At 45.7% G+C, this 57,671-nt stretch carries 52 protein-coding genes (2 of these 52 running past the window's edge); 47 read left to right on the top strand and 5 right to left on the bottom strand.

Annotation, left to right across the window (positions count from 1 at the left end):
* The 13 genes from DXC51_RS09785 to DXC51_RS29490 all read left to right on the top strand — a co-directional run.
* A protein-coding gene (locus tag DXC51_RS09785; RefSeq protein ID WP_117544402.1) for a UvrD-helicase domain-containing protein crosses the window boundary here: on the top strand, positions 1-819 show its 3' portion. The gene continues 2,481 nt to the left of window position 1, outside the view; the window shows 819 of its 3,300 coding nt (coding positions 2,482-3,300); its start codon lies off the left edge, out of view; the stop codon is at positions 817-819.
* A gap of 95 nt (positions 820-914) precedes the next feature.
* On the top strand, positions 915-1,526 hold the full coding sequence (locus DXC51_RS09780) for a class I SAM-dependent methyltransferase (RefSeq protein WP_117544401.1): 612 nt from the start codon (positions 915-917) through the stop codon (positions 1,524-1,526).
* Positions 1,527-1,588: 62 nt separating this feature from the next.
* Positions 1,589-4,006: a DEAD/DEAH box helicase family protein gene (locus tag DXC51_RS09775; RefSeq protein WP_330413821.1), complete on the top strand. Its 2,418-nt coding sequence runs from the start codon at positions 1,589-1,591 to the stop codon at positions 4,004-4,006.
* Positions 4,007-4,303: 297 nt separating this feature from the next.
* Positions 4,304-4,849 carry a hypothetical protein gene (locus DXC51_RS09765; RefSeq protein ID WP_117544398.1) on the top strand — a complete coding sequence of 182 codons (546 nt, stop codon included), beginning with the start codon at positions 4,304-4,306 and terminating at the stop codon, positions 4,847-4,849.
* Between the two features lie 50 nt (positions 4,850-4,899).
* The gene (locus DXC51_RS09760; protein ID WP_117544397.1) at positions 4,900-6,321 is read left to right on the top strand and encodes an FRG domain-containing protein; all 1,422 of its coding nucleotides are present in this window, start codon (positions 4,900-4,902) and stop codon (positions 6,319-6,321) included.
* 161 nt (positions 6,322-6,482) lie between these two features.
* The gene (locus DXC51_RS09755; protein WP_102286741.1) at positions 6,483-6,923 is read left to right on the top strand and encodes a hypothetical protein; all 441 of its coding nucleotides are present in this window, start codon (positions 6,483-6,485) and stop codon (positions 6,921-6,923) included.
* 79 nt (positions 6,924-7,002) lie between these two features.
* On the top strand, positions 7,003-8,085 hold the full coding sequence (locus DXC51_RS09750) for an alpha/beta hydrolase family protein (RefSeq protein WP_117544396.1): 1,083 nt from the start codon (positions 7,003-7,005) through the stop codon (positions 8,083-8,085).
* A gap of 262 nt (positions 8,086-8,347) precedes the next feature.
* Positions 8,348-10,066, top strand: coding sequence for an extracellular solute-binding protein (locus DXC51_RS09745; protein WP_117544395.1), 1,719 nt, complete (start codon positions 8,348-8,350; stop codon positions 10,064-10,066).
* Between the two features lie 78 nt (positions 10,067-10,144).
* Entirely contained in the window at positions 10,145-11,059 is a 915-nt protein-coding gene (locus DXC51_RS09740; protein ID WP_117544394.1) for an ABC transporter permease, read from the top strand.
* 57 nt (positions 11,060-11,116) lie between these two features.
* Positions 11,117-11,977, top strand: coding sequence for a carbohydrate ABC transporter permease (locus tag DXC51_RS09735; protein WP_117544393.1), 861 nt, complete (start codon positions 11,117-11,119; stop codon positions 11,975-11,977).
* 39 nt (positions 11,978-12,016) lie between these two features.
* Positions 12,017-13,030, top strand: a complete 1,014-nt coding sequence (locus tag DXC51_RS09730) for a family 43 glycosylhydrolase (protein ID WP_117544392.1) — start codon at positions 12,017-12,019, stop codon at positions 13,028-13,030.
* Positions 13,031-13,109: 79 nt separating this feature from the next.
* Positions 13,110-15,371, top strand: coding sequence for a helix-turn-helix domain-containing protein (locus DXC51_RS09725; protein WP_117544437.1), 2,262 nt, complete (start codon positions 13,110-13,112; stop codon positions 15,369-15,371).
* A complete protein-coding gene (locus DXC51_RS29490) occupies positions 15,368-15,511 on the top strand; it encodes a hypothetical protein (RefSeq protein WP_181970073.1) in 144 nt (47 codons plus the stop codon). Before DXC51_RS09725 ends, DXC51_RS29490 begins: the two co-directional genes overlap by 4 nt.
* A gap of 96 nt (positions 15,512-15,607) precedes the next feature.
* Here DXC51_RS29490 and DXC51_RS09720 read toward each other — a convergent pair whose 3' ends face one another.
* Positions 15,608-16,018: a DUF5684 domain-containing protein gene (locus DXC51_RS09720; RefSeq protein WP_021634163.1), complete on the bottom strand. Its 411-nt coding sequence runs from the start codon at positions 16,016-16,018 to the stop codon at positions 15,608-15,610.
* A gap of 255 nt (positions 16,019-16,273) precedes the next feature.
* Here DXC51_RS09720 and DXC51_RS09715 point away from each other — a divergent pair, with 255 nt between their 5' ends.
* The 14 genes from DXC51_RS09715 to DXC51_RS09650 all read left to right on the top strand — a co-directional run bounded on the left by DXC51_RS09715 (position 16,274) and on the right by DXC51_RS09650 (position 28,686).
* On the top strand, positions 16,274-16,672 hold the full coding sequence (locus DXC51_RS09715; RefSeq protein ID WP_117544391.1) for a hypothetical protein: 399 nt from the start codon (positions 16,274-16,276) through the stop codon (positions 16,670-16,672).
* Positions 16,673-16,741: 69 nt separating this feature from the next.
* A complete protein-coding gene (locus DXC51_RS09710; protein ID WP_117544390.1) occupies positions 16,742-17,071 on the top strand; it encodes a CheW domain-containing protein in 330 nt (109 codons plus the stop codon).
* Positions 17,064-17,888: a CheR family methyltransferase gene (locus DXC51_RS09705; protein ID WP_021634166.1), complete on the top strand. Its 825-nt coding sequence runs from the start codon at positions 17,064-17,066 to the stop codon at positions 17,886-17,888. Before DXC51_RS09710 ends, DXC51_RS09705 begins: the two co-directional genes overlap by 8 nt.
* Before the next feature lie 10 nt (positions 17,889-17,898).
* Positions 17,899-18,264: a response regulator gene (locus DXC51_RS09700; RefSeq protein WP_117544389.1), complete on the top strand. Its 366-nt coding sequence runs from the start codon at positions 17,899-17,901 to the stop codon at positions 18,262-18,264.
* 73 nt (positions 18,265-18,337) lie between these two features.
* Positions 18,338-20,014 carry a methyl-accepting chemotaxis protein gene (locus DXC51_RS09695; RefSeq protein ID WP_117544388.1) on the top strand — a complete coding sequence of 559 codons (1,677 nt, stop codon included), beginning with the start codon at positions 18,338-18,340 and terminating at the stop codon, positions 20,012-20,014.
* A gap of 36 nt (positions 20,015-20,050) precedes the next feature.
* Positions 20,051-20,662 carry a chemotaxis protein CheC gene (locus tag DXC51_RS09690; RefSeq protein WP_021634169.1) on the top strand — a complete coding sequence of 204 codons (612 nt, stop codon included), beginning with the start codon at positions 20,051-20,053 and terminating at the stop codon, positions 20,660-20,662.
* A 4-nt stretch (positions 20,663-20,666) separates the two neighbouring features.
* The gene (locus DXC51_RS09685; protein WP_117544387.1) at positions 20,667-21,143 is read left to right on the top strand and encodes a chemotaxis protein CheD; all 477 of its coding nucleotides are present in this window, start codon (positions 20,667-20,669) and stop codon (positions 21,141-21,143) included.
* Between the two features lie 21 nt (positions 21,144-21,164).
* Complete coding sequence (locus DXC51_RS09680; RefSeq protein WP_021634171.1) at positions 21,165-22,103, top strand: GGDEF domain-containing response regulator; 939 nt, start codon at positions 21,165-21,167, stop codon at positions 22,101-22,103.
* Positions 22,104-22,118: 15 nt separating this feature from the next.
* Positions 22,119-24,293: a chemotaxis protein CheA gene (locus DXC51_RS09675; protein ID WP_117544386.1), complete on the top strand. Its 2,175-nt coding sequence runs from the start codon at positions 22,119-22,121 to the stop codon at positions 24,291-24,293.
* A complete protein-coding gene (locus DXC51_RS09670) occupies positions 24,244-24,675 on the top strand; it encodes a chemotaxis protein CheW (protein WP_025487748.1) in 432 nt (143 codons plus the stop codon). The genes DXC51_RS09675 and DXC51_RS09670 overlap by 50 nt, the downstream gene beginning before the upstream one ends.
* A gap of 110 nt (positions 24,676-24,785) precedes the next feature.
* Positions 24,786-25,958: a class I SAM-dependent methyltransferase gene (locus DXC51_RS09665; RefSeq protein WP_117544385.1), complete on the top strand. Its 1,173-nt coding sequence runs from the start codon at positions 24,786-24,788 to the stop codon at positions 25,956-25,958.
* A gap of 208 nt (positions 25,959-26,166) precedes the next feature.
* Positions 26,167-26,514 carry a DsrE family protein gene (locus DXC51_RS09660; protein WP_044914196.1) on the top strand — a complete coding sequence of 116 codons (348 nt, stop codon included), beginning with the start codon at positions 26,167-26,169 and terminating at the stop codon, positions 26,512-26,514.
* 172 nt (positions 26,515-26,686) lie between these two features.
* Positions 26,687-27,844 (top strand): aromatic amino acid transport family protein, encoded by a 1,158-nt coding sequence (locus DXC51_RS09655; RefSeq protein ID WP_021634175.1) that lies wholly within the window; start codon positions 26,687-26,689, stop codon positions 27,842-27,844.
* 26 nt (positions 27,845-27,870) lie between these two features.
* Complete coding sequence (locus DXC51_RS09650; protein WP_117544383.1) at positions 27,871-28,686, top strand: alkaline phosphatase family protein; 816 nt, start codon at positions 27,871-27,873, stop codon at positions 28,684-28,686.
* A 31-nt stretch (positions 28,687-28,717) separates the two neighbouring features.
* Here the strand turns inward: DXC51_RS09650 and DXC51_RS09645 are convergent, their stop codons facing one another.
* Positions 28,718-29,578, bottom strand: a complete 861-nt coding sequence (locus tag DXC51_RS09645; protein WP_117544382.1) for an AraC family transcriptional regulator — start codon at positions 29,576-29,578, stop codon at positions 28,718-28,720.
* A 281-nt stretch (positions 29,579-29,859) separates the two neighbouring features.
* On the opposite strand from DXC51_RS09645, the gene DXC51_RS09640 reads away from it, so the two are divergent.
* Both DXC51_RS09640 and DXC51_RS09635 read left to right on the top strand, forming a co-directional pair.
* Positions 29,860-31,248, top strand: coding sequence for a family 4 glycosyl hydrolase (locus tag DXC51_RS09640; RefSeq protein ID WP_117544381.1), 1,389 nt, complete (start codon positions 29,860-29,862; stop codon positions 31,246-31,248).
* 312 nt (positions 31,249-31,560) lie between these two features.
* Positions 31,561-32,547, top strand: coding sequence for a diaminopimelate dehydrogenase (locus DXC51_RS09635; RefSeq protein WP_102286764.1), 987 nt, complete (start codon positions 31,561-31,563; stop codon positions 32,545-32,547).
* 192 nt (positions 32,548-32,739) lie between these two features.
* Here DXC51_RS09635 and DXC51_RS09630 read toward each other — a convergent pair whose 3' ends face one another.
* On the bottom strand, positions 32,740-35,373 hold the full coding sequence (locus tag DXC51_RS09630; RefSeq protein WP_117544380.1) for an InlB B-repeat-containing protein: 2,634 nt from the start codon (positions 35,371-35,373) through the stop codon (positions 32,740-32,742).
* A 582-nt stretch (positions 35,374-35,955) separates the two neighbouring features.
* On the opposite strand from DXC51_RS09630, the gene DXC51_RS09625 reads away from it, so the two are divergent.
* From DXC51_RS09625 to DXC51_RS09600, 6 genes are all read left to right on the top strand, one after another.
* A complete protein-coding gene (locus tag DXC51_RS09625; protein WP_025487737.1) occupies positions 35,956-36,942 on the top strand; it encodes a reverse transcriptase family protein in 987 nt (328 codons plus the stop codon).
* Positions 36,943-36,963: 21 nt separating this feature from the next.
* The gene (locus DXC51_RS09620) at positions 36,964-37,575 is read left to right on the top strand and encodes a metallophosphoesterase (protein WP_035320765.1); all 612 of its coding nucleotides are present in this window, start codon (positions 36,964-36,966) and stop codon (positions 37,573-37,575) included.
* Between the two features lie 74 nt (positions 37,576-37,649).
* Positions 37,650-38,087 carry a VOC family protein gene (locus DXC51_RS09615; protein WP_117544379.1) on the top strand — a complete coding sequence of 146 codons (438 nt, stop codon included), beginning with the start codon at positions 37,650-37,652 and terminating at the stop codon, positions 38,085-38,087.
* Between the two features lie 123 nt (positions 38,088-38,210).
* Positions 38,211-38,966 (top strand): MerR family transcriptional regulator, encoded by a 756-nt coding sequence (locus DXC51_RS09610; protein WP_117544378.1) that lies wholly within the window; start codon positions 38,211-38,213, stop codon positions 38,964-38,966.
* 62 nt (positions 38,967-39,028) lie between these two features.
* Entirely contained in the window at positions 39,029-39,763 is a 735-nt protein-coding gene (locus DXC51_RS09605) for an ABC transporter ATP-binding protein (protein ID WP_117544377.1), read from the top strand.
* Positions 39,750-40,493: an ABC transporter permease gene (locus DXC51_RS09600; RefSeq protein ID WP_102286768.1), complete on the top strand. Its 744-nt coding sequence runs from the start codon at positions 39,750-39,752 to the stop codon at positions 40,491-40,493. The genes DXC51_RS09605 and DXC51_RS09600 overlap by 14 nt, the downstream gene beginning before the upstream one ends.
* Before the next feature lie 44 nt (positions 40,494-40,537).
* Here DXC51_RS09600 and DXC51_RS09595 read toward each other — a convergent pair whose 3' ends face one another.
* The gene (locus DXC51_RS09595; RefSeq protein ID WP_117544376.1) at positions 40,538-41,608 is read right to left on the bottom strand and encodes a methyltransferase domain-containing protein; all 1,071 of its coding nucleotides are present in this window, start codon (positions 41,606-41,608) and stop codon (positions 40,538-40,540) included.
* Between the two features lie 860 nt (positions 41,609-42,468).
* On the opposite strand from DXC51_RS09595, the gene DXC51_RS09590 reads away from it, so the two are divergent.
* The 8 genes from DXC51_RS09590 to DXC51_RS09555 all read left to right on the top strand — a co-directional run bounded on the left by DXC51_RS09590 (position 42,469) and on the right by DXC51_RS09555 (position 49,475).
* Entirely contained in the window at positions 42,469-43,407 is a 939-nt protein-coding gene (locus DXC51_RS09590) for an RpnC/YadD family protein (RefSeq protein WP_181970072.1), read from the top strand.
* Between the two features lie 121 nt (positions 43,408-43,528).
* The gene (locus tag DXC51_RS09585) at positions 43,529-43,972 is read left to right on the top strand and encodes a DUF3788 family protein (RefSeq protein WP_117544375.1); all 444 of its coding nucleotides are present in this window, start codon (positions 43,529-43,531) and stop codon (positions 43,970-43,972) included.
* 538 nt (positions 43,973-44,510) lie between these two features.
* Positions 44,511-44,942 (top strand): MarR family winged helix-turn-helix transcriptional regulator, encoded by a 432-nt coding sequence (locus DXC51_RS09580; RefSeq protein ID WP_025487730.1) that lies wholly within the window; start codon positions 44,511-44,513, stop codon positions 44,940-44,942.
* Positions 44,927-45,757 carry a pirin family protein gene (locus tag DXC51_RS09575; RefSeq protein WP_117544374.1) on the top strand — a complete coding sequence of 277 codons (831 nt, stop codon included), beginning with the start codon at positions 44,927-44,929 and terminating at the stop codon, positions 45,755-45,757. Before DXC51_RS09580 ends, DXC51_RS09575 begins: the two co-directional genes overlap by 16 nt.
* A gap of 36 nt (positions 45,758-45,793) precedes the next feature.
* Positions 45,794-46,366: a nitroreductase family protein gene (locus DXC51_RS09570; protein WP_117544373.1), complete on the top strand. Its 573-nt coding sequence runs from the start codon at positions 45,794-45,796 to the stop codon at positions 46,364-46,366.
* An 84-nt stretch (positions 46,367-46,450) separates the two neighbouring features.
* Positions 46,451-47,113 (top strand): TetR/AcrR family transcriptional regulator, encoded by a 663-nt coding sequence (locus DXC51_RS09565; RefSeq protein ID WP_117544372.1) that lies wholly within the window; start codon positions 46,451-46,453, stop codon positions 47,111-47,113.
* A gap of 90 nt (positions 47,114-47,203) precedes the next feature.
* The gene (locus DXC51_RS09560; protein WP_117544371.1) at positions 47,204-48,118 is read left to right on the top strand and encodes a DUF4097 family beta strand repeat-containing protein; all 915 of its coding nucleotides are present in this window, start codon (positions 47,204-47,206) and stop codon (positions 48,116-48,118) included.
* A 58-nt stretch (positions 48,119-48,176) separates the two neighbouring features.
* A complete protein-coding gene (locus DXC51_RS09555) occupies positions 48,177-49,475 on the top strand; it encodes a hypothetical protein (RefSeq protein ID WP_117544370.1) in 1,299 nt (432 codons plus the stop codon).
* 1,754 nt (positions 49,476-51,229) lie between these two features.
* On the opposite strand, the gene DXC51_RS09550 is transcribed toward DXC51_RS09555, so the two are convergent.
* Positions 51,230-52,294: an IS110 family RNA-guided transposase gene (locus DXC51_RS09550; protein ID WP_243003171.1), complete on the bottom strand. Its 1,065-nt coding sequence runs from the start codon at positions 52,292-52,294 to the stop codon at positions 51,230-51,232.
* 465 nt (positions 52,295-52,759) lie between these two features.
* Here DXC51_RS09550 and DXC51_RS29985 point away from each other — a divergent pair, with 465 nt between their 5' ends.
* The 4 genes from DXC51_RS29985 to DXC51_RS09530 all read left to right on the top strand — a co-directional run.
* Positions 52,760-53,014 (top strand): Fic family protein, encoded by a 255-nt coding sequence (locus tag DXC51_RS29985; protein WP_243003170.1) that lies wholly within the window; start codon positions 52,760-52,762, stop codon positions 53,012-53,014.
* 603 nt (positions 53,015-53,617) lie between these two features.
* Positions 53,618-53,761, top strand: a complete 144-nt coding sequence (locus tag DXC51_RS30730) for a DUF1016 N-terminal domain-containing protein (protein WP_408608854.1) — start codon at positions 53,618-53,620, stop codon at positions 53,759-53,761.
* Positions 53,762-53,890: 129 nt separating this feature from the next.
* Complete coding sequence (locus DXC51_RS09535) at positions 53,891-56,350, top strand: DUF8727 domain-containing protein (protein ID WP_117544369.1); 2,460 nt, start codon at positions 53,891-53,893, stop codon at positions 56,348-56,350.
* An 18-nt stretch (positions 56,351-56,368) separates the two neighbouring features.
* On the top strand, positions 56,369-57,671 hold the 5' portion of the coding sequence (locus tag DXC51_RS09530; RefSeq protein ID WP_117544368.1) for a DUF2357 domain-containing protein. 872 nt of this gene lie beyond the right edge of the window; 1,303 of the gene's 2,175 nt are visible here — the first part of the coding sequence; the start codon lies at positions 56,369-56,371; its stop codon lies beyond the right edge, outside the window.

The following is a 57,671-nucleotide window of genomic DNA, read 5'->3' as shown; positions in this document are numbered from 1 at the left end:
CTTCATGGTAATTGGAATGAAGAGGAACCCAAAACAATGGGGCGTAAACCCTGTCCAATTTGTGGTTATCCATTACAGCTTAGATATAAAAACTCATATGGATTGCGCTTGTTTATTTGTACGAATGAGCCAGAAGTATGTGGTTTTATGACAAATGAATACGCTGCTGGTAAACTTTCAATCATGAAATGTGATTCCTGCAGGGATGGTTACATGATTGTAAAGCATGCAAGGGAAAAGGATTATTTTTTAGGATGTACAAATTATAAAAAGGATGGGACAGGTTGTAATAATGTAGTCAGCAGAAAGCAGTTTTATGATATGATGGGATATGCTCCGGAGCCGGCTAAACCAGAGAAAGAAAATAATAAAATACAAGCAGACTATCAATCCAAGAATAGAAAAAATCCAGAAATAAAAACAACAGTTGATACTTTTGCAATAAAAAAAGGAAGTTTTTCCGGAATAGAATATAAAGGGCGGGATTTAAACGAAACGATATATGTAATTCTTTCGGCCTTGCAGAATGTTAGCACTATCCGTTATTATGGAACTACTATGCTTGTCGATGTATTACATGGCGAGTCTACAAAGCGAATGCTGGATGCAAAATTAAATATGATTTCCCAGTTTGGCGAGTTAAGTTCCTTTTCCAAAGAAGAGTTGTATGCAATGATTACATGGCTGATAACAAATGGTTATATATTAAAAACAAAAGGACAGTATCCTGTCCTGCATCCGACATATAATGGAATACATTATGCTGAGATAATGACAGAAAAGCAGTTAAAGAAATTGAAGAAATACCTTGATGAGTGAACTGCTGAATTACTCCTCATCCCCGGTTTCGGTGAAAAAAAGGTAACCCAATACGGCCCTGCAATTCTTTCAATCCTGGAAAGGTACCGAAAACAATGAATAACCAACACACCACTCAAACCCTGAACTACTACAACCAAAACGCCGCCCAGTTCAGCGATTCCACCCAGTCCCTGGACTTTGCTTCCGTACAGGACAAATTCCTTTCCTTTTTACAGCCGCAGGCACACATCCTGGACTTCGGTTGCGGCCCCGGAAGAGACACGAAATATTTCCTGTCTCACGGCTGTAGCACAGATGCCATCGATGGTTCGGAGGAATTTTGCAGAATTGCCTCCGAATATGCCGGAATCCCTGTAAAACAGATGCTTTTCCAGGAAATGAATGCATCAGAAGAATACGATGGCATCTGGGCCTGCTCTTCAATCCTTCATTCCACCTATGATGATCTTAAGGATATACTGAAGAAGCTTGCCCGTGCGTTAAAAAAAGAAGGCATCCTGTATGCATCCTTTAAATACGGAGATTTTGAAGGAATGAGAAACGGCAGGTATTTTATCGATATGACAGAGGATAAACTGCAGAGAATATTACAGGAAACAGATGTATTTCAAATAAAGGAAAAATGGATAAGTTCAGATGTACGCCCGGGAAGGGATGATGAAAAATGGATGAACATGATTCTCGTAAAGAAAAACTGTATCTGATAGGCAGGTCCAGTAATAATTTATGGACTGAGGGCTCAGAATACAAGGCCCGCGGAGTCAGTATGGGAGGAGACATTCCGGCCAACCATCTGCTTACATATTTGGAAAAGAGCATAAAAAGTGCGGACAGCATTGATATCATCGTATCCTTTCTGATGGAATCAGGCGTCCGGCTTTTACTTCCTGCGCTTAAAAACGCGCTGGACAGAGGCGCGGCAATACGCCTTCTTACCGGAAATTATCTGGGCATCACACAGCCCAGTGCCCTTACCCTGCTCAAGTACGAGCTGGAGGACAGAGTCTGTGTCCACCTCTATCAGGAAAAGAACCGTTCCTTTCACCCAAAAGCTTACATATTTCACTATGCTGATAACAGTGAGATCTATGTAGGATCGTCTAACATTTCCCGCAGCGCGCTTACAAAAGGAATTGAATGGAATTACCGGTTTTCAGAAAAAGATGATGAACAAAGCTATCACCTTTTCTTTGAGGAGTTTGAAGACCTTTTTTATAATCATTCGGTTGAGGTGACGGATAAAGTACTGAAGGATTATGCGAAAAACTGGAAGCGTCCGGCCCTTCAAAAGGATATGGAACGCTATCAGGAAAAGCTGCCGGCGGGGGATGGCCGGCTTGCCCCTGTTTTTCCGCGGGGCGCACAGATAGACGCACTTTATGCATTGAAAAAGAGCCGTGAGGAAGGTGACAGAAAAGCGCTGATTCATGCTGCTACCGGAATTGGCAAGACCTATCTTGCTGCGTTTGATTCCATTGAATATAAAAAAGTATTATTTGTTGCGCACAGAGAAGAAATCCTGAAGCAGGCTGCGGAAAGCTTCAAAAGGGTTCGTCCGCAGGATGAACAGGGATTTTTCAACGGAAATCTGAAGCAGACGGATAAGCCCGTTATCTTTGCATCGGTCGGCTGTCTGGGAAAAGATGAATATTTGTGTGAAAAATATTTCCCGCAGGATTATTTTGATTATATTGTGATTGACGAATTCCATCATGCGGTAAATGATGGCTATAGGAAGATAATCAGATATTTTCAGTACCGTTTTCTTTTAGGGCTGACCGCGACTCCCAACAGGATGGATGGCCGGAATATTTATGAAATATGTGATTATAATGTCCCTTTTGAAATCACGTTGAAGGATGCAATTAATAAGGGAATGCTGGTGCCGTTTCATTATTATGGTATCTATGATGGCGTGGATTACTCCGGTCTGCCTGTAGTCAGGGGAAAATATTTGCAGAAGGATCTGGATATCAAGCTGATTGTTAAAGAAAGATGCGATCTGATTTATAAAAATTACAGAAAATATGGTTCTCAGCGCGCACTGGGTTTTTGCTGTTCCAGGGCACATGCGGAGAGGATGGCTGAGGAGTTCTGCGCCCGGAATGTGCCGGCATGTGCAGTGTACAGCGATGCGGATGGGAATTTTTCGGAAGACAGGACAGCTGCAATTGAAAAGCTGGAAAAAGGGGAGCTTAAAGTAATTTTTTCAGTGGATATGTTTAATGAGGGTGTGGATATTCCTTCTCTGGATATGGTGATGTTCCTGCGCCCCACGGAATCGCCGGTGGTTTTTCTTCAGCAGCTGGGCAGGGGACTGCGGAAGGAGGCAGGCAAGGAGTATCTGACGGTCCTTGATTTCATGGGAAATTATGAAAAAGCCGGGAATGCGCCGTTTCTTCTCAGCGGGGAGCCTTATTCCAGAGAGGCGGCGGAGAGGAAGGAGCAGAAGGATTTTGGTTTTCCTCTGGATTGTGTTGTGGACTTTGATATGCGGCTGATCGATTTGTTTAAAGAAATGGCAGCCAGGAAGGAAACAAAGAAAGAGCGTATCCGCGGGGAATATTTTCGGATTAAGGAATTCCTTGGAGGAAAGGTTCCTGCGAGGATGGATCTTTTTACTTATATGGAGGAGGAAATATATCAGCTTTGCTTAAAGAATTCGAAGGAAAATCCCTTTAACCATTATCTTGATTTCCTGAAGGAACTGAAGGAATTAACTGATGACGAACGGAGGCTTTCACAGGGGCCGGGATGGGAATTCCTTCATATCGTGGAGACAACCTCCATGTCCAAATCCTATAAAATGCCTATACTTCTCGCTTTTTATAATGATGGAGAGATAAAAATGGGGATTACGGAGGAGGACGTTTATCAGAGCTGTAAGGCTTTCTATGAAAAGGATCAGAACTGGCGTGATATGGAGAAGGATAAGAACACAAGGGATTTCAGAAGCTGGGATAAAAAAAGATATGTCAGCGAGGCCCGGAAGAATCCGGTTCATTTTCTGAAGGAGTCGGGAAGCGGTTTCTTTGTGGAGAGAGAGGGATTTGTGCTGGCTTTGAGGGATGACCTGAAGGACGTGGTGACGGAACCGGCTTTTGTGCAGCATATGAAGGATATTATAGATTACAGGACAATGAATTATTACAAGCAGAGGTATGAGAAGGGTGAACAGGGGTGAAAAAGAAAAATAATCAGCCGCTATATGATTTTGTATTTTACATTTCTGGTTGAGAGATATTTTCCCGAAGGTATTGTTAATAATCTGATTTGCATTGCGTTGCTTATCTGGTTTTTGTATTATTTATTAAAGGCCTTTTCGAAAGATTCAAAAAGATTACTTTTATATGAAGACTATATTGAAATTATTGAAGGAATCCTGGAAAGCCGTAAGATATCAGAAAGTAACCAGATATTAGTAATTCATTAAGCAATACCCAAAACCCTCATACAACAAATAACAAAGGAGCCCCCTCAAATGAAAAAACAACTAAACCGCTACAAATTCGAAAAAATCTCCAACATGATGACCAAGGAGTTTGGAAAGATCGCCAAAGGTGAAGAAAATGCCTACGCAATGCTCTTTGCCCCCATGGAAGGAAACTTGTTAAAACTTCATCGGGAAAACCCGGACAGAAACGGAAGAAGGGCAATAGAGGCAATCCATGTATGCCTTCTGCTCGTAGACGGATACCTGACAGATACGGAATATGATTTAAATGGATACCGCACCCCTGAAAACGAAGCCTTTGTCAATGGGCTGTTAATGAGCTTTGATCCCTTTACAAACGATGAGGTCAGGGAAGCCGCCGCAGGGTATTGGGATCTCACATCACCTTCAGATTTAAGGTCATATTTCAGGGAACCTGTCCTTTGCCTGCTGAGAATTGAGAAATCTATTGCACTATGGACGGAGGAAGGGGGCGCAAACGGCTATTTCGCCTATCTGGAACAGACAATCGGAGCAGTTACCCCCAGGGACCTGAAAATGAACTTTTCCGTTCAGGTAAAACAGCAGCCATAAACCAAATATTCTTCGCACCAGATCTTCTCTGCTGAAAGCATGGTGAAAATATGGAAAAATACAAAGAAAAGCTGCGCAGCGACGCACAACAGCTGGCAGAATACGCCGATACCTCAGAATATCTTACCCGGGCCTTCTTCCATATCTTCGGGAAAAAACTTCTGGAGGAAGGCTACGTGGACTGCAGTTATATCTTGGGCGCTTTGGGAAAAGGCACCTATTATTCCCGCCTGAAGGCGCAGGATTCCGCTCTTTATACCCTGTATGCAGGCAGCTGCATTACCTCCGAAAACCTGGAAATCATGATAAATTATATGTCTTCCATCATCGGGACACAGGACAGGGAACTGACGCCTCTCGAAGAGGAAGCGCTGGTTTTCTGGATTTTTCTTCCCTATCTTGGGGTGTCAAAGCGGGAAAAACGTCTTGAGTATCTGAAAGCAGTTCTCAACCGTTTCATTCGGGAATGGGATGGAAAATACATCGATACCACCCCTCCTTCAGAAGAAAAACCTCTTTCAGAAGCAAAAGCAGCTGCGGAACCCTCCGTACAAAATCCGCTTCCCGAAAGGAACCTTCTGGAAAAGAACGGCGTCATATACGATGCCAATTCCTGTGAACTGGAGCTGATAGAAAACGTAAGCAGCTACGTAAAAGACATCTCCGACATGAGGCAGTCAAATACGAATCACATCCTCTATTTCCGAGGCCATTCCAGGCTATCCTACGAATTGCTCCCGGGAATCAAACGCAGCCGGAACTGGATGGTAAATGAAAACCGTATGTATCAGGAGCTTATCCTCCGCTGCACCCAGGATTTTGCGCAGTGCCAATCCCATCTGGACTATCTGGTGGAAATGCAGCATTACGGCCTTCCCACCAGGCTTCTGGACATTACGGAAAATCCGCTGGTTGCCCTGTACTTTGCCTGCTGTAGCAGCAGGGACAGTGTGGGGGAGGTGATCGTTTTGCAGACGGAAACAGCATCCACCAAATATGCCAGGAGCGACACAGCGGCCATTTTGGCTGCGATTCCGGTATTTGATTATGCTTTTCAGACAAAGCTGTATGAGTTATGCGTAAACGGCATACCGGAGGAGCGGGACAGGGAATATCTCCAGTATGCGGCAAAACTGGCCGGAGATGTAAAATCAAAGAATCCGGGCTTTGAGCCACGCATCAGAAAAAAAGACTTGCTCAGCCACGTATTTATCATGCCTTTGAGAAGTAATCCGAGAATTATGAAGCAGGATGGCTCCTTTATTCTGTGTGGCCTGGGGGACGGCAGAGGGGAAGGAAACAGCCTTCGCACCCTGCGTTATCGGAATAAGTCGGGAAAGAAGCTTATTTTTATTGTGAAAAATAAGGAGAATATTCTCAGTGAGCTGGATTTGTTCTCTATTAATAAAGCGGCGCTGTTTCCTGAAATTGACGATGTTGCGGAATACATCAAGGAGAAGTATACCAAGTAGAAAAACAACAGGTAGAAATACACAAAGGGAAAATACATCAGGCAAAAATAAAGCAGTGTCTGACTTTTTATAACAGTATAAGTATCTCATATTTTGGGGCATCGGCTTCTGCGTTAACGGTTTATGAACCGCGGAAACCGGAACAGGAAGGGGGACATAAGATGAAAGTGAAGCTTCTCACAGATCTGACAAGCTATAATCCCAAATTTACCAGGGATGCGGTGGGTGAATCAAATATGCATGAATACCAGCGCGAAGGCCAGCCGTGGAGAACATATGTGAACGTGAGAATAGAAGGAGACATGCTTCCGGTGGGCGTGGACGGCGTGGAATGTCTGGATAACGATTACATCCGGATGAAAGCGCTTCAGAAAAAAATTGAAGAAAAAGAGTTGCTCCGGCAGCTGAAGGAAGCGGAAAAGGTCATTCATGCCGTCGGTCCGGCCGGCGGAAACAAGGGAATATACCTGAAAACGCCCTGGGACAGTTCCCTGGAAAAACTGGCATCGGATAATCAGGAATGCTGCAGCATTCTGTCTTTCTGTGAGAAAAAGAAAATCAAGGTAACAGAAGTACTGCATTCAGAGTTATATAAATTATAGCCCGCATTCCTGTTCGGAACATGTTTCAATAAAAATAAGTAATAAAAAAGGCTGCAAACAGTGGGAGGCTGCAAAAAAAATGGGGAAAGAAGCAATAAAAATGGAACTTGAAAAACGTGCGCTGCCGGAGGTCTTAAGACTTGCGGATGGCACGGCGGTGAACACACCGGAGCTTTGGGGAAAGCGCCGGGAAGAAATCCGCGAAATCCTTCAGGAGGAATGCTACGGGAGGATGCCGCGTACGGGCTGGGAAACCGAGTGGGAGACGGTACAGGAGGATAAAAATGCGTTTGGAGGAAAAGCCGTACTACGGACAGTGGAGGTGCGGATCCATACCAATAGCCGCTATACTTCCTATCCGTTTCAGCTTGTACTACCGAAAAATGTGCAGAAACCGCCGGTATTTTTATATCTGACCTTCCTGCCTTTATCCTCGGACGAACTGATGGAGGAGATTACCGACAGCGGCTATGCGGTAGCCAGGGTTTCTTATCAGGATATCGCCCCGGATCAGGGAGACGGCTATACGAATGGTCCCGGCGCCCTGTTCCCCGGCAATGCATTTGACGGCTGGGGAAAGCTTGCGGTATGGGCATGGAGCGCCAGCCGCATTATGGATTACCTGGTGGATTTAGAGGAAATTGACGGTAAGCGTATTGCTGTAGCAGGCCATTCCAGGCTTGGAAAAGCCGCGCTGCTGTGCGGCGCCATGGATGACCGTTTTTCCATGGTGATTTCCAATGATTCCGGTGCGGGCGGCATTTCTCTTTTCCGGGGAAAGGAAGGGGAGAATGTGGCGGATCTGTGCAGGAATTTCCCCTATTGGTTCTGCGGCAATCTGAAGAAATATGCCGGTGGGGAGACAAAGCTTCCTTTTGACCAGCATTTCCTGGCGGCGCTGGTTGTGCCCAGAAAGCTTTATGCGGCAAGCGCCGTGGATGATCAGTGGGCGGATCCACGCTCTGAGTTCCTGTCCTGCGCGGCGGTGACGCCTGTGTATGAACTGCTTGGGGAGAAGGGGCTTGTATGCGATAGCCTGCCGGAAAAAGGAGATGCATTTCATGAGGGCAGTGTGGGCTATCATTTAAGACCAGGCACCCACTACCTTGGACGGGAGGACTGGAAGCTGTTTATGGAGTACCGCAGAAGGCATGGTGTATAACACAGGTAACCGGCTGGCTTTGGAAAAGGCCGTAAAATGCATTCGTATCAGATGAAGCAACTTTATTAATTTCAGTAAAAAACAAAATCAAAGAAATCAAACAAAATCAGCTTTTTTTGCAAACATACTGCATAAAAAAGCTGATTTTGTTTCTTTATAATTGTGCAAAAACAACATATACTGATAACAGCAGTAAACCAAACCAGACAAAGGACCGGCCGGACTTGTCAGGAAAATACAAAACAGGAAAGGGAGTTACATTATGCGAAGGAAATTATTATCCTGCTTACTTACAATAGCCTGTGTCAGTTCCATGCTTGCAGGCTGCGGCTCATCCGGGAATACATCAGGAGCAGCGGATACAGCTCCTGCAGAAAGCAAAACAGAGGCTGTAGAAGGCACAGGAACGCAGGCGGCGGAGGAATCAGCCCCGGCCGATACATCGTCTGTTAACGCAACCGGAACCGTATATGATTTAGGGGGGCTCAAGCTTCCCATCTGTGATCCGGGTTCCGTCACTCTTACTTATATGGGAAACGATACATGGTGTGCGGGTGTCAGCTATAATGACGGAACAGCGGTTCAGAAGGAAATAGAAAACCGTACCGGCGTTCATATTGAATGGGATACGTACAGCAGTGATGTGGAAACCGTTCTTCAGACCAGGCTGGCATCCCTGGAGGGGCTGCCTGACATGGTGGAAATTCCACCCTTTGATTCCAATGTAGGCGTGGATACCTATTCCAGCAACGGTGTATTAATTCCTTTAAATGATTTGATTAAGGAATATGCACCCAATATCCAGGCTTTATTTAATAAATATCCGGCCCTGGAGGCCATGTGTACCTCTTCCGACGGTAATATCTACGCTTTGGCAGGCTGGTGGGGAGACATTAATGATTATGTTCCCGATTATCTTTATATCAGACAGGACTGGCTGGATAATCTGGGACTTGAGATGCCTGAAACGGTAGATGAACTATATGATGTGCTGGTTGCATTTAAAGAGCAGGATGCCAACGGCAATGGGAATCCCGATGATGAAATCCCGATGGCAACCAAGAACGGGATCAAACAGCTTTATTATCTGATGACCGGTTTTGGCTATGACACTAACTCTTTATGGTATACGGATGATAACGGTGAAGTGCATTATGCTGCTGTCGAGGATCAGTATAAGGACATGCTGGCTTTTCTGAATAAATGTTATTCTGAGGGCCTGATTTCAGATGATTTGGATGGCACGCTGCTGACACAGAATATTACGGAGGATAAAGTGGGGATTGTATGCCACGACCCTGCTGATAATATGGCGTCCTCTGATGATCTGGCGCTGACAAGCAATCCGGAGTGTGATTATGAATTCATGCCGGTGCTTCAGGCAAATGAAAATGGTACGGCGCGGATGACAAAGCGAGGCCTGACCTGGCATTATTATGGCATTACATCTGCCTGTGAAAATCCGGAAACAGCGATTCAGTGGATCGATTATGTGTATGCAAGCGAAGACGGTCTGATGCTTTATAATTATGGTATTGAAGGTATGTCCTATGAGTATGATGCGGACGGAAATATTCAGTTTACCGACCTTATAACCAACAATGAAACCTATACCTCTGCATTCTCCGCTCTGAGAAGCATAGGCGCATGGCCGACCTACTTTATTAATGACTCCGGTGAGGCATTTATGAAGATATTCGAAGGGACCAAGGTGGAAACCGCATGCAAGGATGCCTATGGCAATATGGAGGATCCGTTCCCGGAGATGCTGGGTACAGCGGAGGAGTCTGAGGTTTATACCAGTGTATGGCCTGATCTGTCCACCTATCTGGATGAAATGTTTACCGCATTTGTAATAGGGACGGAATCACTGGATAACTTCGATAAATATGTGGAAACCGCCTATAGCATGGGAATGCAGGATATCATTGATATAAAGGGCGCACAGTACGCAAGATATCAGGAAATTGTAGGGAAATAGCTGTCATGTGCCGCCTTAGGGGGGGCAAAAACAGTAAATGCATAAGGGTGCGTGACGCGCCTTCGGAGAGGACAACAGATGAAAGCGTTGCAGACATTGCAAAAAAATATCAGACGGGATTGGATGCTGCTGTTAATCATTCTTCCGGGAGTGCTTTATTTCGCCATCTTTTGCTATGGTCCCATGTATGGAATCCTGATGGCATTCAAGGATTACAATATATCCAGGGGCGTTTGGGGAAGCCCCTGGGCGGGACTGAAGCATTTTAAGGAGCTGGTGAATTCAGTCTACTTTGGCCGGCTGGTAAAAAATACATTTATACTAAGTATTGAACAACTGCTGTGGTCGTTTCCCATACCCATAGCCTTTGCACTGCTTTTGAATGAGCTGAAGCACAGCGGCATAAGGCGCGTGGCGCAGACGGCTGCGTATCTCCCCCATTTTGTTTCCGTAGTTGTCGTGGTGGGAATCCTGAAGGACCTGCTGGCATCGGACGGCGGCGTGCTGACGCAGCTGCTCGCCGGTTTCGGGGTACAGCCTAAAAATTATTTCAACATTCCGGAAGCGTTCCGGACATTGTATGTGGGCTCCGGCGTCTGGCAGGAATTTGGCTGGAATTCCATCATCTATGTGGCGGCAATTTCAGGGATTGATCAGGAAATGTATGAATCTGCGGCGCTGGACGGAGCCGGAAGGTGGAAAAAACTTGTTTACATAACACTCCCTTCTATTGCGCCTACCATAATTCTGCTGCTGATATTGAATATGGGAAACATGCTGAATATCGGCTATGAGAAGGTTATCCTCATGTATAACTCGGCTACCTATTCCACTGCGGATATCTTTTCCACCTATGTTTACCGGAAGGGGCTTCTGAATGCACAATACAGCTTTGCTTCTGCGGTTGGACTGGCTAATTCGCTGATTAACGTAATTATTTTGCTGGGGGCCAATTTCCTTGCGAAAAAAGCGACGGATACAAGTATATTCTGACAGAAAGGGCAGGGGCTGTAACAGGACAAATTTATACAGTCCCTGGGACGGAAGGCTATGAACAGAAAAGAAAGATTTGTACCTTCGGATATTCCGATATCGATAGCAACAATTCTCATCATTATCATCACCTTATACCCGGTTATCTATGTAGTGAGCATGTCCTTCAGTGAACCTGCGCATGTGCTGGCAAGGGATGTATATCTGCTTCCCAAAGGCTTTTCATGGAAGGCTTACCGTATGATTCTGGATAATGCCACCGTGCTGCGATCTTTTGCAAATACCCTGTGGTATACGGTGGTGGGAGCGGCCACAAGCGTAACAATGACCGCAACGACAGCATTTGTATTATCACGGCGGAGATTTTTTCTGCGCAGGCAGCTGTCTCTTTTGATGACACTGACCATGTTTATAAGCGGCGGCCTCGTACCCTTGTACATTCTGGTGCAGAAAATGCATCTGTATAATACCAGATGGGCAATCGTCCTTCCCTACATTATCAGTGCTTACAACCTGATAATTACCAGATCTTTTTTTGAGTCCCTGCCGGAAGAGATGGCGGAGGCTGTAAAAATTGACGGAGGTTCGGAATGGACAGTCATGACAAAAATCTTTTTTCCGCTGTCTAAACCAATTATATCCGTACTGATCCTGTTTTACGGCGTGGGATACTGGAACAGCTATTTTGCACCATTGATTTTTTTGTCTAATGAGAAGCTTCAGCCGATTCAGCTTTATCTGCGCAGCATACTGATTACAAGCGAGGTACAGGCCTCCGGAATGGGGCTGGATGCGATATTGATGAATGAACAGATGAAATATGCGGTCATTGTCATTGCCTGTTTCCCGATTATGGTACTTTACCCGTTTATACAAAAGTATTTTGAAAAAGGAGTTCTGATTGGGGCTGTAAAATAACGGCCCCTAAAGCTGCGGCAGAAAAAGGAGGAAGAACTGATGCATATCAAAGCGCCGGAAGGAATGAACAGTGCAGAGCGTATTGCTTTTTATGATTGCGAGGAAAATATAAAATATTACCAGTACGGAACGTCGGCAGGCTGGAAAAAATATGAACATAATCCTGTTTTTGGTGGAATATATGAAACCTGCTTCGATGTCTCGCTTTTATTGGAAAAGGAAGGTACCTTGCAGCAGGTATTTAAAATGTGGTTTTCCTGGCGTCCGAAAAAGGCTATCGGCTATACGGAAAGTAGTGACGGTATTCACTGGAAGGAACCGCAGGTAGTATTGGCGCCGGTTCCCGGTTCTGAGTGGGAAGCGGATGAAATCAACCGTCCCACGGTCATCAAACATAATGGAAAATATATGATGTGGTATTCAGGGCAGATGAAGCCCTATCTGGAGGACGGGCGGTCCGTATTGGGTTTGGCGGTAAGCGATGATGGGATAAACTGGGAGCGAAGAGAATTACCTGTGATGGAGCCGGATCAGGCATGGGAGCTTCAGGCTGTCATGTGCCCCCACGTTATATTCGATGAAGAGGAAGCTTGCTTTAAAATGTGGTATGCTGCAGGCTGCAACCATGAGCCGGATGCCATCGGCTATGCTTCAAGCCATGACGGTATACATTGGGTGAAGTTTGCAGGAAATCCGGTATTGGAAAAGAACCCTGATTGTCTGTGGGAGCAGCATAAGGTAGTGGCGCCCTGTGTCGTCAAGGAAAAAGGTTGGTATTACATGTTTTATGTGGGACATTTGCACGAAGAGCGGGCCCAGGTAGGGCTGGCCAGATCGGCGAATGGCATCAGCGGCTGGGAACGGCACCCGCAGAATCCGTTAATTTGCCCGACACAGGGGGAATGGGACAGTGTTGCGGTTTATAAGCCTTTTGTTCTGAAGGTGGGGAATAAATGGATGATGTGGTATAATGGAGCGGCATATGAGGAACCAATATGGGTGTTGGAGCAAATTGGCCTGGCCGAACTTGACGGACCGGAGCTTTTTGGCTAAACTCCATGAGATATGCGGCTTAAAGCAGATGACAGCAGGCGGGGGAAGTGCGCGGCAAAACGCAGGAATGGGAGTAAATATGATAAGAGGCAGAAAATATCAGGCAAAGCATAAAATGTTTGTTTCTTATATTTGCATACCGATTGTTATTCTTACGGTTATATCCTGCCTGTTTTCCTTTGTTTATTATCGGATTTCAAGGGAACGGGTGCTGGCCTTTGAAAATGCGATTGCCGAAAATGTGGACAGCGAACTGAAAAATATTATGGATAACCTGCTTAGATCATCGGCGCAGTATTCCATGACGCCCTGGGTGACCAGGCTGAAATATATGCAGAAAACACCGTGGCTGATGGAACGCAATATCACGGCCTCGGATATTTCCGACTATGCGAGCAATCTTTCCCTGACGGAAATTAACGACAGCATGGTGGAGTCCATTTATATTTATTACAGCCTGGGCGGCTTCGGAATCAGCAGCATCGGCAGGGTGGGCTGGAAGGAATACGTAAATATTTACCAGATCGAATGCAGGGATACGGCGCTGCTGTCGGGTTCCAGGCTGGCGCAGAATAATCAGAAAACAATCAGTCACAATGCCAGCCTGATGAAAAACGGGAAACGAGTGTCTGGTTTTTTCATGCTTCAGACCATTCCCCTGGAAAATTCCTATTCCGGGGAGGTGAATATCCTGTTCTTCGTTCCCTATGAAAAAATATGTGCATATATTGAAAATTTCATGGATGACGGAACGGAGAGCTTTTATCTGACGGACGGAAGCCGGGTAGTTTATGCAAAGGATAAGGAGAACAGCCATTTCCGGATCGGCGATTCCGTAGAAGGCTTAAAATACGGCGGGAAAGAATATCGGTACTGCGGAGAACTGAGCGCTTATACGGCAGAATATACAAAATATGGTATGGATATCGGTATTGTGCAGATTCTTGACAACGGCTTTCTGGAGAGAGACTTTTCACTTTTTGCAGAATGGCTGATTATGGGATATCTGGTTCTGCTTATACTGATTTTTCTCGTGTCCTCAAGAATGACCAAGTACAGCTATCAGCCGCTGGAACACATAATGAATATGCTGGTGGAGGAGGATCATGAGGGCAGCAGCATCAATGAGTATCAAATCATTGAAAAAGCGCTGGAGGAGCTGGACTCCCAGAAAAAGCGACTGGAAGTAACGGTATTCGAACAGAACCCTCTGATTGAGCAGTATATTCTCCATACATTGCTTTGCTCCAATAAACCACAGGCCAATGAAGTAAAGTATGTGAATACCATGCGGCAATATTCGCTCTATCGCTGTCTGGCGCTCAAGCGAAGTCCGGAATCCGGACAATATATTAAAGAAATTGATACATGTCTGGCAATTTATCCCCAGATTCATGCCGCATTTGTTGAAGAGGGAAATTATCATATCTGGGTTCTGAGCTACGCTGAAGAAAGTCTGATGGAGGAAATTACGGAATTCCTTGCCCAGACCTTTGAGGATTCCGGCTATAAGGATGCGGCTCTGGGCGTGAGCCGGGTACATGAGAACATTCTTCATATTTTATCTGCCTTTAATCAGGCGGTGAGGGCTTTAGAATATCATTTCTTTTATCCCGATAAAAAAGTGATACGTTTGGAAGAGGATCGGATTGAAGAGCGTGATCAGAACTGCGCGGCCTTTGAAGTACCTGCCCTGCAGCAGGAAAAGATATCAGAAGCTGTAGAGACTTTGCATGCGCAGCAGCTGTTTGATGCATACCAGGGGATACTTCTATATAATTTTGAGACACGGTTTCTTCATAAGGAGGCTTATTTTGCGGGAATTCATAAGCTGAATGACATGATTCTTGGACTGTTCGGAGAGAAAAAGCAGGGCAATCTTATTGAACAGATAGAACTGCTGGAACCGGAAAGCTTTGCAAGCCTGGAAAGCTACCTGCAGACCTTCCGATTGAAAACCTTCCGTCTGATGGAACAGTGTGTGGCCAAGGAAAATCCGGTATATTATGCCAGAAATCAGATGATCCGCCAATATGTGGAAGAACATCTGACGGATGCCAATCTTTCTTTGAATGAAACCGCACGGGTTATGCATTATACTTCCACCTATTTTGGAAAGTATTTTAAAGAGCAGTTCGGATGTACCTTCCAGAAATATGTGGCTACCAAACGGATAGAATGTGCAATCCGCTATCTGCGGCAGAAAAATATGAACGTGCAGGAAATTGCTTTGAAATGCGGGTTTACCAATGATGTGACATTCCGGCGTACATTTAAGATGTATGTGGGGGTAACCCCCTCCCAGTTTGAAAAAGAACAGGGTGATGATGAGGTGAAATGACTGGTTTGGTATCGGCTGTGATGATGATATACAGAAGTTTCTCCGGTATCGAAATAAAGCCCCATCCCGGATATGAAAAAACCAGACAAATCCTGAATTACTTTCTTTCGGTCAGTGCGGTAAATGCGCTGACCTGCTGAATGGTTACATAGTAACAACACAAAAGGGAAAGACCTCCCGCATCCCGCGGCCGTCCTTTCCCTTTCTCAACGTCAATCATTACAACGGCTCAGCCATCAATCCTGCTTTCCCAGATAAACCGATCCCCCAAACCCAAGTATCAGAAGGAAAATAGGCCTGAGGAAGAAAAGCCCGACGGTGAAGCCCACGCCGTGGCCGAAGGCTTTTGAAAGCTTGTACAGCTGGACAATCATCAGCACCGTGGCCGCCAGGGAAACGAGAGAACCCAGCAGGGAGGGCAGAACCTCGCCAAGAGCGGTGCAGAGGATGTAAATCCAGAAGATTTTCGTATCCCAGGTGAACTTATAACAGGTATAAGTATTATAGATGGGAATGATTGACTTCCAGCCCGGCTCGTTTGCCTTTTCGTACATTTTCCAGCCTGCGGCGAGGATGAGAATGTACCATACCACGGACAGAACCACGCCGGTAAGGCCTGTTGTTTCATATAAATACTGAAATTGCATGGATAAAACCCCCTGTTCCGGACGGCATGGATACCGTCCTTTTTTATAGTATATTCTATCACGTATCTATTGGATTTGTAATACAATTTGTTCATATAATTTCACACTTAATTCCATGCAGTGCTTGAGTTTTTAACTCCGATAAAGTATTATTAGAATAGTATCAAAAAAACAGGAACGGCTGACGGAAATTTTGGATTCTCCGCAGTCCGGTTTGCAGACGGCTTTGACAGTCCAAGGCGGAAAGGAAATAAAATGGACGATGTGGATAACAGTTATCTTTTATTCGTTTCGGATGGTCTCTTTTTTTTGCTGCCGGTCTGCTGTCTGGACCGGGTGATGGATGCAGAAAAGCCGGAAGAGGAGGCGGAGGCGGCGGAATGTAACATACTGGCAGGGGCTTTGGGCGGAAACGGCAAGCGCAGGTACCGCATCCTGCTGCATAAGGAAGCGTCGGAAGAGAAGCTGTTGCTGCCGGCTGATGACATAATAGATCTCAGGGAAATCAATGATGAACAGATTTTAGAATTAACGGAACCGGTTCTGAATGAGAGGAACCGGTATTTAATTGCCGTTGCAGTAACCGAAACGCAAGGGGGAAGAAGGATTCCCGCATACGTCCTGGATCCGGCCTGCCTGTCAGGAGAAGAATAGAAGAATCGGTGAAAAGGAACTAAACATATATAAGCCAATAGGAATGAATAAAGGAACGGCGGGGGAACTATGGAATACATAACGGCACAGGCCGGTAAAAAGATGCTCTGTATAGAGAAGGAGCGGGTCGAAGCTATCCTGATGAAGCCGGAAATATGGCGTGTCCCGGATGCTTCGGAGGAAATTCTGGGAATTGCGGTATATAACGGAAAACTGGTGGTCTATTATCGCTTTGACTGTAAACAGGAGGCGCTCTGCGGTATTCTTGTCAGGGACGACGGCGGAGGGGTCTATGGAATTGCCGCGGCGGCGGTTGGGGAAGAAGGTCTTTCCCGGGAGGAGCTGGAGCCCGTAATGGCGGGAACCGTAAACGGGGTATGGGAGAAGAAGAGTGATTAGGCTGAGGGAAGAGGAATTCTCTGATATTGTGAATTACATGCGTGAGGCATACGGTATCAACCTGGATAAAAAGAAGGTTCTGATAGAATGCCGTATGACAAAGCTTTTGGAAAAAAGGGGACTAAATTCCTTTGGGAAATACCTGGATATGCTCCATCAGGACAGGACAGGAGATATGGCCGCGGAAATGGTCAACTGCCTGACGACAAATTATACTTATTTTTATAGGGAGCCGGATCATTTCAGGCTGCTGCAGGAACGGATCCTGCCGAAGCTTATGGAACGCAGGCAGTATGGCGGACTGGATATCTGGAGCGCTGGCTGCTCCACCGGAGAAGAATGCTATACCCTGGCCATGGTGCTGGAGGAATGCCGCCGGCCAAATAAATACATGGGAAATATACGGCTTCTGGCGACGGATATTTCAGGGGATGCCCTGGATAAAGCGCAGAAGGGCCAATATCCGGCCAAGGAACTGGAAAAGCTTCCACTGGAATGGCAGAAAAAATACTGTGCGCAGGTTGATGACAGAACCTTTCAGGTAAACGAAGAACTGAGATACAGAATACGCTTTGAAAAAAGGAATCTGCTGGAACCGCGCCCGTCAACAGAGAGGTTTGATTTGATTCTCTGCCGGAATGTGATGATATATTTTGACAGGGATGCAAGAATGCGGCTGGTCAGGATGCTGGAGGATGCGCTGAATCCCGGAGGCTATCTCATGATAGGACATGCCGAGCTGCTTACTGCGGGGGAAACGGTGCTGGAATCCGTTTATCCTGCAGTATACAGGAAGGAACAGCCGGCGGATAAATAAAGGAGTTTATATGGGGAAAAAAATTTTGGTAGTGGATGACGCTCTTTTTATGAGAAGGGTAATCAGGAAGAACCTGGAGGGAAGCGGATACCAGGATATTGAAGAAGCCTGCAGCGGTGAGAAAGCTCTGGAGCTGTTCAGCCGTGAAAAGCCTGATCTTGTGCTCCTGGATATTACCATGCCGGGGATGTCCGGGCTGGAGGTGCTGGAGGAAATCCGAAAGAAGGATCCGGCGGCTAAGGTAATAATGTGCTCTGCGATGGGGCAGGAGCAGATGATCACAAATGCACTGATGCTCGGTGCATCGGATTTTATTGTAAAGCCCTTTAAAGCGGATGAATTTATGAAAGTGGTGGAATATACATTATCGTCCTGATTACGGCATGATAAGGGAAAAAACTGACGGAAGGCACAGCGGCCGGTAAAGCCGCGGTAAGAGGAAGGCTATAATGAAGAGACGCTTTGAAAATATGAAAATAGGCCGCAAGCTGATTTATGCATTTGCGATTATTATATTCCTGTATATTATTACTGTGATTATTTCCATCGGCAATATAGAAAGCATGTCAAAAAGAACAAAGCAGATGTACAATGAGTCGTTTGCAAATGTACAGAGTTCCCTTGCCATGATTGCCGGCCTGCAGTCTGTGGGAAAGAATATTACACTGGTGCTCACAACGGATGGCGTGGTAGATGAGCAGGAGTATCTGAAAAATATTGAGACGGGAATTGCACAATCGAGCCAGGAGCTGGATCAGCTTTCTACCGGTTATGTAAGCGATGAGGATAAGGTTGCGGAACTGAGCCGTGAATATGCCGCCCTGACTGCCGTCAGAACGAACATGCTGGAAAAGCTGAAGGCGGGACTGAAAGATCAGGCTTTGGACATTTATGTGAATCAGTATTCGGTACAGTTTAATAAGGTAAAGACCCTGCTGGAACAGGTTGTGGATCTTTGCGTCGCGGATGCGGCAGAACAGCTGGCCGAGGGGCAGAGCATGAATTTTAAAGTGGTGGTGCTGATTATTTCCCTGGCAGTGGTTATTATCCTTTTTACCATTGTTTTGTGTGTTGCAATTACCAGAAGCATTGTCCATCCTGTGGATGAGGTAAAACGGGCCGCCAACGCGATCGCAAACGGGCAGTTGAAAACGGAGCTTACATATACGTCGGAAAATGAGCTGGGACAGCTGGCTGATGATATCAGAAGTACGGCAGAGGCCTTGAACCAGTATGTATCCGAGGTGGAAAAAGGGCTGACGGCCCTGGGTGAGGGAAAGCTCAATTACAAACCGGAAGTGGTTTTTAAAGGAGATTTTATCGCGCTGGGGAATGCGATGGAGAAGATAACCGGGCTTCTGCGGGACTCCCTGCAGCAGATTGGGAGCAGTGCCGAGCTTGTATCCGGCGGAGCGGAGCAGGTATCCAACGGAGCGCAGGCGCTGGCCCGGGGAGCGGCCGAACAGGCCAGCTCGGTGGAGGAGCTGGCGGTAAGCATCAATGAAATCGCGGACAGCGTCAGGGATAATGCGGATAATGCGGTGCAGTCCAGCCGGCTGGCCGATAACGTGGGGAAGAGCCTGACGGAGAGTGATGAGCAGATGCAGGGCCTGATGGAGGCCGTTGAGCATGTGAAGAAGAATTCCAGAGAGATCAACAAAATCGTAAAGGAAATAGAGGATATCGCTTTCCAGACCAATATTCTGGCGCTGAATGCATCCGTAGAGGCGGCCAGGGCAGGAGAGGCGGGAAAAGGATTTTCCGTGGTGGCGGGTGAAATCCGCAGGCTGGCATCCCAGACGACGGCGGCCTCCAAGCTGACGGCGGAGCTGATAGAGAAGAATGCGAAGGCGGTGGACACAGGGATGACCGCGGCAGCTTCAACAGCTGAAACGATGAAGGAATCCGTGGATGGCGCACGGCAGGTTAACAGTATGGTGGATAAGATTTCAGGGGTCTGTGTACAGCAGGCTGATGCAATTGCCCAGGTACGCAAGAGCATTGAGCTGATTTCCGAGATTGTCCAGGGAAATTCAGCCACGTCGGAGGAAAGCGCTGCGGCAAGTGAAGAGCTTTCCGCACAGGCGCTGGTTTTGAAGGAGATGGTGGAGCAGTTTGAGCTGTAGATACAGTGAATAACCGGAGAAAAGGAAGGTAGGGGCATGCGTCAGTTTGCGGATCTGGATGAGATATCCAGGGATATATTGAAGGAGATAGGGAATATCGGGACAGGGAATGCAGTTACTGCTCTTTCGCAGATGCTGATGCACCCGGTGGATATCGCCGTGCCTGATCTGAAAATTTTAAAGTATCAGGAAGTCTGCTCTCTGCTGGACAGCGCCGATGAGCTGCAGACAGGAATAATGGTAGGAGTGGGCGGGGAAATGGAAGGCATGTTCCTCTTCCTTCTCAGTGAAACCTTTACCATGATGGTCCTTAACAAAATATTGGGAGAAGAGGAGCGTGAGTTCCTCAATCCCGGAGAAATGGAACGTTCGCTAATCTGTGAGCTGGGAAATATTATGTGCGGCTCCTATATCAATGCGCTTGCGTCGGTTATGGATTTGAAGCTGGAAGTATCCGTGCCGGATGTGTGCATTGATATGGGCGGGGCCATTTTAAGTGTTCCCCTGTCCCGGTTCCTCAGGGTAAGTGACGATATACTGATGATAGATAATCTGTTTCATTTAGGCGGCGAATCTTTTCTGGGACGGATTCTGTTTATTCCGGAGCCTGATTCCCTGGATATGATGCTCCGCAGTCTCAGGGAGTGATGCCATGGAAAAAATTGTCGTGGGAATTGCGGAAGGCAAGACTGCTGTAGAGCAGCAGGTCCTGATATCCTATGCCCTGGGTTCCTGCGTGGGCGTGTGCCTGTATGATAAAAGCCGGAAAATTGCGGGCATGGTCCATGTTATTCTGCCGGAAAAGGCGGTAGCCGTAAACAGGGAAAACCCGTATAAATTCGGGGACGAAGGAGTGCGGAGGCTGATTCAGGAAATGGAGCGGCTGGGCGCGGAGAAAAAGCGGTTAACTGCGAAAATTGCCGGCGGGGCCAAAATGTTTGAGACAGGAAGGCCGGAATGGGAAATCGGGGCGCAGAATGTGGCATCAGTGAAAAAGACGCTGGCTGAAGAGGGTATCAGGCTGATTGCAGAGGATACCGGAAAGAATTACGGCAGGACGGTAAGCTTTTATGCCGGGGACGGCAGACTGGAAGTACGGACGGTAAGACACGAGACGGTAGTATTGTAAATGACATATGGAGGATGAGTGATGGAAACTCAAAAGAAACAGATAGTGCTGATTGTGGACGACAGTCTTCTTATCTGTGAACAAATCAAGGCGGCATTGAAGGATACGCCCATTTTTATCTGCGAAGCCCATAATGGGCAGGAAGCGGTTGATATGGTGGAAAATTACCAGCCGGATTTGATATTGCTAGATGTAGTGCTGCCGGATGCGGATGGCTACAGTCTGTTTGACAAGCTGAAGAAGGCGGATAAAAATGACGCGGTTATTATATTCCTTACCTCCAAGGATAAGGATGAGGATGTGGTGAAGGGCTTTTCCATGGGAGCCTGTGATTATATTAAGAAGCCGTTTGTAAGAGGGGAGCTGCAGTCCAGGGTAAATGCCCACCTGATGATTAAATATCAGAAGGATGAGCTGAACCGCCAGAACCAGGAGCTGCGCACCAATATGGAAAAACTGAACTATATGGCATTCCGTGACGGCCTTACCGGGCTGTATAACCGCCGTTACGTGGTGGGAGACCTGGCGGACGATATCCGCGGACATGAAAAGCAGGAGAAAAAGAATGTCCTGATCCTTGCCGATATAGATGATTTCAAGAAAATAAACGATACCTATGGCCATGATGCCGGGGATCTGGCTCTGGTATGTATTGCGAACATTCTGGAGGGAAACTGCCGCCAGCATAAGGTGGTCCGCTGGGGCGGGGAAGAATTCCTGATCATTCTGTTTGACGTAACGGAGGAGGAAGCTTTCCAAATCAGTGAGAAAATCCGCACTGAGGTTGAGATGTTTCCCATTTTCCATGAAAATGTGGAATTCAGCTGCACTCTTACTTTAGGGATGCATATATACCAGGAGTCGGAAGGAATAGAAGAAAGCATAAACTGTGCGGATAAGGCGCTTTACCGGGGCAAGCGTTCCGGCAAGAACTGCAGCATTTGGTATGAAAAGGAATAATAGGCGGGAAATGGTATGGGATATTTTGATGCGGATGCCGAGGATATGCTGGAGGTGTACCTGCTTGAAACCAGGCAGCTGACCGGGCAGTTAAGTGCGGTTTTATTAGATACGGAAAAAAAGAATGCATTTTCCGGGGAGGATATTCACAGTATTTTCCGGATTATGCATACAATTAAAAGCTCTTCCGCTATGATGGGTCTGCAGGAATTATCCTCCATGGCCCATAAGCTGGAGGATCTTTTTGCATATTACAGGGAAAATTTCGGCAAAATTGAAAAACCGGAGCCGGAGCTTTTTGACCTGCTGTTTGCAGCCTCCGATTATATAGAAACTGAGCTGGGGGACATGGAAAATGAAGACTACAGGCCCCGCAGTACGGCTGTGATAGAGGAACGGACAGAGGCGTATCTGAGAAAAATAAACAATCCGGAAGGGGAGGCGGCCGCTGCTGGCGGGAATCAGGAAGAGAACCCGGAAGAGAATCCGCAGGCAGGCAAAGCGCAGGAGGCCGCAGGGGATATCAGAAAGGAAATTCCCGTAATACCGGATACTATGGCCGGAAAAGGCGGCACCATTGTGCGTATTCTGTTTGAAAACGGCTGCCGGATGGAAAATATCAGAGCCTTTATGCTGGTGCGCCAGATAAGCGGCATGTGCTCTGTGGTGGAGACATGGCCCGGCGAACTGGAAAAATCCGGGGAAAGCTGTGGCTATATCAGTGAAAACGGTGTTTTTATCCGTTTTGAAACAGAGCGCAAGGCGGAAGTGCTGGAAAGCCTGAGAAGGGGACTTTTTGTGGCGGACTGCATGATTCTTGCAGAAGAAGGGCCGAAGCCTGCGGCAAACGAAGCCGCTGGGGGTATGGACGGCTCCGGGAAAGAAAGTGCTCCTTTAGGGGAAAACGGAAAACTCACAAAGAACGGGCTGAATGGGAAAAACGGACAGGCGGAAGGCAGGGAGACCGAATTTTTCAATGTGCGTTCTGACAGGCTGGACAGGCTGCAGTCTATTTCCGGGGAGCTGATGCTTCATATGCTCATGCTGGAAAATGAGCTGGAGAGCCTGGGGCTGGAGGAAATCAAGGAAGGCAGCGCCCACCAGATCAGCCGGCTGATCAGTGAAATGGAACGGAACGTGATGGAAATGCGTCTGGTTTCCATCAACAAGATAGTGCCAAAGCTGCGCCGTATATTGCGGGATATCTGCAGGGATCAGAACAAGGAAGCGGATCTCATTCTGGAATGCGGGGATCTGGAAGCGGATAAAAGCGTGGTGGAATATGTATCCGAGGCTTTATTGCACATTATCAGGAACGCGGTGGATCATGGGATTGAGACGCCGGAGGAAAGAGAGGCCGCAGGAAAGAGCAGAAAAGGGAAAATTATTTTTTCCGCAGAAAGCACGGCAGGAGAGCTGCGGCTGTCGCTGAGCGATGACGGGACTGGCCTTGATGAAGTGAAAATAAGGGAGAGAGCCAGGGAAAGAGGGCTTTTTACCAGGCCGGAGGAGGAATATGATCTGCAGGAAATCCAGGAACTGATTTTAAGTCCCGGATTTACCACCAATGAGCAGGTGACGGAATATTCCGGAAGAGGCGTGGGTCTGGACGTGGTCAAAAATGTGCTGGAGGATGTGGGAGGCAACCTGTATATCCACAGTGAGAAGGGGAAAGGCACCACCTTTACCATTGTGGTGCCTCTGTCCCTGGCCACTATGGAATGCATCCGCTTCAGGGTGGGGGACTGCCGATTTTCCGTTCCGGCCAGGCACGTATACCGTTTCCTGGATCTGGAGAAAAACAGGGACAACGTGGAGAATATTAATGGGAAAGATTATATTCTGTATGAGGACAGGATGGTGCCGCTCATCAATTTGAACCGCTTTTACCATCTGCAGGCGGAGGAGCCGGAGCATCCCATTGTTGTCTACGTTAAAGGGAATGAAAAGGAAGGCTGTATCATGGTAGACTATATGTATGAGCAGAAACGGATCGTGGTGAAACAGCTGCCGCCTCTGTTTGGTCTGGGCTTCCGCAAACGGACGGGAATCAGCGGCTGCAGCATCATGGGAAACGGCTCGGTCTGTGCGGCGATTGATACAGAGATCCTGATAGGCCTGTATGAAAAGGAGGATGCATATGGAAGCTTACAGCAGCAGAGAACTGCTCTGCATTCCGGGGAAAAATAAAAGCTATGCGATTGAGACGGCGTATGTCACCGAACTGTGCTGTCAGATACAGCTGTCCCGCATCCCCTGTATGCCGGAGTATTACGCCGGCGTATGCAGCTACAAGGGGAATATTATTCCGGTGATAAAGCTGCACAGTGAGGAGGATCCCGGGGAAGACAGCCTGCTGCTGGCGGTGTCCTGCGGCAAATACCAGCTGGGCATCCTTTTTACGGGAGATCCTTATATCCTGCCTGCCGGAACCGCTGAAACGGTGGAAAGCCCCGCGGATATGGGCGATTCAGGTATCTGGGCGGGAAAGGAAATCTGCAGGCATGAAAAGGAAATCCTTTTTGTAATAGATATGGAGAAAACAGTGGAGGGCCTGATAATCTGCCAGTAAGGAAAAGCAGGAAAGTTTGAAAATATTTCCAGATAATGTGTAATACTATTAAAAGAGCGCGGCAGACAGGAAACGTCCTTTCTGCAAACAAACAAGTTAGGAGGAATAATATGCTTGAAGTGATGGAAGAAAAAGCAATGATACAATTTCTGGAAAAGTTTACAGACTACCCTTTCCTGGTGCGGTTCCAGGGGCATGAATACAATATTGGTGAGGGAGAGCCGTCCTTCACCGTTATTTTCAGGAATCCCATCCCTGTTTCCCGGCTGATGACGAGTACGTCGCTGGCGCTGGGGGAGGCCTATATGGATGGCGAGCTTGAGATAGAAGGAGATCTTTACCAGGCGCTGGATCATTTCCTTGGTCAGATGGGGAAATTCTCAGCGGATCAGCATGCGCTGAAGAAGCTTATCCATACATCTACCTCCAAGAAGAATCAGGAGAAGGAGGTCACCAGCCATTACGATCTGGGAAATGATTTCTACAAGCTGTGGCTGGATGAAACACTGAGCTATTCCTGCGCTTATTTCCGCAGTGAGAACGACACCCTGTACCAGGCGCAGGTAAATAAGGTGGATTACATTCTGCAGAAGCTGTACCTGAAGGAAGGCATGACGCTTCTGGATATCGGCTGCGGCTGGGGGTTCCTGTTGATTGAGGCCGCAAAAAAATACCATATTAAGGGCACCGGAATTACCTTAAGCAAGGAGCAGCACAGGGAGTTCCGGGAGCGGATAGAAAAGGAAGGGTTACAGGATTATCTGACAGCTGAGCTGATGGATTACCGGGATCTGCCCGCCATGGGGCAGAAATTCGACCGTGTGGTCAGCGTAGGTATGGTGGAGCACGTGGGGCGTGAGAATTACCATCTGTTTATAGACTGCGTGGAAAAGGCGCTGAAGGACGGAGGCCTGTTCCTGCTTCATTTTATCAGCGCCCTGAAGGAGCATCCCGGAGATCCCTGGATAAAGAAGTATATTTTCCCGGGCGGTGTGGTTCCCAGCCTGCGGGAAATGATTTCCTGCATGGCGGATGATAATTTCCATGTCCTGGATGTGGAGAACCTGCGCCCTCATTATAACCGGACACTGCTTTGCTGGGAGCATAACTTCAGGGAGCACATGGAAGAGGCGGAGCAGATGTTTGATGAAAAATTCCTGCGTATGTGGGAGCTTTATCTGTCCTCCTGCGCGGCAACCTTCCATAATGGAATCATTGATATCCATCAGGTGCTGGCCTCTAAGGGTGTAAACAACGAGCTCCCTGCCGTTCGGTGGTATTGAGCGCAGGAAAAGCGGATCAGCCCCGTTTGCGACCTCTTGTCCCTTCCCACCGGAGCAGCCGCGGCCCGTGTCGCTGCGGCCCATGCTGCTTTGGTGGAAAGGGACAGAAGGACGCAGACGGGGCTGATTCATTTATCCGGAGAAGATGTGGAGTGAAGCTTAAAAGGTTGGTTATATGCGGCAGGATGCCGTTGGTAAAGGAGCGGGAATGGAGAGAAAAGTAATATTTCATGTGGATGAATGTGGCAGGTTTGAAATGGCGGCGGGGAATATACATAATATGTGTAGTTTTTACCGGGGAAGGGAAATTCCGGTGGTAATAGAGCTTTTGTTGAATGGGGAAGCTGTCCGGGCGGCTGCTGCAGCGGCTCCAGAGGCGGAGGGGTGCAGGGAGCTGCTTCGGGAGGAAGGTGTTGAAATAGCAGTGTGTAATAATGCGCTTAGGAAAAACGGGATTGCAGCGGAGGAACTGACGGAGGGGGTCAGGGTGGTTCCGGCGGGGGTGGTGGAGCTTGCGGAAAGGCAGTTTCAGGGTTATGCTTATATCAGGCCTTAGTATTTTCAGGAGCGGCGGTCAGAGAGCTGCTGCGGGGGAGTTAGGTCAGATAGGACGGAATAATCAGGAGAAGTCAGGGACGGATAGTTGGGGCAGGGCAGCTGTGACAGGATAAATGGAGCAGGATAATCAGGGCAGGAAACAGCGGGCGGTTAATGGAGGGATAGTGGTTATGAAGGAAATCAGGAGTGAATCGAAGCTCACTTTTTTTGAGGCAACAAGCATTATTGTGGGGCATGGAGTGGGATCCGGTATTTTGTCGGTGCCCTTTCTTGCGTCCAGAAACCGTTGGTATGATATTCTCTGGATTATCCTTTTGGTGTACGGGATTAACCTGGTGATGCATTTTATGATAGCGGAGCTGTCCTACAATAATGGCGGGGCACAGTTTATTAAGTGCTTTGAGAAGGAGCTTTTTGTGGGCAGGATGAAAAAGGCGGCGACCTGGTTTGCCTTCGGGCTGCTGGGCTTTTCCGTGGTGGTGAACGTGAGCGGGTTTATTGCCGGGGCTTCGGCTGTCTTTGAGGCCTGGTTCGGCCTGCCGTCCGCGGCGGGGATGCTGCTGTTCTATGTGCTTGCGGCGAGCGTGGTTTATATCGGTATGAAGCTGGTGGGAATCTGTGAAAAAATCGCGGTATTCTCCATGGTGGGGGTTATTGGAATTCTGTTTATCGCAACTTTGATTTCCGATGTCAGCCCTCTGCCGGCCAGTTTTGTTTCTGCTTCCAATCTGCTGGCGCTTTACAGCATGGTATCCTTCTCTCTTTCCGCGGTGATGTCCGTGCCGCAGGTGGTAAAGGGGCTGAATGGGGACAGGAATCAGATTATGGGTTCCATTGCGGCAGGTACGGGAATCAATGTGGGGCTGATTCTGCTGATTACCTTTATGACGCTTCTGGGGGCGGGCAGCGGGGTGACGGAAAACGGCGCGCTGGTGGATCTGTCCCTTCATCTGGGCGGCTGGGTGAGTATTATCGGATATATTTTCTCCCTGCTGGCTCTTGCCACATCTTTCTGGGCCAATACACTGAACCTGCGTGATATCGTAAATGAGCAGACCGGCTGGGGTGTGAAAAAAAGCTGGCTGGCCGCTTCCCTTCCCTGTCTTGTTATCGCGCTTATCGGCGTGGAGAGCTTTGTGGGCTTTACCAGGCTGGCCGGTGTGGTGCAGGTGCTGACGGGAATCGGTATTATCATTGCTTATAACCGTTCCAGAAAACATGAAGGGAGCAGTCTTATCTGCGGAAGGCTGGGGACCATACCGTTCCAGGTTATTGTGGTGGTCAGCTCCCTGCTGTCCACTATAGGATCTTTGCTTGCGGTTTCGTAAGAATTATTAAGCGGGAGGACAGGATAATGGCCGGATTGAATGAAATCTGCATTACACAGACGGCGGCAACGGTTTTAGCCCTGCTGGGTGAAAAAAAGGGGGCGGAAATGGCGGAGCCTGACAGGCGGGTGCTTGCGCAGGCGGAAAAGCTCTATGGCGCAGGGGGCTGCGATCGTGTCTTTATGTACCATCCGGATGCGGTGGCGATGTGGATTTATGAAAAATACAGGGCGCATTTTGCACAGCTGGAAAAGCGGGCGGCGCTCAGGCTTCCCATGCGTTCCGTTGTCCCGCCGGTCACGCCGGTGGCCTTCGCTTCCATGTACAGCGGGCTGCAGCCGGCGCAGCATGGGATTATGAAATATGAGAAGCCGGTGCTTGGGGTGGAAACTGTTTTTGACAGGCTGCCGGAGGCAGGGAAACGCGTGGCGGTTATTTCCACGCAGGGGGACAGTATTTCCCTGATTTTTCTGGAAAGGCAGGTGGATTATTTTATCTATCCCACAAAACAGGAATGTAATGAAAAGGCGATGGGGCTGATTGCTGAGGATACTTACGATCTTATCGTTCTGTATAACGGGGATTATGATTACTATATGCACCGCAGGACTCCGGAAGGAAAACGGGCGCTGCAGGCTCTTGATGAGAATATCAATACCTGGTGCGGCATTTACGACAGAATCAGGGACTGCTGGACGGGACACCGTACCGCGCTGGCCTTTGCCCCGGATCATGGCTGTCACCGGATGCTTGGCTTCCTTGGAACCCATGGGAAGGAGGAGCCTTGCGATATGAATATCATGCATTTCTATAGCTTTCTTCAGGAGCGGGCGGAACCGTAGGCTGCTTTGGCGGCATCGGAAGCTTTGGCCGCTACTGTTGCTCCGGCGGCTCCTTCTCTGCAGCAGACTTCCGGAATTCCCTGGGAGAGACACCGTAGGCATCCCGGAAAACCCGGGAAAGGTGCGCTGTGGAGGTAAAACCGCATTTTTCCGCAATCTGGCTGAGGGGCAGCCGGGTGTCCAGGAGCAGCTGGTGTACCTTGGAAAGCCTGACGTTGTATAAGTATTCCAGGAAAGTGGCCCCGGTGGCGCTGCCAAACAGGCGGCAGAAATGGTAACGGCTCATATGGACCAGTCCGGCCGCGGCATCCAGGGTGATGTTTTCCTGATAATGGGTGTTGATATAATGGATAACGGATACGATTTCAGGCTGGATGCTTTTGCCGTCCAGAGTATCCTGGGCGCCTGCGTCCTCCAAAAGCTCACCCAGCAGTACCAGCAGCTGCAGGATGACGGAGCAAAGCAGCTTTTCTGCAAGAAAACCGCTTCTGTTATGGCAGGCATCCGCTTTCTTAAAATGTTCCAGCACTTCGGCCGCCTGTGCGTCGGATAAATGCAGCACACAGGAATCCAGTTTATGAAGCAGCAGGCGTGTTTCCCCTTCGGTAAGCAGGGAATGCAGTACCGGAACGGGAAGATTGATAATATAACGCTCGTAGGAGTCGGATTCCCGGCTCTCCGTATAATGAATCTCAAAGGGCTTGAGGATATACAGATCCCCCGGCCTCAGGGTATAGCGCACATCATTCAGAATCAGGGTCCGATCCCCGGATATCTGCAGGTAAATCTCATAGGTGTCATGATAATGCTGTACCTTCATATCACTTTTTTCCGGCTTCCGGATATATTCCACCAGAAATTCTTCATAGGGCTCAAAGGCTGTGTGAAGCATCCTTTTTTCCTCCTGGAAAACATACTGGAATGCAGATTTTCCGTTTTTTTTCCGGCTGTCAGCCGCATTGCCGAAGCATGGGGGAAGCCGGATAAACTTTTACATCCGTATTATATAACCCCAAAAAATAAAGAGCAATATCTGAACGGTTCTTTTATAAAATAAGCATTTATTTTGCTGTATTCTTATTTCTTGCGTGCTAGTATAATGCTATCGGACAGTAAGTGCGAAGCGGTTGGGCAATTACTGAACAGTGAGAAAATATTTGGAGGATGAGTATTATGAGGTATACGGACAACGGAGCGGAGGACATTAAAATCGCCTATATCGGGGGAGGCTCCCGCGGCTGGGCATGGGGGCTTATGAGCGACCTGGCGGCTGCACAGGATATGAGCGGCAGTGTATTCCTGTATGATATCGACAGGGAAGCTGCGGCCAGAAATGAATGCATCGGCAACAAAATGAAGGACTTGAAGGAATGCAGATCCGCGTGGAATTATAAAGCGGTGGAAACTATGAAGGAGGCGCTGACAGGGGCGGATTTCGTAGTGATTTCCATTATGCCGGGCACCTTTGACGAAATGGAAAGCGATGTCCATGCCCCGGAAAAATTCGGTATTTACCAGTCCGTTGGGGATACCACGGGACCGGGGGGCCTTATGAGGGCGCTGCGCACGATTCCGATGTTTGAAGAATTTGCCGCAGCCATCAGGAAATACTGCCCGCAGGCCTGGGTCATCAATTATACCAATCCCATGACGGTATGCGTGAAGACGCTGTACCGCGTATTTCCCAAAATCAAGGCCTTTGGCTGCTGCCATGAGGTATTCGGAACCCAGAAGCTTCTGGGCCTGGCGCTGGAGGATATCAAGGGCATCCAGGGGGCGCAGAGAGAGGATATCCGGGTAAATGTGGTGGGAATCAATCATTTTACCTGGCTTACGGCAGCGCAGTATAAGAATATGGATCTGTTCCCCATCTACCGGGAGTTTGCATTGAAATACAGGGATGAGGGCTTCGGGGAAAAGGCGGATGAAAACTGGCTGAACCGTTTCTTTGACAGCCGCGAGCAGGTCAAGCTGGATCTGTTCCTTAAATACGGCGCGATTGCAGCGGCGGGCGACAGGCATCTGGCGGAATTCTGTCCCGGCTCATGGTATCTGAAGGATGAAGAAACCGCACATTCCTGGGGCTTTAAGCTGACCCCGGTATCCTGGAGGAAGGAAGATCTGAAGAACCGTCTGGCCAGGAGCGAGCGGCTTTACAAGGGCGAGGAGGAAATGACGATCAATCAGACCGGTGAGGAAGGGGTGCAGCAGATGCGTTCCCTGCTGGGCCTGCGCGATCTGGTGACCAATGTGAACATACCCAACTGCGGCCAGATTCCCAACCTGCCGCTTGGCGCCGTTGTGGAAACAAATGCGCATTTCAGCGCGGACTCTGTCCGGCCTGTATTTGCCGGGCCGGTACCGCAGAGTGTGTACCCGCTTGTAAGCAGGGTATGCGGTATTCAGGAAATGACCGTGGAGGCCGCCATGGGCCGGGATCTGGAGCTGGCGTTCCAGGCCTTCTGTATGGACCCCAATATGGAGCTGGGTCTTAAGGATGCCAGAATATTGTACAACACAATGGTAGAAAATACTGCGAAATACCTCACAATGTACCAGTAGGACAGGTTTGCCGAGGGTTTCCATCAATAAATCAACACAAATAATTTATATTATTCAAATAAAAAGGACTGTGGCTCCCCCACCTTTAAATTACTATTACGGTTAAGGGAATCACAGTCCTTTTTAGTCCTCCAATCTTTTATCCCACTATTTAGTAGTGGTATTCAATATTCTTCCGGCCAGCCAGTGAGGTGCCAGCCCTGGGACCGAACATGGCTGGCACCTCACTCCTCCCCCCTGCCAAAAGAATTATGGAATTTCCCTCCCAATTATGTTAGGATGATAAAGAAAATATTTCAGAGGAGGATTCAGATGAGCATAAGAATTGGCATATTAGGCTATGGAAACCTGGGCAGAGGCGTAGAATGTGCGATTAAGCAGAACCCGGATATGGAACTGGCGGCAGTATTTACAAGACGCGCGCCGGAATCCGTCAGGATTCAGACACAGGGCGTTCCTGTCTGCAGAATTGAAGATGCGGTGCAGATGCAGGATAAAATCGATGTCATGATTCTCTGCGGCGGAAGCGCCACGGATCTGCCTGTGCAGACACCTGAGTTCGTGCAGTATTTTAATGTAATAGACAGCTTTGACACCCATGCGAAGATCCCGGAACACTTTACGGCCGTTGACGAGGCGGCGAAGAAGAGCGGAAAGGTAGGCATCATTTCCTGCGGTTGGGATCCGGGCATGTTTTCACTGAACCGCCTGTACGCAAATGCGGTACTCCCGCAGGGTAAGGATTATACCTTCTGGGGCAAGGGCGTCAGCCAGGGACATTCCGATGCCATCCGCCGGATTGAAGGGGTAGCGGATGCAAGGCAGTACACCATTCCCGTGGACGAAGCGCTGGCCAGCGTTAGAGCCGGAGAAAACCCGGAGCTGACCACCAGGCAGAAGCATACGAGAGAATGTTTTGTAGTAGCGCAGGAAGGAGCGGATAAGGCGCGTATTGAAGAAGAAATCAAGACGATGCCCAACTATTTTGACGAATACGATACCACCGTACACTTTATCAGCGAAGAGGAAATGAAGCGGGATCACAGCGGCATCCCTCACGGCGGCTTTGTCATCCGCAGCGGTAAGACAGGCTGGAATGAGGAGTTTGGAAATGTGATTGAATACAGCCTCAAGCTGGATTCCAATCCGGCCTTCACTTCTTCCATACTTGTGGCTTTTGCAAGGGCGGCATACCGTCTGGCAGAAGAAGGACAGTCCGGCTGCAGGACAGTATTCGATATCGCGCCCGCCTATCTGAGCGCAAAGAGCGGTGAGGAACTGCGCAGAACCATGCTGTAAGCGGAAGAAAAAGATACATGCAAATTGCCTGGATACAGGCCGGATGGCCTGAAAAAGGGCGCGGAAATTACTGAACCCGGAGGATTGATGAATCTTCCGGGTTGTTTTTTTGAAGTATGATACCATATATAGTGAATTTGTTCTTTTTTTCTGTATCCCCGGTTTCTGACATGCGCCGTGTTTCCTGTCCTTTCAGATGCAGGAAGTGTCTGGGCCATCCGGGGTATGGCAGGATGGATTTTGGGGTTTGCAGATTCGGTTAGCCCTGTGCGGAGGATGGGGCCTGCGGCGTACCCATCTGGCATAAAGGGTGATATCTCCGGTACTGCCCTGGGGGATTACCGTGACCTGTCTGCCTCCCCCGGGAGCATTATACCAGCCGGAAAAACGGAATCCGGTGCGCTCTCCGGGTGGCAGCAGCCGGATATCAGGAGAGACGGCCGTATAGGATTCCGGATTGGGATGGGAGCTTCCCTCCAGATTTTCATAGCGGATAGCATATACAATGGGAATCAGCCAGACCTGCGTCTGATTTCCGTTCAGCCTTATTTCCCAGCCATCGAAATCCTGAGGCGGTTTCCGGAAGGCATCGGCATCCTGCTGCGTAAGAGTGGTATGTGGGGGAGTGCCTTCTCCGGCAATGACAGGCTCTCCCTCCGGATTGGGTGATACATATCCGGAATTGTCCAGCTGTATTACGGACCCGGAATCCAGTCCTCCCTGAAGGAAGACCACGGCGTCACGATCTTCAATATAAAAACCATTGGTTATATCCCTCAGCCCTTCAATATAGAATTCTCCATTATTATAAATTCCCGGCGCATAGGACGAGGCCCGGTTCTCCCCGCCTTTGCCCAGCGAGGCCTGGTTCAGCTTATAGACCTGGGAGCCGATATCGTTGTATATTCCGCCGCCCACCCCCGCCTGATTCAGAAAAATATCACCGCCCGTAAGGATGGCTGTGCTGCCGCCGTGGTTCCACAGGCCGCCTCCCTGTCGGCGGGCCGTATTGGAGTGTATGCTTCCGCCCGACATATCCAGCATGGAGCCCTCCGCCAGGCTGACGCCACCCCCGGACTGCAGGGCGCTGTTCCCTGAAATATCCGTTCCCGGCCGGATAAGTAGCCGCCCCGGAATACAGCAGATGCCGCCGCCGTGACCGCCGAAACCATTTTCTTTGGCATCGGCCCGGTTATTTTGGACGAGCACTTTGCCCTGAAGCGTAAGCGTTCCGTTTGCCGTATTGCAGTAAATACCGCCCCCGTTGCCGATATGGCAGGTATTATTAGTGATGGAGGACGCATCTGTAATCAAAAGGGATGCGCCGCCTCCTCCGTTCCAGATGGCGCCGCCGCTGCTATTGATAGCGGTATTGCCTGAAAATGTGCTGTTTTCCACGGAGGTATCCAGCGTCCCGCTGCCGGAAAAGAGGCGGAGGGCGCCGCCCTCGTAGCCGGCCGTATTGGTGAGCAGCCTGGAATTTATAAAACGGACGGTTCCGGTGCTGCCGTTGCTGTAATATATGGCGCCGCCGCTGTTGCCGGCCTCATTTTCCGCAAAACGGCAGCCATCCGAGAGAAAAAAGGTTTCGGCCTCACTTCCCAGGAGGATTGCGCCGCCGCTGCCGGAGGAGCGGTTGGAAAGGAAGCTGCTGTCGGCGGCAGTGAAGGAACAGGCGGACAGGCCGGCATACAAAGCGATGGCCCCGCCGGAGGCCGAGGCCTGATTTCCCTCCAGCAGACAGCTTTGAAGATGGATTTCGGAGGGGTGTGCCAGGGAGCGGTTCTGAAGCCACAAACCGCCGCCGCTGCCGGAGGCGTCTGTGGTGGCTGTATTTTTTATCAGGCTGCTGTTTTGGGCGGAGAGGGAAAAACCTGCGTCGGAAAGCAGATAAAGCATTCCTCCTGTACCGGCCGTATTTTCCCTGAATACGGTACCGTCGATGCTGATGGAGACGGGCTGCAAAACTGCTGTCAGACAGACTGCACCGCCGTTATTGGAGGCCCTGTTTGCCGATATCGGAGACGTGGTGGATATTTCAAGCCGATCTCCCGCATTGGCGCTGTAGAAGTAAACGCCTCCGCCATGATATGCGCTGTTCCCGGCAAGCAACATGCTTCCTGTAAGCTTCAGAAGCGAGGATGCCGCCCCGCCGCCGCGATAGCCGGAAAAAAAGATGCCGCCGCCGGAGGAAGAAGCGCTGTTCCCGGTAATTCTCACCTCATCGCCTATGGTCAGGGAAATGCCTGCGCCCGATGTGAGGGAATGGCAGCAGATACCGCCGCCGTTTGCCGCCGAATTATTCGCAATGACTGCGTGATCTGAAAACTCCATACGATCATTGGAGGTCCCGGGAAACATGGCGGCAGCGCCGCCGGAGGTTTTGGACACACAGCCTGTAATCCGGGAATTGCCATTCATTACAAGTAAATTGGCCAGGGTGGGGGCAGCCTGGAGACAGACGCCGCCGCCTTCCGCCGCAGAATAATTGTTCCGCAGGATACAGCCGTCCTCCAGATAGAGAGAGCCGCCGTTTACGCAGATCAGAGAACGGTTGGCGCTGTCGGATGCGGGATGGGAAGCCATATCCCCGTCCAGAATAATGTTGTTCAGATGCAGGGAAGCCCCCGATGCGACACGGAACAGGTTTTGGCTGTGGCCGGCGGCTTTCGTCAGAGCAAAAACATCCGGGAAAAGACTGCTTATGGTAACGTCACGGCCGACTTCCAGTTGATTTGTAACAGGGATGTCGGCCGTCAGCTGAATGGAAGGGTCTGTTCCGGCAAGCGCTGCCGAAAGTTCGGATTCATTGGAAACCTGTGCCATAGGATATCACCTTTTTTTACATAATACCCTATTGTATGCAGGAGGCGCATAAAAAGAGCCAGTTTCAGGGGAAAACAGAACAAGCAGGGGGAGTGCCCGGAATGGTTTCAAAATAGAGCAACGGCCGAAGCCCGGGGTGTGAAGAATAATGATGGCGAACTGAGCAGCAGATGTAAAACAAGATGGTAAAACCTGACGGACTGTGCTAGAATAAAACAAAAGCCGGCCGGCAGCATATCCGGGAGAATATTTTCCGGCCTGACGGGGAGTCCCCGCCGGGAGTTAGAAACAGTGGGCATGCAGAATACTGCATGCAGAATCCTGCACCCGTAATCCGCTCCAAAGTACATCCGCACACTTCCGTGTGCACACCGCCTTCGGCTGTACATTTCCGCAGCTTACGGTATCGGTGTATTGTGCCGTCCGGCTTATCAAAGCTATGAGCAACGCGTGAGGATAAAAGAGGAACTGCATGGGATGCTCACATGCGGTTCCTCTTTTTGATTTTTACCGTGAAAATATTTTCCATGCTGTCAAGTATTTTTATTGTCCCTGTTTTTCACGAAAGGAGGAGGCTCCTGTATGTCAAATTCGCAGCTTTGGAAATACTGTACCAAAGAACAATGCCAGGACTTTATCCTTTCGCTGGATCTTGTCCCTCACAGCGCCGGTATGAGCAGGGAAAAGCAGCTTGCCTGTCTTTATATGCTCAGCAACCGTGGTGCGGAGAATTACCATAAGGAGATTCTGACAAAAAAGGATGGCGGGACAAGGACGCTTATGGTTCCCTGCAGCCTACTGAAGGCCGTGCAGCGCAATATCCTGCACCATGTGCTGGAGCAAAGGCCCGTATCGGATTGCGCCAGGGCCTATCGGAAAGGCACGGACATCCTGGCCAATGCCGGGCCGCATACCGGGAGAAAGCAGGTGCTCAAGCTGGATATCAGCCATTTTTTTGACAGCATTCTCTTTCCCAGGGTTATCAGCGCCGCCTTCCCGGATACGCTGTTTCCTCCGGCCGCCGCCGCTCTTCTGGCAAATCTGTGCTGCTGCCGGGAACGCCTGCCCCAGGGCTCTCCGGCTTCCCCGGCCATCTCCAATCTGGTGATGCGCCCCTTTGATGAATCCATGAGGCGCTGGTGTGAAGCGAGACAGATCGTATACACCAGATACTGCGATGACATGACCTTTTCCGGAGATTTTGATCCCGCCGCTGTCTATCATAAGGTAAAAAGCTATCTGGAGGCGATGGGATTTTCCTTAAATGAAAAGAAAACAAAGCTCCTGAAGGACGGCGTACGCCAGAGTGTGACGGGAATTGTGGTCAATGAAAAGCCCCAGGTCTCCAGGGATTACCGTAAAAAACTGCGGCAGGAAATCTATTACTGCATGAAATATGGCGTAACAGGGCATCTTGAAAGGCTGAGGGAGAAGACCGGGAATGCGGTGGAGGAGCAGAGGTATATATGTTCTGTCCTTGGAAGAATTCAGTTTGTGCTGCAGGTGAATCCGGAGGACAGGGAATTTGCGGAATACTGCAGGATATGGAAGGAGCGGTTTGTAAAATAATCGGAAAAAGGGGACTGCGTATTGAGGTATTATATTGCGGATCCGCATTTTTATCATAATTCGTTGAATTATAAGATGGATAAGCGGGGATTTGAAAGCGTGGAGGCAATGAATGAATACATGCTGAGACGGTGGAACCATAAGGTGCGGATGAATGATGAAGTTGTTATATTAGGGGATTTGTCGGCGGGAAGTGCGGAGGAAACAAACCGGCTGCTTGACAGGCTGAACGGCCGCCTTTACCTGATATTGGGGAATCATGACCAGTTCCTTGTGGATAAGCATTATAATTCCGCCCGGTTTGAGTGGATAAAGCCCTATGAGGAGCTGAATGACAATAAGCGGAAGGTGGTGCTGTGCCATTATCCGATTATGTGTTACAATGGACAGTATCTTCTGGATAAGGACGGGAACCCCAGAACCTATATGCTTTACGGCCATGTGCACGATACCCACGACCAGCGGCTGGTTGAGATGTTCCGGGAGATTACGATAAGATATCCATCCAAAAATCCGGATGGGGAGGAGCAGAAAATTCCCAGTAATATGATCAATTGTTTTTGTATGTATTCCGATTACGAGCCGCTTACATTGGATGAGTGGATTATCTGCAACCGAGGCAGGGGAAAATGAGTATTTAATTCAGGCTGTTATAAAGGCCACGCAGTATTACGGCGGGCCGTAAATATAAAAGGAGGGTATTTTTTATGGAAAAACAGTTTAAAGGGGTGGCACATGCAGCATTTAATGTGTCGGACATGGATAAGGCGGTTCAGTTCTACCATGATGTTTTCGGCTTTGAGAAAGCGTTTGAGATGGCGCATCCGGTGACAGGGGAGCCGTGGATTGTATACCTCCATGCCGGTGGCAGCCAGTTCATTGAACTATTCTACGGAGGGGTTAACCCTCAGGAATATAAGGACGGCAACATCGGTTATTCCCACATCTGCTTTGAGGTTGCGGATATTAACAAAACCGCGGAGCAGATTGTAAAGGCGGGAGCCGTACTGGATTCGCCTGTGTCTCAGGGGCTGGATAAAAACTGGCAGTGCTGGACCCATGATCCGGACAACAACCGGATTGAACTGATGCAGATGGAGGAAGAATCCCTGCAGAACCAATTCTTAAGAGAACATAAACTGTGACGGAAGGGAAAACCTGATGCGGCGCGCTTGCTGCATCAGGTTTTCTGCTCCTCCCGGCAACCCTCCATTATAACACCAGACTGTTCCGGTTATGCTAAGGTAATACCGTAAGGAGGCGCTGCAATGAATACCTACAGGACATCGGAAGTTGCTGAAAAAATCGGGATACATCCCAATACGGTGCGGCTGTATGAGGAGCTGGGACTGATTCCCAGACCCCAAAGACAGGGCAACGGCTACAGGGTTTTTACCGATCTGCATGTGGAACAGTTCCGTCTTGCCAGGCTTGCTTTTCAAATTGAGGTAATGCAGAATGGGCTGAGGAAAAAAATAATTCATATGGTAAAAGTGTCCGCCGCCGGAGATTATGATACGGCGCTGGAGCTTACCCGGGAATATATAGACCAGGTCAAAACTGAAATTGCCAATGCGGAGGAAGCTATTGAAAGCGTAAAGCAGATTCTGCATGGGGAAAGCTGCGGGAACACCTGCTTTTTAAAACGCAAGGAGGTGTCAGAACAACTGAATATTTCAATGGATACCTTGAGAAACTGGGAAATGAACGGCCTCCTGACTGTAAAACGAAGAAAAAACGGGTACCGGATTTATACGGAGGAGGATATCAGACGGCTGAAAATCATCCGCTCCTTAAGATGTGCGAATTATTCCCTGGAGGCTATTTTATCCATGCTCAGCCAGTTGGCCGAAGATCCGGATCTGGACATAAGAAAAGCGCTGGACACACCGAGACCTGATGCGGAAATCATCGCGGTGTGCGATAAGCTGATAACCTCCCTGACATCTGCAGAGGAAAATGCATGTCAGATGCTTTGCATGCTGCAGAATATGAAAAGAAGGTTTGGAAAACCCTCCAGTTAACCACCAGTGTTTGCTTCCGTGCTATCCTTGTCCCTGTAAAAATACGAAGAGGAGGCAATGATATGCAGGAAGTAATCAAGGTGGAACAGCTTACCAAATCCTATGGCGCCCTCCGGGCGGTTGACGGCCTGAGCCTGTCTGTGGCACGCGGCATGGTATTCGGGCTGCTTGGCGCAAACGGTGCGGGAAAGTCCACAACTATTGAATGTATGCTGGGCACGAAAAAGCCGGAAAAGGGAAGCGTCACCATATTGGGAAGCAGCCCCACGGCGGACAGGAAGGCGCTTTTTGAAAAAACAGGCGTTCAGTTCCAGGAGAGCAATTATCAGGAGCAGATCAGAGTGGCGGAGCTGTGTGAGGTAACTGCGTCCCTGTACCGGAATGCATCGGATCCGGCGGCGCTGCTACAAAGGTTTGGGATTGGGGATAAAGGAAAAAGCCTGGTAAAGGATCTGTCCGGCGGACAGAGGCAGCGGCTTTTCATCGTCCTTGCGCTGATTCCCAATCCGGAGGTGGTCTTTCTGGACGAACTGACCACCGGCTTGGATGCGAAGGCCCGCCGGGAGGTATGGAAAATACTTTCCGATTTGAAGGAAAAGGGCCTGACCATCTTTCTGACCTCCCATTTTATGGACGAGGTGGAGGCTTTGTGCGATCGTATCTGCATTTTGAAAAAGGGAAAAAGCGTCTTTTACGGAACAGTTTCCGAGGCGGTGGAAAATAGTCCCTGTGAGAAGTTTGAGGATGCATACCTTTGGTATACGGATGAGGAGGAAACGGCCCATGAAAACATTTAAAACCATGCTGAAAACTGAACTGAAGCTGTCGCTGCGCGGGATGGACATGGTCATTTTTGCGATCTGTGTTCCACTGGTGGTCCTGGTTATTCTGGGAATCATTTATGGCGATAAACCTGCCTTTGAAGGCGCCGGATACAGCTTCCTGGAGCAATCCTTCGGTGCGCTGGCTGCAATTTCCATCTGCGCCGGCGGTGTTATGGGCCTGCCGCTGGTAATTTCGGATTACCGCAGCAGGAAAATACTGAAACGATATCAGGTAACCCCGGTCAGCCCGGCCATGCTGCTGTTTGTGCAGGTGACAATCTATACTCTCTACGCCGTGGTGTCCCTGCTGTTGCTGTATTTTGCGGCCGCACTTTTCTTCGGATATAGGTTCCGCGGGTCGGTGCTCAACTTTGCCGGAGGCTATCTGCTGGTGCTGGTATCCATGTTCAGCATCGGCATGCTGGTGGGCGGGGTTGCCCCGAATACCAAAATGGCAGGGGTGATTGCCAGCGTTCTGTATTTCCCCATGTTGATTTTCTCCGGGGCTACCCTTCCTTATGAGGTAATGCCTGCGGCCATGCAGAAGGCAGCGGATATTCTGCCGTTAACGCAGGGAATCAAGCTGCTGAAGGCCGCTTCCCTTGGGCTGGGGGCGGAAAACGTGCTGGTGTCGGTGATTGTGATGGCGGTGATTGCTGTGGTTTGTATTGGCGTAGGAATCCGGTGGTTTCAGTGGGAATAGGGCATTGCCCTGTTCTCCAAAGTTCTTTTTTGTTCAAATCCTGGTTAGGATGATTTTCTCGCTTTAATGACAAAAACCGTGGGCAGCATCAATGCCTTTCTTCCAAAATCATCCTCTGCCGCCATCGCTTTTTCTCTGTCGGTCTGTTCCGTCAGCTTTTCAATGACAAAGCCGTTATCGGCCAAAGCGTTAATGTACGTACTCAACATACGGTTGGACAGCATAATCTCCTTGTCACTCATTTCAGCGCGATACCATTCTTCATTAAAATAGGAATTACTGAAAATAAGTCTGCCGTTTTCCACCGAAACACACTTATGTATCGGATGTGACCAACCGAAGACGAATACGCCGTCTTTTTTTAAATAGGAATGGATATTCTGAAAGGTTTTGTCCAAATCAGTAGTCCAGCCTATACCGTAAACGGAATATACCAAATCAAAATAATCAGCTGGCAGCCCGCATTTATCCTCCATGGGGGAGCAGACGAGCTTTGCATTGATTTTGTGCGCTTCAAGAAAATCTTTCGTGCGTCCAAGCTGACTTGCAGATATATCCAGCCCCCACAGTTCTGCCGCCCCATTATCAGCGGCATATTTTAATGAACGGCCGTTGCCGCAGCCAATCTCAAGAACTTTTTTCCCGGAAAGATTTCCAAGCAGATGCAATTTGTCTTCTGAGGGGAAAAAACTGCCCCAGTCCGGCAGGGCAGTCGCCCCCAGGAACTCACTGCCTATTGTGCTCCAAAACTCATTATTTGTTTTATGCGCTTCGGAAACCTCCATTTCCACATTATCCACCTTACCTAAAACCCTGCCGCCGACAATGTTCTTTTTCATTATCTCCGCTTCTTTTGCAAGCGCCATCATATTTTCCTCTGCTTTCTTTTTGTAATCAGCATCGGTCAGCCTTTCCCCTGAAAACAATTCGTTAAGATCTGTTTTCAGAACTTTACAAACCGGCTGCATCAAAGACAAATCGGGCATTCCGTTGCCGCATTCCCATTTGCTTACGGTTTTGTCGCTGATGCCAAGAATATCAGCAAATTCGCGCTGGGTTAAATTCTGCTGCTTTCTCATTTCAGCAATAAATCTGCCTGTTTTTACCTGATTCATGCCGACACCGCCTTTCTTGGAAGGATTATATGATAAGTGGCCAGGTAATCACACCCACGAAGCGTAGAGTTTGTATTATCCTGGGATTATATCATAGCAGTACAACGAAGTTAGTGTAAAATTATAGTTGGCAAATAGAATAAGATATTTTAGTTATGTTAACAAAAATAGGAAGCAGAAAATAAATCCCTACTTCCCAACCGCACAGTTTTTCTTTATGATGTTAATTGTCGAGAAAAACATGGAAAGGAAACTGTGAGATGAATATTATTGTAAACGAGGAACTTATATCATTCAAGGAGTTAGAGAAAAAAATTTATTCCCGCGAGCAACGAGCCAAGTAGCCATGCTTGCATGGATATTTGGCGACTGCCGCGAGGGTCAAAGACCCCGTTGCTTGCAGCGGGGTCTTTGATTCTTATGTGTGCAAACTTGCCAGGGGGATTACGGAACAAATCAGCAGTACCTGTGGTCAGGGCATCAGTGCCGGTGGTACCCGGAACATGATGCAACGCCTTGGAACGGATTGATGGAGAAGAATTACATGCAGTAAAACAGACGGATGCAGACCAGACAGAGGGTAAGAAAGTCATACCGGTTCTCTTTGAAGAAATATCATTTTAGGAAAACAATAGAAAATTTGCCAACGTTTACCTGACACAAACATAAATCCAGGAACAGTTGAATACATGGGAAAACCGTGATAAAATAAACGCAAGCATAATTTTCTAATAAATCTTGGCCATGTGCCATCTGTTTACAAATCTCAATTCAGAAACTCTATGCTTATTATCCAACAAAGAAAGCAGGGGCGGATGAATGGGAAAGCCGCTCCGAACAAAAGCAGAAAGGAGCAGCTTATGACAGAAAAACTGCACGTAGTAAGAAACCAGAAGGATACGGTATTCCGAATGCTGTTTCGGGAGAAGAAGGAGCTGCTGGAGCTGTATAATGCCTTGAATGACTCGGCATATAACAGCCCGGAGAAGCTGACAATTTATACACTGGAAAATGCGATATACATGAATTTTAAAAACGACAGCTCATTCCTGCTGGATTCCGAGCTGAATCTGTATGAGCATCAGTCCTCGTATAATCCCAACATGCCGCTGCGTGATTTGGTTTATATCGCAAGGCAGCTTGAAAAATACACACGGAATGATACGATATATTCTTCTGCTCTGGTAAAAATACTGGTGCCCAGATTCGTTGTATTTTACAATGGTACGGATGTGCAGCCGGACAGGCAGACCCTGCGGTTATCGGATGCCTTTGAAAAAAAGACGGCGGAACCGGAACTGGAGTTGAAGGTCCTCATGCTGAACATCAACTTTGGCCATAACAAGGAGCTGATGGACAAAAGCCGGACATTGAGGGAGTACGCCCAATACGTGGATCGGGTCAGGAAATATGCGAAGCTGATGCGGATTGAGGAAGCGGTGGAACGGGCAGTGGCGGAATGCATCAAAGAAGGAATTTTGGAGGACTTCCTGTCGTCACAGAAAGCGGAGGTGATAGCGGTGTCAATTTTTGAATATAACGAAGAAGAGGAAATGAAAAAAATCCGTGCAAGCGAATATCGGGAAGGAAAAGCCGATGGAAAAGCTGAAGGAAAAGCTGAAATTGTAGCCATCATACGTAAAAAGACAGGAAGAGGTCTTGATTCAGAGAAGATAGCGGAAATCTTGGAGATGGATCCCGATTATGTAAAAAGGATTTCCGATCTGCTGGTCGAGGATCCTGACAGATCCGATTTACAGGTGGCGGAAATTCTTGTCGGACAGAAAGAACCACAGTAAAATATAGAAGTGTTCTCCAATGGAACATGAATTAATAATTTTGTAATAAAAGTCCCGGTTTTCCGCCGGGATTTTTGTGTTACAATAAATTTAATAAAAAGGCGGTTTATGGAGGTGTGGAATGAATAATCTTGAAAAGGTCAGCCATGAGACTATGGTATTTATGCGGGGAAAATACAGGCTTGATGAAATCGGGGATGGCAGGGATGAACTGAAATTTAAACAGGGGCAGAAAACTGTCCTTACCGTCTACACACACGAAGATAAATTTACCTTTTTAATTATTTTCGGGAAAAAAGAGCGTGAAATCTTTGAAGCCCGGCGGGATGAATTTTCAAAGGATATCCTCAATTATTATAACGATGCAAAAACATATCATGATGGGAAGTGGATATTTATTGATGTAACGGAGCCTGCGCAGCTTGAAGAGGTGAAGCGGCTGATACAGATAAAGAAAAAGCCGAACCGTAAACCGTTCCCCAAAGAAACGGCGGTTTACTCAAAATGCGGCGACCTCTGCGGATTACCGTTCTATGATTCATACTCAGGTGCATTATGCGGATGAGATTACCTGGGGAATATTGCCGTATGTTCCGTGGCAGTATGAGGGGTAGCAGGGATGAACATAGGGTGCAAAGGCAACAGAAGTTTTTCTAGTTACTGTCTGACGGCACTTTAAAAAACAAAAGGTGGTGGCGAAGCTGCGTGAAATTGCGAATAGCATAGGGCGGGAAATGGAGGTTCTCAAGGTGTTGGAAAAGATGTTTTTGCTGCGTGAATGATGCGGAGGTGCTTAAAAGAAATTAGATTTAGAATTTATTGAAATGTCATAGCGGTCCAGTCCCTTCAAAGTTATGAAATATCTTTTATACAGACGAATAGCGGCAGCGTCCCTTATATTGGGGGTGCTGCCGCTTGCTTTTGGCTGTATGAACTATGTGTTTTCATCAAATGCCCATGTCCGCTTTTATATTTGCCTCCGTTGGAATCTTCCCCTTTATTCTGCGGTATCTGGAACGTTATAAAATAAATAAACTATTCCCTTGTATTTTATCTCTAACTAGAGTATTATATATCTATGTAGAGATAAAGGAGGTATGATAATGGACGCGATTGAACTAAAAATTTTGATCGGACTTCACCGTGTCAGTAATGAAATAGACCGGAGGACAACAAGAATTGTCAAATGTTATGGGCTGAGCATGGGGCAGTTTGCTGTTTTGGAAGCGCTCTTTCACAAAGGCGATCTGACCATCGGACAAGTTCAGGAAAAGATTCTCAGCACAAGCGGGACCATTCCAGTTATTATAAAAAATCTGGAAAAAAGAGGACTTCTGATTCGTCTGCCTGATGCCGGCGATAAAAGGAAATGTATTCTTCATATTACAGAGCAGGGAAGCAGCCTGATTCAGCAGGTTTATCCGGAAAACGAAGCTATGATTATTGAATCCATGCACAATTGGACCAATGATGAAAAATGCGAACTATTAAAACTATTAAAGAAATTTGGAGGTGGAACATGGAAAGAAAAGTAATTTATCAGGTAAAAGGCTCTCCGGCGGTAGACGGAGCCGGAGTCCATCTGGTGCGTGTTTTAGGGCCTGATACTGTAAAAGAATTTGATCCTGTTTTGATGCTGGACTCTTTTGACAGCACCAATCCGCCTGATTACACCGCAGGGTTTCCCATGCACCCTCATAGGGGAATTGAGACAATCAGTTATGTCTCTTCCGGGCAGATGATGCATCGGGACAGCCTTGGGCATTCTGATACAATCAGCAGCGGGGAGGTTCAGTGGATGACTGCCGGCTCGGGAATTTTGCACGAAGAACTTCTTCCGGCGGCTGAAAGATTGCTGGGTGTGCAGCTCTGGCTCAATCTTCCGGCAAAAGAGAAGATGACATCGCCCCGCTATCACAGCATCAAGAACGCAGAGATTCCGGAGATTCCCCTGAAAGGCGGGATGCTCAGACTTCTTGCCGGGAAATATCAGGAACAATCCGGTTTTTCAGGGACACATCTTCCCTTTGACTACTATGATATCCACCTCAACGCAGGAAGCGAGATTACCCTTACCACAGAATCGGATCGTTCTGTCATGCTCTTTACGCTGACAGGGAAAATCATGATTGGAGAAACCGCTGTGGAAGAAAAAACTGCCGCTAAACTCTTATCAGGAACCAGTGTATCAATAAAGAGTTTACAGGAGCCGGCCCAGGTGCTTTTCATGAGCAGCGAAGCATTAAACGAACCGGTGGCCTGGGGCGGCCCTGTTGTTATGAATACCCGGGAAGAACTGCAGGAGGCATGGAAGGAATTGGAGAATGATACATTTGTCCGCCGTACATAATTACCGGATACGGTGCAAAATGAAAGGAGATTTTTTATGAAAATCACAGAAGCTTTAAGGGTACGCAGAACATATTACGCGATTAACAGAGAGTTACCTGTTTCTATCGGCCGGGTAATTGATATGACGAAAGAGTTAACGGAACTGGTTCCCGACGCCTATAATATGAAGAGCAGCAGAGTGGTTGTCGTATACGGTGAAAAGCAGGATCAGCTCTGGAACAGGATATATGATGTTTTTGAAGGTAAAATTGCCCGTGATAAAATCGACAGTTTTCGTGCGGGCAGCGGTACAATCCTCTACTTCTATGACAGAAAGGTCGTGGAGACCTTCCAGAAACAGTTTCCGCGCTATGCAGACAATTTCCCGATATGGGCATCTCAATCCAGCGGTATGCTGCAGCTTTCCATCTGGAGCGGTCTTAGGGAATTGAATATCGGGGCGTCTCTGCAGCATTACAATCCTGTGATCGACAAGGCTGTGAAAGAACTTTTTAATCTTCCGGAAGGATATGTACTTGTAGCAGAAATGCCATTCGGCGGAATTGTGGAAGAACCTGCACCGAAAGATAAGGAAGATATCACAAAACGTGTTTTTTCCATTTGCTGATTGAAAGAATACATTATTGACATTCATACATTGCGGCAGTAATATATAAATGAACAGTTCATTCAATGGGGAGGAGGATGGCACATGAATGACCGCATAAAATCAATCACAGACGCGGCGGCCTGCTTATTCTTACAACAAGGATATTCCAAAACGCAGATTAGCCATATTGCAAAAGCGGTCGGTGTTTCTGTTGGTACAATTTATCTTGATTTTACCGGGAAAAAGGAAATTATGCACTTTGTTTTAAAATGTACCATTGACCCTGCGTTTATCAACCGGAATTTTGAAAGACCAGTCACTGATGATTTATTTGACGGTTTGGAAAAAGATATTGTTGCCGTATTTGAAAAAACAGGAAATGATTTTGCAAAACACCTTGAAAATAACGCTGCTGATTATGACCTTGAAACCCTTGTGTCTGACGCATTTGACCTGCTTGCAAAATATGCCGTCGGCTGTCTGTTTATTGAGAAAAATCAATTTGATTTTAAGTTTTTAGCAGACAATTACAGAGTATATCGCAAAAAATTCTTTGAAACTATGAAAGAATACTTAGCAGCCTTTATTGAAAGCGGAAAAGTACGTCCATTGGAACAAATTGAACTATCCACCATGTTGATTATTGAAATTTTATCATGGTGGGCAATGGATATAAGATATACATCCTTTGAAACACAGGACATTTCCCCTGAACTTGCCAAAAAAGTCTGTATAGACAATATTCTATCTGCATATAAGGCGTAAGTAAAAATTTAGCGGGCAGACAACTGCCCTCTAATTTTACCCATAATATGAATGAATAATTCATTTATATAAGGAAGAGAGGTTTTCACTATGAAAATGAAAAGAAAATTTATCAACAGCTTACTATTGGCTGCCTGTCTGTTTATCCTGTCAGGCTGTTCACATGTGCCGCCAATCCAGGCCGCAAACGAACTACGCTTTAATCTGAACTCCATTTCAGACATAACTATATCCTATGATGAAGAAACTGTTACCTTTTTTCAATCAGATAGTGACGAACTGGTAATCAGGGAATATATGAGTGAAAACAAAAGCCGGTATTATGCTGATGTGAAACAAGACAGCGGAGGCATCCAGATTAACGAGGGTGGTAAACCATTTCTCAAAAGTAATTTTACACGGTATATTGAAGTATATTTCCCGGAAGAATATCGTGGAAATCTTACCGTTACCACAACTGACGGCAACATTGAATTCACCGATGTAACCTTAGACCTGAATTCGCTACGTGTTGACAGTACCGCCGGGACAGTTCAGTTAGACAATGCCAGTGCTTCTGTTATCCATTTATCATCTACAAGCGGGAAAATGGATTTAGGAAACATAACGGGAGAACAAATCAGGCTGGATACAACAAGCGGGAAATTCACTTGCGCAAAACTTGCAGGGAATGTTGCATATACCTCCACAAGCGGTGACATTGATGTAAAATCTGCTGTCGGCTCCGGAAGCTATCGGGCAAATAACTCCGGTAAGATAAAAGTAATCTATACTGATGTGACAGGTAATCTGACATTTTTCAATAAAAATGGCAGTATCGAATTGACACTCCCGCAGGATTTGGAATTTGAGTTTGAAGCGACTACAAAAAATGGTTCTGTTTCCACCTCATTCCAGGAAAGCATCAGTATTGACGGACGTACTACTCGTGGAACTGTCGGCAATTCGCCCATGGTCACGGTGAAAACAGAAACTAACAATGGGAATATAGAGGTTACGCAATAAAAAAGATAAATCGCAGACAGGTTATTGTTTACTGTATATATTTGTGAGGGCAACAGATATGGAAGTCGGAAAATTTATAATTACTGGTATTATCGGATTTGTTGGGATTGGTTTTAAAGAAAAGGTAATCAGTTTTTGTCAGCGCAAGGCAAACAAAGCGCAAATACCCATAAATAAATGTGAGAGCTTGGATTTTGTTGAAGCAACACACAGGCACAAGGTTTATCCGCTTATGTACTGTTATATGGAGTTAGACAGAAATTTAGACATAGATCAATTACAGATTGCTGTCATTCGTTCCTGCCAATATGTGCCGGAAATCCTCCAGGCTTATGATTTTGCAAGAGGACGTTTTATTGACAAAGGTTTCACAGTAGGTGATATCATTAGCCACGCTTCGGACTTGCCACAATGGAAACTGGATAAAAGGCCGCAGCTTCAAATTGTGATAAATGATGAAAAAAAGAAAATGATTATCGGTATGAGCCACATTCTGACAGATGGCGTGGGCTTTTTGCAATATTTGTATTTATTATCTTTTCTTTATAACGGACATACACCTGCTTTTCCATTAGAGAATTGCAGGGATATTGCACCTGTTTTGAAAAATGTCCATATTGGGCGGGCAACGGAGCAGACGCGGCAGCATAAGCATATTACAGTGCCGCCTTTAAGGAAAAGCAGCAATGGGAAAAAACAATTTTGTTTATGCAGCCATATTTATCCTGAAGACTTTTCTACTCTTTATTGTAAAAGCAGAAAACAAAATGTGACCCTTAACGATGTGTTTATTACTGCTTATGCCCGTGTAATATCCCGATTACATGAGATACAGACTGTAGTTATCCCCTGTCCCGCGGACCTGCGGAAATTTTCATCTATGCAGGGGAAATTTACCGTAGCGAATATGACGGGGATTTACAGAAAGATTGTTGTTGAGATTAAACCGCAACACTCTTTCAGCCAAACCTTGTCACAGGTACATATTGAAATGGAATTACAAAAATCACGTTTTCGTTGCCTGATTGGTATTCGTCCGCTAGACTATACGTTTCATAAAATTCCGCGATTTATACTTGCTCTGGGAATAAAATGGTTTTACCATTTACTCCCTGTTTCCTATACGAACTTTGGGAAAATTGACCATACAAAATTGTTTTTTAATAACTGTAAAATCACGAGTTGTTATACAACAGGGACTTACAGATTTCCACCCGATTTTCAAATATCCATAAGTACTTTTCAAAACGTGTGTACACTGAATTGCACTTTAACAGGACAAGACACGGACAAAATGACCGGGCAGCATATTTTAGATGAAGTTAAGAACGAAATTATAGATTGGGGGAACACCTGATACAACATTGAAAAGGGATATATGGACGTTTACGTCCAAAGCTCATGCGGGCTGTCCAATCATTCGAGGTTTGGATTAATCAATATACGTCCTCCTTTCCGTGGATTTTCTTATTCGTGCCTTTTAAGTACCTTGGATTAAGAAAGCATTACGGTCAAGAGGTAACAACAGGCAAGAGAAAAGGTCAATAAATCGCAGAAATACAATAAATTCAAGGAATTTTATATATGATTAGGGTATTAGTTATCTGTCACGGCAATATATTATGAGCACCGGATCGGAAAGGCGCTTACTACACCATTTTGATTTGGGTTAGAGTCATGATATGGCAAGGAAAAGTGAAAGTAAGATAAGTTTTGTATTATTGTAGATTTTTGTGGGGAATTTTGTTATAATGTGAATTGGGTAGACAGTTTCTATTTAATTCAACTGGGAGGTTATTGCATGGAAAAAATCATGAAAGGTGATTATTTATAGAGTAATAAACACTTTAAATAATGCCAGAAAACAGGTAAACTTGGCATTGACTATTTCCATGCTCTATTATGAGGTGGGATGTATGATTATATAAGAATAAAATGGAAAACAGCGCACCGAATATGGAAAAGCGATTCTTAAAGAGTTGTCAGAATGTTTAACAGAGAGTTTAGGAAAAGGTTTTCTATGAAGAAATTATAATATGATAAAGTAGGTATAAAATCAACAATGTACAATGGCAGGAGATAACATGAATGATGATTTAAAAAATATATTTAATAAGGCGAATGATAAATATAAATTTTTGTTAAATAACAAAAAATGATATATGATGATGTTTCAGAAAGATGCTTATGTTCAGAGTTAAAAATTTTTTACAAGAGGAATTGAACGATATAATATACAAAATTATCATATCGATAATGAATATAATAGAAATTGCGGACATATAAAATTAGCAATCAATGGAGACATGAAGGAAATAGATATTCAATGTGATTTAATCATACATAACAGAGGTGAAAATGAATTACAGAACAATTTAATTGCTTTAGAAATGAAGAAAGTCTATCAAAGTGAGGCGAGTAAGAATAATAATAGAATACTATGCAAATGGAAGGATGTTTGAAGAACATGAAAAAAAATATTTATAATACAGGTAAAAAAGAATGAAATTATTCTATTAGTAGATAATGAAATTGAGTTGGAAGTGCCTATTACACCGGAACAAGAAACAGTATGGTTAACACATGAGCAAATGTCTGTGTTATTTGATACAGCGCGTTCTTTCATTGCTTACCATATAGGTAAAATCTTTAAGGAAGAGGAACGGAAAAAAGTACTTTTGTCAAAATTTTCGAAAGAAGTGAAAATACAGCATCTGGGTCGCCAATGTAATATAATTTGGATGTAATTATATCAGTTGGTTACAGAGTAAAATCAAAATGTGGGATTGCTATAGAAAATGGGCAAATTTCGTATTAAAGGAATACATAATCAAAGGCTATGCTGTGAATCATAACTGTATGAATCAGTTAAATGAGGTGACAAACTATAAATAGTCAAGAGGTTTTTGAAAAAAATTACTTTAGTAAAAATGGGTAACTTTAACAGACCATCTGAATACATTGTATTTCAGATGGGAAAAGGTTCATTTATGTAAGTAATTATCTGAGTTTCTGCGCGTTAAAGTCTACTCCCTGCCTCTCCAATGCATAGATGACTCTAACAAGTTTCTTCGCCACATGGGTGCAGCAACCCTGTGTGGCTTGCCTTCTCTACGTTTTTTTTTCATAGTAAGCAGCAAATGTCATATCGAAACGGATTAGTGGAAGGCAGCAATTAATAAGGACATACCGGAGCTGAGACGAGCCGTGTTTCACCATCCGCCCTCCGTGTGATTCTGTTCCAGAATCGTTTATACCGGGTTCAATACCTGCAAATGCGAGCATCTGGGCCGGTGTTGAAAAGCTTGATATATCTCCGTATTCCGAATAAATGACGGCGGCAGATATAGACCCGATGCCGGGAACAGACATATAGTGAGGATGCACTTCCTCGATCAGCCGGTTGATTTCCTTTTTAAGTGTGTCAATCTCTTTTAAGAGAGACTTATATAGGATAAGCAGGCTGTTCAGTTCCACATCAAAGATGGAGTTGTTTACGCCGACCGTATTGGCAGCAAGCTCTTTTAACTGAATGAACTGCTGGGGAGAAAATTTTCCTCTTGATAGGGAGCGGAGTTTCTCATAGGATGCAGAATTCATTCTTGCCGTTTTTTCAGAAGAACCATAGTTCTCAAGAAGATAGAGGGCAGTCTTGGATAAGTGCTCATGAAAAAACGGCTTGAATTCAGGGAATGTGTGATCCAGGACATTTGTGATTTTCACAAGATAAAAAGAGCGCTGTCGAATGAGCCGATCTCTTAAACGTGTTAGTGACTTTAAGGAGTAAGAGTGGTAAAATCCTTTTGAATGGGGTTTGTATTCAACACTCATTAACCACCGGGCTATTGATTCGCAGTCAACAGAGTCGGTTTTGGTACACCTGAGAGATGTGGATTTCTTGTATTCCTTGATAAGAAGTGGATTAATTTCCATGAAGCTGTAGTGGGCGTTTTCAAGGAAGAGTTCAAGATTGAGGGCATAGTGTGCTGTTGATTTAAACCCTATTTTTATATTTTCTGGAATGGAGAGGGAATTAAAAACAGAAAGCAACTGTTCAAAGCCAGCCTTATCATTTTTAATGGTGAGCTTTGCAACAACCTTTTGCACATCTGCCGATATAATACAGCAATCGTGTTTGTACTTGGAAATATCAATTCCGACAAAGTACATGGCCATAGAGAAAAACCTCCTGATAAAAATATTTAGAGCATTGTTGTCTTCCACAGGGAATTCGGTTGTGTAATCACGTAAATAGAAACGTCAGGCGTTAACAAACTGATTAACAGTAATAGCCGAAAAGCTGTGGTCTGAGTCACCTCGGAACAGTCAAAGCTGTAGAAATATAGGTACAGATCCACAGTGCCTTTCCAAAATATATCAGAGATAGAGCAGAATACCCAGAGATTTCTGGGCGAAAGGAAAAATCCAATTACCATCTGAGATAATTGGATTATACGTAATACATGTTATAAAAAGAGTAGAAAACGGCCTTGTTACAAAACAAGTGGTGATGGTGTAAAAAGATACAGCTATGCCTTAGATTTGCTAGATGAGTATGACCATCAGAATATGGTGCGTCCTGGTGGAAGTAAGGCGACCTATATTCTGACTTATGAGGAATGCTGAAAAGTAATAGAAGATATGAAATTTGGTGACAGCAGTTCCCTGTTCGGTAATGAAAAGGATGATTCCTTTAAAGGGAGCATCGGAGCAATTTATCAAAGTTTTGCAGGTGAGGATTTATACCCCACATTGGAGGAGAAGGCTGCAAATCTATTATTTTTTGTGACAAAGAATTATAGCTTTTCAGTTGGCAACAAAAGAGTTGCCGCGACCATGTTTTGTATTATCTGGATAAGAATGAAGTGTTGTTTAAAAATGGAAAAAATTGATTGATGACCATGCCCTAGTGGCTCTTACTATTATGATTGCGGAATCTAATCCGGAAGAAAAAGAGATGATGATAAGCTTGATTAATTGTCTGCAGTAATGTTTTTTACACCACTTACGAAACCATTTGCCCGTGAATTTGCGTAGATCTATAAAGAATAGCGTAGGTTTGGGGCAAATTAGATAAATATAAAAAGAGCCAAAAATCCTGTAATATCAAGGTTTGAAGGCTTATGAAGGGATATAATCAAGATGATAAAAATACTATTTATTTGTCACGAAAATATCTTGAAAAATCCCGGGAAAGCCTGTAAAATCAATAGTTTCATGAAACAGAAAGGCGTTTATTATACTACTACTACACCATTTTTGAAGGAGCCTTGATGTGACAGGAAAAGCAAGTTAAAATATATTTATTATGAATCCGAGGTGATACGATGGAGAATCATTTGATGCCATATCAATCAGTTATTACACAAATTAAAAGTATTCTTTTATCTGGGTGAGAAGTAGCCAATAGTGCCTCCAGTAAAGTAATGTTACTTACCTATTGGAATATTGGAAAACGAATTATAGAGCAGGAACTGGACGACAGTGAGCGTGCAGAGTATGGCAAGATGCTTGATTTCTGCATTGGCAGAAGATTTGACAAAGGAGTTTGTCAAAAATTATCCTAAAAGAAATTTGCATTATTACATCAAATTTTACCAGTGCTTTCCTGATGAGCAGATTGTGAACACGAACGTATATTAAGAGACTTCTTCGTGCTTTGGATGGAAAATATGCGCTATTGGTATATGAGGAGGGAAAAGAATGACAGATGGTTAATAAATAATTGAACGTAAAGAGAGAATTGATAATTGTAACGAAGGAGAAAAACGAATGTATCAGTATTATTTGGGGGCTTTTGGAAATAAAAGCTTTATTAGACCACAATATGAAATAATGTTAGACGGAAGCTTGCGTGAAGTTGGTGATAATAGATGGACAGAATTTCCTAATGGCGGAACGGTATCTTTATCGAATTCATATGAAGGAGCTACCGACGATATAAGAAACAGATTATTGCGTTTTAGAATTGATTTTAAGAGCAGTTTTCATCCGAATTTCGATCAGTTCAATAATAACAGCAATAAATATCAGATAAGTTTAAATGATGTTGATGATTTCGATAGGGAAGAAGTAATTGAAATAATAGATATTGATTACCCAATCAATGAGTTTTTGAATGATAATACAAAACGATTAATAAGAATAAAACATAAACCTAATAAACTTATTCTGTTGAAGTATGCACAAGATTGCTATGGCCCATTTGAGTTTATGATTTCTGATATTGAGGATTCATACGGTGATGAGGCAATTTATACACTCAAGATCTTTGTAAATAGTGGAATTATTAATAGATACCGAATGTTTGATTTAGAGAGCATTATCATGGATGGTAATTACTCTATAAGAAGAACTGATAAAATGCAGTTTATTTACAAGATGGAAAAGCTGCATGAAATAGAACCGACTGAACAAATTGACTATATTGATAATGAAGAACTTGCAGATTTTTTCAAAGATTTGCTTGATAAATCCGAAGGTATAGAAAATTTGGCAGAACTTAGAGAACAATTTATGCAGATTGCAGACTCTTTCTCTGAGAGGGGGCAATTATCGGATTTTAGAGTTAAGAAAATATGTGAATTGTTGCAGATGTCCGTTGAACTAAGCGATTACAAATTGAGGTTAATGGAGGAATATTTTAGAAATAATCCTAATTCAGTTGCGGATAAGGAAGAATATTTAAGAACACATTCTGAGTTGTTAGATGAAATTGCAAGGCAGGATGTTCAATATGACGCAAAAATACAGGCGATTACAATAGAATTGCATGAAGTAGAAGCAAAACGAGATGCTATTGTACGGGAAATAGAAGATGGACAGAGTAGATTAAACGAACAGCAAAAAGAACTTGAAAAACTTGGGGAGCAAGCAATTGCTCAAAAGCAACAGGATTTGGAAAATCTATTAGCTGCTAAGAAGAAAGAACTGAGTGATACAGAGACGGCTATTGCTAAAGCAAAAAGTGAACGCGATCAAATGGAGTCTGACAGAGACACTTGGAAGAGAGCTTGTGAGAGCGCTCAAGATGACTATAAGAAAGCAACGAATAATTTGAATGCAATGATAGTTGAATGGGCAGCGAATAATAGGAATACGGAGATTGTTAAGTTGCTTGTTTCTCAGCTTGAAATGCCAGATGAAATAGAAACTAAAGAAGAAAAAGTAATAGAAATAGCAAATTTGAGCGATGATTTATCCGCGGAACAAGTAGTTTCTATTTTACTGAAGAAGATGAATGAGGCAGGGCGTAATATTAATAAGGACGATGCATATAACTATTTGATTAGTGTGTTCCAAAATTATATTACTGTATTTGCCGGAGAACCAGGAACTGGAAAGACATCTCTGTGCAAATTGTTAGCTAAGTCTTTAGGATTATATGATAATAGATTTGCAGAAATTTTGGTAGAAAGGGGATGGACATCTTCAAAAGATTTGATTGGATATTATAATCCATTAACGAAAGAAATAGAGGAGACACAACCTGCTTTTTCAAATTGTATGAAGCAATTGACAAGGGAGAATAGAGAAAATGCTGTGAAGGCACCTTATTTTGTGTTGCTTGATGAAGCAAATCTTAGTCCTATAGAATACTATTGGTCACATTTTAATTATTTTGCGGATGATCCTAATAAGCAAAGGATTACATATTCAGATGGTACGGTGTATTCTTTTGGGTCAGAACTTAGATTTTTGGCTACAATTAATTATGATCAAACAACTGCAGATTTATCACCAAGATTTTTAGATAGAGCTTGGGTCATATCCATGGGAGCGGTGCCTATTGATGCTATAGTTTCTTCGCTGACCAATGATACAATGGTAAGCAATGGCGATGAGGTGATTTCGCTTGAAGTTTTGTATAGATTATTTGATTGGAAGAATGTCAAAGATAAAAAAATGAATCAAATTACAAAAACTCGTCTGGACAGAATAATTGATAAGATGAAAGAGGGTAATCATATAATTAGTCCGCGAAGCATTCATGCAATAACACATTATTACCTTGTTGCAGAGGGTTATATGTCATCAAAGGAGGTTGCATTAGATTTTGCTATTTCACAAAAAATACTTCCTTGTATTAATGGAAATGGAAAACAATATGGAGAGTTTCTTAAGGATCTCATGAATATATGTAAAGAGAATCAGTTAAATAAGAGTGCAAATATCATTGCAAAAATAATTGAAAGATCAGAACATGAGTTTTATGGATTTTTTAACTTGTAAGAGAGGAGGAGGGGTAACTTGAGGTTATGCATAATACAACCAGATGGTTCAAGTGCGGAAGTACTTCTCAATGATAATCATCCTTCTCTAGAGACTGTTAATAACGATATATTGTTATTCGAAAACTATTTATATAAGCTTATTGTTAGAAGTGAAGAATCGTTTGACAGTATAGAATTGTTTGTGGGTGATTATTCGGTTCCATTAATATATAATGCAAGTACGGGGTGTTACGAAACCGAAAGAGATACCGTGTTCAGTGGCTGTTTTGATTTGATATGCGTTAGTGTTAATATTGACAGTGGATACGGGGATGAAAGAGTATATTGTTCTAAATATTTAAGAATTGCAACTACTAAGCAAACAGCGAGGCAAGTTGAGCAAATGTTAGGTGAGATAGAAAACAATTTACCTAATTTTCTTGAAATATGTTTTAGTTGTAGCAGAAAAAAGGCTGGATTAATAAAGAATGATATACGGTCAATATGGAATACACTTAGAATGATTGATGAAATTATAAGTGTGTATGAAGGAAATTATGGATACTTTAGGAATCATAAGAAATCTGTTATTGAACAGGAGGTAGCAATTGTAGATGTTAAGTCTATGAGAAAAGTTGATCAAGAGAGCTTGATTTGGATTGCAAGCAATCCGGATAATCTTACTGGAACTGAAAAGGAGTCTGTAATAAAATATAAAGAAAAATATTATGCTCCAGCGAAAATAAAAACATATGTTTCAAGATACTCTTACGATACATATGAGAATAAAGTAGTTCTGGGGTTTCTACAGTCAGTAATTGGGTATATAAACAATCAGATAGGTGGATTAAGTCGAGAAATATTGGAATTAAAAAATATTCCGGATAGCATTATTATTCAATTACCTAATACTCACGAATTAACTGGAAGATGTATTTATGTGTACTACAAAGGTGTAATAGAACGTTATGAGAAAAAAAGAGATCTTTTGCAGGAATTGTATTACAGGTATATTCGTATCCTTGAGTGTGTTGGGGATAATGTTGTTGGATTACCTAAATTAACAAATACGTTTAAGCAAGTATATCATTACAGAATATGCTATGAGTGCATGGTTAAATGGTTTGAGGCGGGAGACTATACATTTGATCACTTAAATTATCTATTTAAGTTGAAAACCTTAAGTAGAATATTTGAATACTATTGTTTGATTAAATTGCAAACGGCAGTAGTACAAAATGGTTATATACTTACAGAAGCTAGCAGAGTAGTATATGACATAGAAGATGATCCAGAAGAGATAAACAATAAGTATATTTTTTCTGGACACGGATATGAAC

This window comes from Eisenbergiella massiliensis (assembly GCF_003435485.1).
This window is presented reverse-complemented; position numbering and strand designations above follow the sequence as displayed.

Bases quoted from the DNA above. Each gene is read 5' to 3' on its own strand.
- DXC51_RS09535 (WP_117544369.1), top strand. From the start codon at position 53,891: ATGTATCAGTATTATTTGGGGGCTTTTGGAAATAAAAGCTTTATTAGA.
- DXC51_RS09660 (WP_044914196.1), top strand. From the start codon at position 26,167: ATGGAGAGAAAAGTAATATTTCATGTGGATGAATGTGGCAGGTTTGAA.
- DXC51_RS09685 (WP_117544387.1), top strand. From the start codon at position 20,667: ATGGAAAAAATTGTCGTGGGAATTGCGGAAGGCAAGACTGCTGTAGAG.
- DXC51_RS09760 (WP_117544397.1), top strand. From the start codon at position 4,900: ATGGAAAAATACAAAGAAAAGCTGCGCAGCGACGCACAACAGCTGGCA.
- DXC51_RS09625 (WP_025487737.1), top strand. From the start codon at position 35,956: ATGTCAAATTCGCAGCTTTGGAAATACTGTACCAAAGAACAATGCCAG.
- DXC51_RS30730 (WP_408608854.1), top strand. From the start codon at position 53,618: ATGGCAAGATGCTTGATTTCTGCATTGGCAGAAGATTTGACAAAGGAG.
- DXC51_RS09635 (WP_102286764.1), top strand. From the start codon at position 31,561: ATGAGCATAAGAATTGGCATATTAGGCTATGGAAACCTGGGCAGAGGC.
- DXC51_RS09655 (WP_021634175.1), top strand. From the start codon at position 26,687: ATGAAGGAAATCAGGAGTGAATCGAAGCTCACTTTTTTTGAGGCAACA.
- DXC51_RS09580 (WP_025487730.1), top strand. From the start codon at position 44,511: ATGGACGCGATTGAACTAAAAATTTTGATCGGACTTCACCGTGTCAGT.
- DXC51_RS09615 (WP_117544379.1), top strand. From the start codon at position 37,650: ATGGAAAAACAGTTTAAAGGGGTGGCACATGCAGCATTTAATGTGTCG.
- DXC51_RS09750 (WP_117544396.1), top strand. From the start codon at position 7,003: ATGGGGAAAGAAGCAATAAAAATGGAACTTGAAAAACGTGCGCTGCCG.
- DXC51_RS09560 (WP_117544371.1), top strand. From the start codon at position 47,204: ATGAAAATGAAAAGAAAATTTATCAACAGCTTACTATTGGCTGCCTGT.
- DXC51_RS09745 (WP_117544395.1), top strand. From the start codon at position 8,348: ATGCGAAGGAAATTATTATCCTGCTTACTTACAATAGCCTGTGTCAGT.
- DXC51_RS09700 (WP_117544389.1), top strand. From the start codon at position 17,899: ATGGGGAAAAAAATTTTGGTAGTGGATGACGCTCTTTTTATGAGAAGG.
- DXC51_RS29490 (WP_181970073.1), top strand. From the start codon at position 15,368: ATGACTGGTTTGGTATCGGCTGTGATGATGATATACAGAAGTTTCTCC.
- DXC51_RS09640 (WP_117544381.1), top strand. From the start codon at position 29,860: ATGAGGTATACGGACAACGGAGCGGAGGACATTAAAATCGCCTATATC.
- DXC51_RS09665 (WP_117544385.1), top strand. From the start codon at position 24,786: ATGCTTGAAGTGATGGAAGAAAAAGCAATGATACAATTTCTGGAAAAG.
- DXC51_RS09595 (WP_117544376.1), bottom strand. From the start codon at position 41,608: ATGAATCAGGTAAAAACAGGCAGATTTATTGCTGAAATGAGAAAGCAG.
- DXC51_RS09570 (WP_117544373.1), top strand. From the start codon at position 45,794: ATGAAAATCACAGAAGCTTTAAGGGTACGCAGAACATATTACGCGATT.
- DXC51_RS09735 (WP_117544393.1), top strand. From the start codon at position 11,117: ATGAACAGAAAAGAAAGATTTGTACCTTCGGATATTCCGATATCGATA.
- DXC51_RS09600 (WP_102286768.1), top strand. From the start codon at position 39,750: ATGAAAACATTTAAAACCATGCTGAAAACTGAACTGAAGCTGTCGCTG.
- DXC51_RS09690 (WP_021634169.1), top strand. From the start codon at position 20,051: ATGCGTCAGTTTGCGGATCTGGATGAGATATCCAGGGATATATTGAAG.
- DXC51_RS09550 (WP_243003171.1), bottom strand. From the start codon at position 52,294: ATGGCCATGTACTTTGTCGGAATTGATATTTCCAAGTACAAACACGAT.
- DXC51_RS09605 (WP_117544377.1), top strand. From the start codon at position 39,029: ATGCAGGAAGTAATCAAGGTGGAACAGCTTACCAAATCCTATGGCGCC.
- DXC51_RS09555 (WP_117544370.1), top strand. From the start codon at position 48,177: ATGGAAGTCGGAAAATTTATAATTACTGGTATTATCGGATTTGTTGGG.
- DXC51_RS09775 (WP_330413821.1), top strand. From the start codon at position 1,589: ATGGGAGGAGACATTCCGGCCAACCATCTGCTTACATATTTGGAAAAG.
- DXC51_RS09630 (WP_117544380.1), bottom strand. From the start codon at position 35,373: ATGGCACAGGTTTCCAATGAATCCGAACTTTCGGCAGCGCTTGCCGGA.
- DXC51_RS09695 (WP_117544388.1), top strand. From the start codon at position 18,338: ATGAAGAGACGCTTTGAAAATATGAAAATAGGCCGCAAGCTGATTTAT.
- DXC51_RS09610 (WP_117544378.1), top strand. From the start codon at position 38,211: ATGAATACCTACAGGACATCGGAAGTTGCTGAAAAAATCGGGATACAT.
- DXC51_RS09565 (WP_117544372.1), top strand. From the start codon at position 46,451: ATGAATGACCGCATAAAATCAATCACAGACGCGGCGGCCTGCTTATTC.
- DXC51_RS09725 (WP_117544437.1), top strand. From the start codon at position 13,110: ATGATAAGAGGCAGAAAATATCAGGCAAAGCATAAAATGTTTGTTTCT.
- DXC51_RS09730 (WP_117544392.1), top strand. From the start codon at position 12,017: ATGCATATCAAAGCGCCGGAAGGAATGAACAGTGCAGAGCGTATTGCT.
- DXC51_RS09740 (WP_117544394.1), top strand. From the start codon at position 10,145: ATGAAAGCGTTGCAGACATTGCAAAAAAATATCAGACGGGATTGGATG.
- DXC51_RS09575 (WP_117544374.1), top strand. From the start codon at position 44,927: ATGGAAAGAAAAGTAATTTATCAGGTAAAAGGCTCTCCGGCGGTAGAC.
- DXC51_RS09755 (WP_102286741.1), top strand. From the start codon at position 6,483: ATGAAAGTGAAGCTTCTCACAGATCTGACAAGCTATAATCCCAAATTT.
- DXC51_RS09720 (WP_021634163.1), bottom strand. From the start codon at position 16,018: ATGCAATTTCAGTATTTATATGAAACAACAGGCCTTACCGGCGTGGTT.
- DXC51_RS09645 (WP_117544382.1), bottom strand. From the start codon at position 29,578: ATGCTTCACACAGCCTTTGAGCCCTATGAAGAATTTCTGGTGGAATAT.
- DXC51_RS09780 (WP_117544401.1), top strand. From the start codon at position 915: ATGAATAACCAACACACCACTCAAACCCTGAACTACTACAACCAAAAC.
- DXC51_RS09765 (WP_117544398.1), top strand. From the start codon at position 4,304: ATGAAAAAACAACTAAACCGCTACAAATTCGAAAAAATCTCCAACATG.
- DXC51_RS09710 (WP_117544390.1), top strand. From the start codon at position 16,742: ATGGAATACATAACGGCACAGGCCGGTAAAAAGATGCTCTGTATAGAG.
- DXC51_RS09590 (WP_181970072.1), top strand. From the start codon at position 42,469: ATGACAGAAAAACTGCACGTAGTAAGAAACCAGAAGGATACGGTATTC.
- DXC51_RS09585 (WP_117544375.1), top strand. From the start codon at position 43,529: ATGAATAATCTTGAAAAGGTCAGCCATGAGACTATGGTATTTATGCGG.
- DXC51_RS09715 (WP_117544391.1), top strand. From the start codon at position 16,274: ATGGACGATGTGGATAACAGTTATCTTTTATTCGTTTCGGATGGTCTC.
- DXC51_RS09670 (WP_025487748.1), top strand. From the start codon at position 24,244: ATGGAAGCTTACAGCAGCAGAGAACTGCTCTGCATTCCGGGGAAAAAT.
- DXC51_RS09680 (WP_021634171.1), top strand. From the start codon at position 21,165: ATGGAAACTCAAAAGAAACAGATAGTGCTGATTGTGGACGACAGTCTT.
- DXC51_RS29985 (WP_243003170.1), top strand. From the start codon at position 52,760: ATGAAATTTGGTGACAGCAGTTCCCTGTTCGGTAATGAAAAGGATGAT.
- DXC51_RS09650 (WP_117544383.1), top strand. From the start codon at position 27,871: ATGGCCGGATTGAATGAAATCTGCATTACACAGACGGCGGCAACGGTT.
- DXC51_RS09675 (WP_117544386.1), top strand. From the start codon at position 22,119: ATGGGATATTTTGATGCGGATGCCGAGGATATGCTGGAGGTGTACCTG.